The organism is Jonesia quinghaiensis DSM 15701, assembly GCF_000423205.1.
Taxonomy (GTDB): domain Bacteria; phylum Actinomycetota; class Actinomycetes; order Actinomycetales; family Cellulomonadaceae; genus Jonesia; species Jonesia quinghaiensis.
Genome location: NZ_KE383990.1, coordinates 347,259 through 387,952, shown reverse-complemented (window position 1 = coordinate 387,952; position 40,694 = coordinate 347,259). Strand labels below are relative to the sequence as shown.

General features: G+C 56.0%; 41 protein-coding genes (1 of these 41 only partly in view). 20 read left to right on the top strand and 21 right to left on the bottom strand.

Annotation, left to right across the window (positions count from 1 at the left end):
• Both G538_RS0114220 and lpdA read right to left on the bottom strand, forming a co-directional pair.
• A partial coding sequence (locus tag G538_RS0114220) for a biotin/lipoyl-containing protein (RefSeq protein WP_029069828.1) occupies positions 1-319 on the bottom strand: 319 nt, incomplete at its 3' end.
• Positions 320-343: 24 nt separating this feature from the next.
• Entirely contained in the window at positions 344-1,729 is a 1,386-nt protein-coding gene (lpdA, locus tag G538_RS0114215) for a dihydrolipoyl dehydrogenase (protein ID WP_029069827.1), read from the bottom strand.
• 203 nt (positions 1,730-1,932) lie between these two features.
• Here lpdA and G538_RS0114210 point away from each other — a divergent pair, with 203 nt between their 5' ends.
• The gene (locus G538_RS0114210; RefSeq protein WP_029069826.1) at positions 1,933-2,268 is read left to right on the top strand and encodes a hypothetical protein; all 336 of its coding nucleotides are present in this window, start codon (positions 1,933-1,935) and stop codon (positions 2,266-2,268) included.
• 64 nt (positions 2,269-2,332) lie between these two features.
• On the opposite strand, the gene G538_RS0114205 is transcribed toward G538_RS0114210, so the two are convergent.
• Positions 2,333-3,805: a leucyl aminopeptidase gene (locus tag G538_RS0114205; RefSeq protein WP_029069825.1), complete on the bottom strand. Its 1,473-nt coding sequence runs from the start codon at positions 3,803-3,805 to the stop codon at positions 2,333-2,335.
• 54 nt (positions 3,806-3,859) lie between these two features.
• Between G538_RS0114205 and G538_RS0114200 the strand changes: the two genes are divergently transcribed.
• From G538_RS0114200 to G538_RS0114190, 3 genes are read left to right on the top strand one after another with little or no spacing between them, the layout of a single operon-like run.
• Positions 3,860-4,213 (top strand): hypothetical protein, encoded by a 354-nt coding sequence (locus G538_RS0114200; protein WP_029069824.1) that lies wholly within the window; start codon positions 3,860-3,862, stop codon positions 4,211-4,213.
• 39 nt (positions 4,214-4,252) lie between these two features.
• Positions 4,253-4,720, top strand: coding sequence for a hypothetical protein (locus tag G538_RS0114195; protein ID WP_029069823.1), 468 nt, complete (start codon positions 4,253-4,255; stop codon positions 4,718-4,720).
• 10 nt (positions 4,721-4,730) lie between these two features.
• Positions 4,731-5,777 carry a quinone-dependent dihydroorotate dehydrogenase gene (locus G538_RS0114190; protein WP_029069822.1) on the top strand — a complete coding sequence of 349 codons (1,047 nt, stop codon included), beginning with the start codon at positions 4,731-4,733 and terminating at the stop codon, positions 5,775-5,777.
• A gap of 73 nt (positions 5,778-5,850) precedes the next feature.
• Here G538_RS0114190 and G538_RS0114185 read toward each other — a convergent pair whose 3' ends face one another.
• Both G538_RS0114185 and G538_RS0114180 read right to left on the bottom strand, forming a co-directional pair.
• Entirely contained in the window at positions 5,851-6,852 is a 1,002-nt protein-coding gene (locus tag G538_RS0114185; protein WP_029069821.1) for an aldo/keto reductase family protein, read from the bottom strand.
• 151 nt (positions 6,853-7,003) lie between these two features.
• Positions 7,004-7,600, bottom strand: coding sequence for a DUF3043 domain-containing protein (locus G538_RS0114180; RefSeq protein WP_029069820.1), 597 nt, complete (start codon positions 7,598-7,600; stop codon positions 7,004-7,006).
• Positions 7,601-7,680: 80 nt separating this feature from the next.
• Between G538_RS0114180 and G538_RS17115 the strand changes: the two genes are divergently transcribed.
• Positions 7,681-9,033, top strand: coding sequence for a dipeptidase (locus tag G538_RS17115; RefSeq protein WP_035834394.1), 1,353 nt, complete (start codon positions 7,681-7,683; stop codon positions 9,031-9,033).
• Between the two features lie 96 nt (positions 9,034-9,129).
• Here the strand turns inward: G538_RS17115 and G538_RS0114170 are convergent, their stop codons facing one another.
• The gene (locus G538_RS0114170; RefSeq protein ID WP_029069819.1) at positions 9,130-9,660 is read right to left on the bottom strand and encodes an acyl-CoA thioesterase; all 531 of its coding nucleotides are present in this window, start codon (positions 9,658-9,660) and stop codon (positions 9,130-9,132) included.
• Positions 9,661-9,746: 86 nt separating this feature from the next.
• Positions 9,747-10,934: a quinolinate synthase NadA gene (gene nadA, locus G538_RS0114165; protein WP_051197276.1), complete on the bottom strand. Its 1,188-nt coding sequence runs from the start codon at positions 10,932-10,934 to the stop codon at positions 9,747-9,749.
• 407 nt (positions 10,935-11,341) lie between these two features.
• Here nadA and G538_RS0114160 point away from each other — a divergent pair, with 407 nt between their 5' ends.
• Entirely contained in the window at positions 11,342-12,145 is an 804-nt protein-coding gene (locus tag G538_RS0114160; protein WP_169514137.1) for a glycerate kinase, read from the top strand.
• Between the two features lie 172 nt (positions 12,146-12,317).
• Positions 12,318-12,668, top strand: coding sequence for a HesB/IscA family protein (locus G538_RS0114155; protein WP_029069816.1), 351 nt, complete (start codon positions 12,318-12,320; stop codon positions 12,666-12,668).
• A 103-nt stretch (positions 12,669-12,771) separates the two neighbouring features.
• Here the strand turns inward: G538_RS0114155 and G538_RS17110 are convergent, their stop codons facing one another.
• From G538_RS17110 to G538_RS0114140, 3 genes are read right to left on the bottom strand one after another with little or no spacing between them, the layout of a single operon-like run.
• The gene (locus G538_RS17110; RefSeq protein WP_051197303.1) at positions 12,772-13,419 is read right to left on the bottom strand and encodes a hypothetical protein; all 648 of its coding nucleotides are present in this window, start codon (positions 13,417-13,419) and stop codon (positions 12,772-12,774) included.
• A 58-nt stretch (positions 13,420-13,477) separates the two neighbouring features.
• Positions 13,478-13,711: a sulfurtransferase TusA family protein gene (locus tag G538_RS0114145; RefSeq protein ID WP_029069815.1), complete on the bottom strand. Its 234-nt coding sequence runs from the start codon at positions 13,709-13,711 to the stop codon at positions 13,478-13,480.
• Entirely contained in the window at positions 13,708-14,883 is a 1,176-nt protein-coding gene (locus tag G538_RS0114140) for a cysteine desulfurase family protein (RefSeq protein WP_029069814.1), read from the bottom strand. The genes G538_RS0114145 and G538_RS0114140 overlap by 4 nt, the downstream gene beginning before the upstream one ends.
• A gap of 246 nt (positions 14,884-15,129) precedes the next feature.
• On the opposite strand from G538_RS0114140, the gene ctaC reads away from it, so the two are divergent.
• The 3 genes from ctaC to G538_RS0114125 are packed head-to-tail and all read left to right on the top strand — an operon-like array spanning position 15,130 to position 18,181.
• A complete protein-coding gene (gene ctaC, locus G538_RS0114135) occupies positions 15,130-16,029 on the top strand; it encodes an aa3-type cytochrome oxidase subunit II (protein ID WP_029069813.1) in 900 nt (299 codons plus the stop codon).
• Positions 16,029-17,783 carry an aa3-type cytochrome oxidase subunit I gene (gene ctaD / locus G538_RS17105; RefSeq protein WP_035834389.1) on the top strand — a complete coding sequence of 585 codons (1,755 nt, stop codon included), beginning with the start codon at positions 16,029-16,031 and terminating at the stop codon, positions 17,781-17,783. Before ctaC ends, ctaD begins: the two co-directional genes overlap by 1 nt.
• Positions 17,780-18,181 (top strand): cytochrome c oxidase subunit 4, encoded by a 402-nt coding sequence (locus G538_RS0114125; RefSeq protein WP_029069812.1) that lies wholly within the window; start codon positions 17,780-17,782, stop codon positions 18,179-18,181. The genes ctaD and G538_RS0114125 overlap by 4 nt, the downstream gene beginning before the upstream one ends.
• A 389-nt stretch (positions 18,182-18,570) precedes the next feature.
• Here G538_RS0114125 and G538_RS0114120 read toward each other — a convergent pair whose 3' ends face one another.
• From G538_RS0114120 to ctaE, 5 genes are all read right to left on the bottom strand, one after another.
• Positions 18,571-19,191 (bottom strand): superoxide dismutase, encoded by a 621-nt coding sequence (locus G538_RS0114120; RefSeq protein WP_029069811.1) that lies wholly within the window; start codon positions 19,189-19,191, stop codon positions 18,571-18,573.
• Between the two features lie 186 nt (positions 19,192-19,377).
• Positions 19,378-21,021, bottom strand: a complete 1,644-nt coding sequence (qcrB, locus tag G538_RS17100) for a cytochrome bc1 complex cytochrome b subunit (RefSeq protein WP_035834387.1) — start codon at positions 21,019-21,021, stop codon at positions 19,378-19,380.
• Positions 21,018-22,034: a cytochrome bc1 complex Rieske iron-sulfur subunit gene (qcrA, locus tag G538_RS0114110; protein WP_029069810.1), complete on the bottom strand. Its 1,017-nt coding sequence runs from the start codon at positions 22,032-22,034 to the stop codon at positions 21,018-21,020. Before qcrA ends, qcrB begins: the two co-directional genes overlap by 4 nt.
• Positions 22,031-22,810, bottom strand: a complete 780-nt coding sequence (gene qcrC, locus G538_RS0114105) for a cytochrome bc1 complex diheme cytochrome c subunit (RefSeq protein WP_029069809.1) — start codon at positions 22,808-22,810, stop codon at positions 22,031-22,033. The genes qcrA and qcrC overlap by 4 nt, the downstream gene beginning before the upstream one ends.
• Before the next feature lie 83 nt (positions 22,811-22,893).
• Positions 22,894-23,535, bottom strand: coding sequence for an aa3-type cytochrome oxidase subunit III (gene ctaE / locus G538_RS0114100; RefSeq protein ID WP_029069808.1), 642 nt, complete (start codon positions 23,533-23,535; stop codon positions 22,894-22,896).
• A 280-nt stretch (positions 23,536-23,815) separates the two neighbouring features.
• Here ctaE and G538_RS0114095 point away from each other — a divergent pair, with 280 nt between their 5' ends.
• Together G538_RS0114095 and trpD are read left to right on the top strand one after the other, a co-directional pair.
• Positions 23,816-24,235, top strand: a complete 420-nt coding sequence (locus G538_RS0114095) for a response regulator transcription factor (RefSeq protein WP_051197274.1) — start codon at positions 23,816-23,818, stop codon at positions 24,233-24,235.
• Entirely contained in the window at positions 24,232-25,308 is a 1,077-nt protein-coding gene (trpD, locus tag G538_RS0114090; protein ID WP_029069806.1) for an anthranilate phosphoribosyltransferase, read from the top strand. The genes G538_RS0114095 and trpD overlap by 4 nt, the downstream gene beginning before the upstream one ends.
• A gap of 70 nt (positions 25,309-25,378) precedes the next feature.
• Here trpD and G538_RS0114085 read toward each other — a convergent pair whose 3' ends face one another.
• Positions 25,379-25,660, bottom strand: a complete 282-nt coding sequence (locus G538_RS0114085) for an Lrp/AsnC family transcriptional regulator (protein ID WP_029069805.1) — start codon at positions 25,658-25,660, stop codon at positions 25,379-25,381.
• 130 nt (positions 25,661-25,790) lie between these two features.
• Entirely contained in the window at positions 25,791-27,602 is a 1,812-nt protein-coding gene (locus G538_RS0114080; RefSeq protein WP_029069804.1) for an AMP-dependent synthetase/ligase, read from the bottom strand.
• A 163-nt stretch (positions 27,603-27,765) separates the two neighbouring features.
• Here G538_RS0114080 and G538_RS0114075 point away from each other — a divergent pair, with 163 nt between their 5' ends.
• The gene (locus G538_RS0114075; RefSeq protein ID WP_029069803.1) at positions 27,766-28,716 is read left to right on the top strand and encodes an ROK family glucokinase; all 951 of its coding nucleotides are present in this window, start codon (positions 27,766-27,768) and stop codon (positions 28,714-28,716) included.
• 17 nt (positions 28,717-28,733) lie between these two features.
• On the opposite strand, the gene G538_RS0114070 is transcribed toward G538_RS0114075, so the two are convergent.
• Positions 28,734-29,234 carry a hypothetical protein gene (locus G538_RS0114070; RefSeq protein WP_029069802.1) on the bottom strand — a complete coding sequence of 167 codons (501 nt, stop codon included), beginning with the start codon at positions 29,232-29,234 and terminating at the stop codon, positions 28,734-28,736.
• A 59-nt stretch (positions 29,235-29,293) separates the two neighbouring features.
• On the opposite strand from G538_RS0114070, the gene G538_RS0114065 reads away from it, so the two are divergent.
• The 3 genes from G538_RS0114065 to G538_RS0114055 all read left to right on the top strand — a co-directional run bounded on the left by G538_RS0114065 (position 29,294) and on the right by G538_RS0114055 (position 32,869).
• Positions 29,294-30,097 carry a lysophospholipid acyltransferase family protein gene (locus tag G538_RS0114065; RefSeq protein WP_245566872.1) on the top strand — a complete coding sequence of 268 codons (804 nt, stop codon included), beginning with the start codon at positions 29,294-29,296 and terminating at the stop codon, positions 30,095-30,097.
• Positions 30,098-30,203: 106 nt separating this feature from the next.
• Positions 30,204-31,403: a pyrophosphate--fructose-6-phosphate 1-phosphotransferase gene (locus G538_RS0114060; RefSeq protein WP_029069800.1), complete on the top strand. Its 1,200-nt coding sequence runs from the start codon at positions 30,204-30,206 to the stop codon at positions 31,401-31,403.
• A gap of 113 nt (positions 31,404-31,516) precedes the next feature.
• Entirely contained in the window at positions 31,517-32,869 is a 1,353-nt protein-coding gene (locus tag G538_RS0114055) for a class II 3-deoxy-7-phosphoheptulonate synthase (RefSeq protein WP_029069799.1), read from the top strand.
• A 68-nt stretch (positions 32,870-32,937) separates the two neighbouring features.
• Here G538_RS0114055 and G538_RS0114050 read toward each other — a convergent pair whose 3' ends face one another.
• Positions 32,938-35,157 (bottom strand): Stk1 family PASTA domain-containing Ser/Thr kinase, encoded by a 2,220-nt coding sequence (locus tag G538_RS0114050; protein ID WP_029069798.1) that lies wholly within the window; start codon positions 35,155-35,157, stop codon positions 32,938-32,940.
• A 150-nt stretch (positions 35,158-35,307) separates the two neighbouring features.
• On the opposite strand from G538_RS0114050, the gene G538_RS17095 reads away from it, so the two are divergent.
• Positions 35,308-35,727, top strand: coding sequence for an Rv2175c family DNA-binding protein (locus G538_RS17095; RefSeq protein WP_051197272.1), 420 nt, complete (start codon positions 35,308-35,310; stop codon positions 35,725-35,727).
• A 12-nt stretch (positions 35,728-35,739) separates the two neighbouring features.
• Here G538_RS17095 and G538_RS17090 read toward each other — a convergent pair whose 3' ends face one another.
• A complete protein-coding gene (locus G538_RS17090; RefSeq protein ID WP_051197270.1) occupies positions 35,740-36,849 on the bottom strand; it encodes a polyprenyl synthetase family protein in 1,110 nt (369 codons plus the stop codon).
• Between the two features lie 164 nt (positions 36,850-37,013).
• On the opposite strand from G538_RS17090, the gene G538_RS0114035 reads away from it, so the two are divergent.
• The 3 genes from G538_RS0114035 to G538_RS0114025 all read left to right on the top strand — a co-directional run bounded on the left by G538_RS0114035 (position 37,014) and on the right by G538_RS0114025 (position 40,503).
• Positions 37,014-38,297: a DUF4192 domain-containing protein gene (locus G538_RS0114035; protein ID WP_169514136.1), complete on the top strand. Its 1,284-nt coding sequence runs from the start codon at positions 37,014-37,016 to the stop codon at positions 38,295-38,297.
• Positions 38,298-38,369: 72 nt separating this feature from the next.
• Positions 38,370-38,771 (top strand): universal stress protein, encoded by a 402-nt coding sequence (locus G538_RS0114030; protein WP_029069796.1) that lies wholly within the window; start codon positions 38,370-38,372, stop codon positions 38,769-38,771.
• A gap of 256 nt (positions 38,772-39,027) precedes the next feature.
• On the top strand, positions 39,028-40,503 hold the full coding sequence (locus tag G538_RS0114025) for an RNA polymerase sigma factor (protein ID WP_084618476.1): 1,476 nt from the start codon (positions 39,028-39,030) through the stop codon (positions 40,501-40,503).
• A gap of 175 nt (positions 40,504-40,678) precedes the next feature.
• On the opposite strand, the gene G538_RS0114020 is transcribed toward G538_RS0114025, so the two are convergent.
• Positions 40,679-40,694, bottom strand: the final stretch of a protein-coding gene (locus G538_RS0114020) for a DUF7455 domain-containing protein (RefSeq protein ID WP_029069794.1). The gene runs 218 nt beyond the window's last position; only the last 16 of its 234 coding nucleotides appear in the window; its start codon lies off the right edge, out of view — the gene reads right to left on this strand; the stop codon is at positions 40,679-40,681.

Here is a 40,694-nt window from a genome sequence, read left to right as displayed (position 1 = left end):
CTGGTGCTGGGGTTTGTGCTGCGGGCGCTGGTGCTGATTCAGCGGCCGGTGCAGCTGATGCTGCGGCTGGGGCGGGTTGTGACCCGTCGCCGATGGTGGCGAGGTTAGCGCCGACCTCAACTGTTTCATCTTCCTCAACCATGATCGCTTCAAGAACTCCAGCGAAAGGTGAAGGAATTTCGGTGTCTACCTTGTCGGTGGATACCTCGAGGAGTGGTTCATCGACCTCGACGGTGTCGCCGACGTTCTTGAGCCAACGGGTGACGGTGCCTTCGGTGACGGACTCACCGAGCGCGGGCATTGTTACGGTGTTTGACATGACCTCTCCGGTCTCTTCACTAAATCAGTTATGTGCGTGCAGTGGCTTGCCAGCGAGAGCAAGGAATGCCTCGCCAAGGGCTTCGTTCTGAGTGGGGTGTGCGTGGATGAGTGACGCTACATCCTCAGGGTAGGCTTCCCAGTTCACGATGAGTTGACCTTCACCGACGAGCTCTCCAACGCGGGAGCCAATCATGTGAACACCGACAACCGGACCATCCTTTTGGCGCACCAGTTTGATGAAGCCTTGGGTGTTGAGGATCTTGCTCTTTCCGTTGCCAGCCAAGTTGTAGTCCAAGGTTTCGACGTTGTCGTCGCCGAACTTTTCCTTGGCGTGATTCTCGGTGAGACCGACTGAGGCAATTTCGGGTTCGCTGTATGTCACGCGAGGGATGCCAGATTCGACGATAGGTGCTGGGTTGAGGCCCAAAATTTGCTCGGCCACAAAGATGCCCTGAGCAAACCCGCGGTGTGCGAGCTGCAGTCCAGGAACGATGTCCCCAACTGCCCAAATGTTTCCAACACCTGTGTGCAGGCGTTCGTCAGTGAGGACGAAACCACGGTCCATACGAATGCCCTGGGCTTCGTAGCCTAGGTCAGCGGTACGTGGCCCGCGACCGATAGCAACCAGCATGACCTCTGCATCGAAGGTCTTTCCCGACTTCAACGTTACGTGAACGCCATTGTCGTCTTGGGTGACACCGTCAAACAGGTCACCAAGGTTGAAGGTGATGCCACGTTTGCGGAAGGCACGTTCAAGGGCTTTGGAGATGGCTTCGTCCTCGTTGGGCACCAGGTGAGGGAGCCCTTCAATGATGGTGACATCGGTTCCAAATGACTTCCACACGGAAGCGAACTCACAACCGATCACACCGCCACCTAGGACGATGGCTGACTTAGGAACGTAGTCCATGGCTAGTGCGTGCTCTGAGGTCATGACGCGACCTTCAATGGCAAGTCCAGGCAAGCTACGCGAGTAAGAACCAGTTGCCAGGATGACGTGCTTGCCGGTGTACTTCTGGCCGTTTACCTCAACGGCGTTGGGCCCAACAAGCTTGCCGTAGCCTTCAACCACAGTGATTTTGCGGGACTTGATCAGTCCCTGGAGGCCTTTGTAGAGGCCGTTGACCACGTTGGCTTTGTAGGCATTGACACCGTTCATGTCAATCGAATCGAAGGTTGCGTTGACACCAAATTGGTGGCCTTCGCGCACGTTGTCGGCAACTTCAGCCGCGTGCAGAAGAGCTTTGGTGGGGACGCATCCGTAGTGCAGGCAGGTGCCGCCGAGCTTGTCAGCTTCGATGAGCGCGACGTTCTGTCCGAGTTGTGCTGCGCGGAGCGCGGCGGCGTACCCACCGCTCCCTCCGCCCAAGACGACGATGTCAAAGTCGGTGCCGGGGGTTTCGGCCACGTTCTGCTCCTTCAGGCGCAAGATGTATGGGTTACTGTCCCATCTTGTCATCTAGTTGGTGGTTGCCAAAGTGGAAACAGCCCGATTCTGGTATCTCACGTGTGATTCTGCAGACAAAGGTCCCTGTTCGCTCGGCGTGGCGGTGTTATCTTCATGCGGGAAACATCCAGTTTTCGATCAGGTTTCTCACGTAGGCTTGTCCCATGTCTCTTTTCTCACGCTGGAAGTCGCGTCGGGCTGAGCCTGAGTCCGCCCCTGGGCCCCGAGGCCGTGGAAAGCGTGCCGTCGATGTCGACCATCTACAACGTTTCACACAGACTCGTGCTGGAGTGGAGGGTTACATTGAACCTGCGAACAGGGATTTTCCGGTTTCGCTTCTTCTTGTAGCCACCACCGGAGAGTGGACTCGGCGAACAGTTGGTTCTGCTGCCACTGGACGCTCGGTTGCAGCACAGCTAGGGATTCCCGTCTATGACGTGAATTTCACCGGCTACCCGCAGCGCATGCGCGACTGGAATTCTGCGCAACGAAAGCGCTAATCAACAACATATGAACGGCGGGCATCGTGAGCTATTGTCACGATGCCCGCCGTTTATTGTGTGCCTACTGTGAGTAGTCTTCCAGCAGAGTTAGGAGAGTGCGTACTCCGCAGCCTGTGCCACCCTTGGGTGTGTAGCCGTACGGGGAGCTCTCGTTGTATGAAGGCCCAGCGATGTCGAGGTGTGCCCAGGGGCGCCCACCAGTGAATTCTTTGAGGAAGTGCCCGGCAACGAGCATCCCTCCGTACCGTTGACCCATGTTTGCGATGTCTGCGACCTGGGAATCTAGCGTGGGGCGCAGTTCTTCAGGAAGTGGCATCGGCCAGAAAGCTTCGCCAGATTCCGTGGCTGCCGCGAGAACTTCTTCTACCGCGTGGTCTGTTCCCATCACAGCCGATACCCGGTTGCCCAAAGCCATCATTTGCGCGCCAGTCAGCGTGGCAATGTCCACGATCAGGTCGGGGTTTTCCTCACCGGCCGCCACCAAACCATCAGCCATCACCAAGCGGCCTTCGGCATCGGTGTTGAGGATTTCAACGGTTTTGCCGCCGCGAATTGTAATGACGTCTGAGGGGCGAACTGCACTCCCAGAGGGCATGTTCTCGGCAAGACACAAGTAACCATGGATCGCGACTGGCAAGGAAAGTTTTGCCGCAGCAACGATGGTGGAAAGTACGGCAGCGGCGCCAGCCATGTCAGATTTCATGGCTTCCATGCCAGCAGCAGGTTTGATGGAGATCCCGCCTGTGTCAAAGGTGATGCCCTTACCCACAAGGGCCACCTTTTTCTTTGCTTTTGCGGGTGTGTAGGACAACCGAACAAGCCGGGGCCCACGCGTTGAGCCTTGCCCCACTCCCAAGATTCCCCCGTATCCGCCTGAGGCCAGGGCCTTCTCGTCGAGAACAGTGACTTTGACGCTGGTGCCTTTGACCGCTGTTTTGGCTAGGTCTGCGAAAGCGGCAGGGAAGAGGTCGTTAGGGGGAGTGTTGACCAGGTCGCGTGTTGAGTGCAGCGCTTGCGCAAGTGCAACGATACGAGGTGTTGCCTTTTTGATCGCGGCTTGCCGGGCCAGAGGTGTTGCGATGTCGATGCGCGTCACAGGGACAGTGGTACCGGACTGTTCTGAGCGGTATGAGGTGTAGCTGTAAGCACCAAATAGTGCGCCTTCAGCGAGCGAAATGACTTCGCTCTCTTGGGTGGCAGGCAGGGCGATTGCCAGGCTCTCCATACCGGTGATGGCGCGGGTCGCGGAACCAGCAGCACGGCGCAGTTGTTCTTCGCGTCCATTGTGTGGTTCGCCAAGGCCGACAAGCGCGATGGTACGTGCAGTAAATCCTTGTGGGGCGGGTACTCGAACGATGCTGTCTGCCGCGGCGGAGGCACCCAAAGCACGTAGGTCAAGCCCTACAAGTGTGCTGGTGTTAAAGGTGTCCGGGCCGACGATGGTGGGAGTGTCATCAATGGACTCAACTCCCAGTACGAGGACGTCAGCGACGAGTTTGGTCAGGTCTTTGGTCGTAAAAGTTAGATCAGCCACTCCTTGATCTTACCTATGGCCGTGTAGTGCGGCGGATCAGGTAATCTCAAAGGCGTGTTCTTGCCGCTTTCTCTTGCAGTTTTCCTGTCCGCAACTGTGGTTTTGATGTGGTCTATCGCGTTTGTCGTGCGCGATCGCCCTGTTGTGCTTAAACAATTGTGGGCTGCTGCAGTCGTTGAGTGCTTGCTTGCTGTGCAAGCAGTTTCCGCTGCGGTTGCGCTGGTTGCTGTTGGGCGCGAAATCGTTGTGTGGGAGTACTGGGGGTATGTCTTTACTGCCCTGTTGGTGCTGCCAGCTGCGGCAGCGTGGGCGTTTGCCGAACGGACTAAGTGGAGTTCAGTGGTGCTTGCGGTGGCGGCGTTCACGGTGATTTTTCTTCAGTGGCGGCTTCTGCAACTGTGGGGCTGAGCGGGCGATAAGCGCGTTTGTGATGAAAAAGGTGATGAGTTGAGTAAATCTGCGTCGTGGAAACAACGGCTTGAACGCCGGCTCGACACCACTGAGCGCACAGTTGATCCGCGTGAAGGTGGAACGGGGCGTGGGTTTGGCCGTGTTGTTGTCACTATTTACGCAATTCTGGCTGTCGCAGCGACAGCTCGCGCCTTGTGGCAGTTGATTGACCACGGGCATCAAGCCCCGTTGCCTTATGCCCTGTCCTTGCTCGCAGGGGTGGTCTACATTGTGGCAACAGTTGCGTTAGCTCGGTCCGGACCAGTGGCCCGGCGGGTGGCATGGGTTGCCGTGTTGTTCGAGCTGGTGGGCGTTATCGCAGTGGGGATCGCAACTGTTGCGGTTCCGGGTTCCTTCCCTGACCAAACAGTGTGGTCGGGCTTTGGGCAAGGTTATGGGTACGTCCCACTGGTGTTGCCCTTCGTTGGGATATGGTGGCTGAGGCGTACCCGCGCCCCCAGGTGATTGGATAAGAATGTATCGCTTTGTCTTTCGTCATGTCTTCCAAAAAATGGACCCTGAGGTGGCACACACCTGGGTGCACCGGGGCATCACCGTCGCGGGGAAGGTGCCGTTCGTTGCACCCCTCGTGCAACGTGCTGTGGCGTCATACATTGATGACACCACTCTTGATGACCGCCGTATTGAGTTCGCTGGGCGCCGAGTGCCAGCACCTTTCGGTCTCGCTGGAGGGTTTGACAAGGATGCTCATGCAGTTCTTGGTTTAACGATGCTCGGCTTTGGTTTTGTTGAAATTGGGACCGTCACCGCGCGTCCGCAACCCGGCAATGACAAACCACGAATGTGGCGTGATGTCGCCGATGAATCGTTGCGTAACCGAATGGGATTCAACAACCGTGGAGCCCAAGAAGTGGCACACTCACTACGGGCTTTGCGGTCGACGGCTCGTGGACGCAAGGTTTTTCTTGGTGTGAACATCGGGAAGTCGAAAGTTACCCCACCACACGAGGCGGCAGCCGACTACGCAACCAGCGCGAGCCTGCTCGCACCCTATGCGGACTACCTCGTCGTGAATGTCTCTTCCCCAAACACACCTGGGCTGCGGGATTTGCAGGCAGTGGAATCTCTGCGACCAATTCTGGCAACTACCCGTGAGGCTGCAGATACAGCTACGCGTGCCGCAGGGCGCCGCCGAGTTCCCCTTCTGGTGAAGATCGCCCCAGATCTCGCCGATGATGACGTGGTTCAGGTTGCTCAACTAGTGACAGAACTCGAATTAGACGGCGTTGTTGCCGTTAACACCACAATCAACCACGATCGCGGCCCTGGAGGTCTCTCAGGGCCTCCGGAACGCCAACGAGGCCTTGAGGTGGTGCGCCTTCTGCGACAAACCCTTGGTGATGGCCCAATGATCATGGGTGTGGGCGGTATTAGTACTGCTCAAGATGCCACAGCATATTTCCACGCTGGTGCCAACCTCGTGCAGGGATACACCGGGTTTGTGTATAACGGACCGCTGTGGGCACGACGCATCAACAAGGCGCTACTGGGAACTCGCTAGTTCCTCTACAGCTGAACCACATGTGGGCCGAACCTCACGAGAGGTTCGGCCCACATGTGCGTGATGAGGAAGATTACCGTTGCTTTGGCTGGTCTTCGAATGTGCGCTGAGGGTTCCGCTCAACAGCATCGCCGAGGATCTCATCAATCTTTGCCATGAGGTCTTCGGGGATCTCTACACCAGAGGCCGCGACGTTTTCTGAGACCTGCTCAGGGCGTGACGCTCCAATGATGGCTGAGGCGACGTTGGGGTTTTGCAATACCCACGCGACGCCTAGTTGAGCCATCGACAGTTCCAGTTCTTCTGCGATGGGCTTAAGGTTCTGCACACGTGTCAATACGTCATCATTCATTGCCGCGCGGATGAAACGTGACACGGAATCGCTTGATGCACGTGATCCTGCAGGGTATTCCTTGCCTGGCAGGTACTTGCCAGTCAGAATGCCTTGAGCAAGGGGAGACCAGACGATCTGTGACAAGCCCAGTTCTTGGCTGGTAGGAACAACCTCTTCCTCGATGACACGCCACAGCATGTTGTACTGCGGTTGTGAAGAAATCAGTTGGAAGCCAAGTTCTTTGGCGTAACGGTGACCTTCGCGGATCTGCTCTGCAGTCCACTCCGATACACCAATGTAGAGAGCTTTACCTTGACGCACGACATCCGCGAAAGCGATCATCGTTTCTTCCAACGGTGTGGAGTGGTCGTAGCGGTGCGCTTGGTAGAGGTCGACGTAGTCGGTGCCCAGGCGGGTCAATGAGCCATTAATGGACTCCATGATGTGCTTGCGCGACAGACCAGTGTCATTGGGACCCATGGGGCCAGTTGGCCAGTACACCTTGGTGAGGATCTCTAAGGATTCGCGCCGCTGCCCAGCTAGCGCTTCGCCGAGAACAACCTCTGCTTTGGTGTTTGCGTAGGTGTCGGCTGTGTCGAAAGTCGTAATGCCTGCATCGAGTGCGGCGTTGACGCAGAGCTTGGCCTGCTCGTTTTCCACTTGGGATGCGTGGGTGAGCCAGTTGCCGAAGATGATTTCTGAAACTTTGAGGCCTGAGTTGCCTAGATATACATGTTGCATATCCCCACACTATGCCGTGATGCGTGCCTGCGCATGTGTGGGCAGGCACGCATCATCGTCATATTCTCTGAGGGCGAACACGCAGGTCGTGGGCACCTTGGAGGGGTTATGAGGCTTTTCTGAGGGTGTGAGTCCTCGGTGATTGCAATGTTTAGGAGGGGTAGTTACCGTGCTTGACCATGGGCTTAGGTAAGCGTGCACGGCGGATCTGGAATGCGCGCATCACCGCGTACATAGCCAGACCGCGTTGCATGAGGGCGTCTTGCCCAAACTTCGCCACAAGGCGCTTTTTGAGTTGTCGCCACAAAATGAAACCATCAGCGATGGCAAGGATCACAACGACGTACATCCCGATGAGCCCTGCGAGGACAATCTCGGCGGGAAGAACCTGGGAGAACAGTGTGACAACCAAGAAGAGCAACGCGATAAACAGGAAATACTCACCCATGTTGCGCCGCGCATCAACAAAATTGCGAATATACCGTTTGACCGGCCCGCGGTCACGGTAAGGCATTTTGGATTCGTCGCCAGTCTTCATGGCTTCGTATTCCAACTCGCGCTGGTCACGTTGAGCGGCACGAGCAGCCTTAGCGGCAGCTCGCCGATCCGTGGGCACGAGGGGGCGCTTCCGGGCGGCCTCAGCTTCAGCACGCGAACGCGTGGGGCGTCCTTTGCCCGTGTGATACGGCGCGGGAGTGTTGGCTGACGTGTCGTCATTGTCCTGTGGGGCGGGCTTCTTTGAACTCACCCCATCATTCTAGGGGACACCGCAGGTACGCAGAGCCACCACCCCAACAACTGGGGGGAGCAACGCAGTAGGCTAGACGCGTGAGTGACCACACAACATTACAGACCACAGTAGCCAACATCTTCCCTGACCTCGTGGAAGACCTTCGCAATCTCGTACGCATACCTAGCGTTTCCGCCCCGGCGTTTGATCAACAGCATGTGGCAGACAGTGCGCAGGCAGTTGCGGACCTCCTAACCAAGCAAGGCATCGACGATGTCCGTATCGTCTCAGCAGGACAGTCTCGGCCAGCAGTGCTCGCTAAAATCCCTGCGCCAGAGGGTAAACCCACCGTCTTGCTTTACGCCCACCATGACGTGCAACCCCCGGGGGATGAGTCCTCGTGGAACACACCGCCGTTTGAACCAACCGAGATCGGCCCGCGTATGTACGGGCGCGGTGCTGCCGATGACAAAGCCGGGATCATCGCTCACCTTGGTGCTTTGCGCGCGTTGGGGGATGACTTGGGTGTGGGAGTGACACTTTTCTTCGAAGGTGAAGAAGAAATCGGTTCGCCATACTTCACCGAGTTTCTTGCGCAGTACCGTGAAGAACTTCGCGCAGACGCAATTGTCGTTGCTGACTCAGCGAACTGGAAGGTGGGGGTACCTGCTCTCACCACATCGTTGCGTGGTCTTGTTGACTGCGTCGTTGAGGTTGAGGTGCTCAGCCATGCGGTGCACTCAGGAATGTTTGGTGGACCAGTTCTGGATGCTGTAACAGTCTTGGCCCGCTTGATCGCGACCCTTCACGACGCTGACGGAAACGTTGCCGTTTCAGGGCTTGTGCAAGGTGCCGAACCAGCTGTTGATTACACAGAGGAAGACTTCCGTGCGGATTCAGGCCTTCTTGGTGGGGTAGAGCTAGCTGGGTCGGGCACTATCGCTGGACGTCTGTGGACAAAACCTGCGATTTCAATTATTGGTTTTGACGCGCCTAGCGTTGCGTTGTCGTCAAATACTCTGACCTCTCGCGCCCAAGCGAAGGTTTCGATGCGTATTGCCCCCGGGCAAGATCCAGCTCAAGCACTCGAGGCGTTGCGCAGCCACCTTCTCGAAAACGCTCCACTCAGTGCTCGGGTCACTGTGCATGATGGTGAACTGGGGAAACCGTTCTTGGCACCTGCCGACTCAGCAGCGATGCGTGCGGCCCGCGCTGCCTTCGCGCAGGCATGGGGCACCGACCCTGTTGACATCGGCATTGGGGGATCTATCCCGTTCATTGCTGATTTGTTGGAGGTCTACCCTGACGCGTCGATCCTGGTAACAGGGGTAGAGGATCCGGACTCTCGTGCACATGGTGCGAACGAGTCCGTTGATCTTGTTGAACTGCAGAAAGTTGTGCTGGCTGAGGCTCTGTTGTTGAGTAACCTCGCACAAAAAACTGGCGAATGACACATGAGGGGTGTGGACGTGCCGTGAGGTGCGCCCACACCCCTTGTGCGTTTGTGCTGCGGTGGCAAGCGCACATTACGTGATGCGTGAGCCTCTTTAACGAGGCCGGTACGCTACGCCGACTGCTTGCGCCCATCCAGCCATGTCACTGGGGAGTTCTGGACTTGTGGCGGGTCCGTCAAAGAGTTCCATCACGTCGGGAGCATCAACTTTCCCCGCACGTTTAGAGAGAAACCGCCCTGCGATAAAAGCCCTAGTGACTAGATCGTCGCGGTGGTAGATGGACTGCTCAAGGTACACAATGCGAGGGTCCCAACCAACGATGCGAGTACGGACCTGCGCCGATTGCCCCAACAACAGTGAACGTTTGTACACCACGCTTGAGGCGGCAACGACCGGATACCATCCGCGTGGATTGAGCAATCGATAGCCGTCAAGGTCAGCGATAAAGTGAGCGCGCCCAGTGTCCATCATGTTTAAGTACACGGCATTGTTGACATGCACATAGATGTCTAAATCACCAGGGCGCACTCGCGTGTTGTAGATCGAGGTGTCCATGATCGTGAAGCCAGGTCGTGGCTTGCGTGGCAGGAACGTAGCACGTGCGAGGGTTATCTGACGGGTCACCTGATACAGGCTACTACGGGTATCACGTACCGGTCATACTGCACGGCCGCAGAGCGACGATGTCTCACTTCCGCGCCCGAACGCCATCAGATTCCAGGCAGGGCAAGCATTTGATCCAATGCAGCTTTAGCCCAGCGTGCGTCATCATCATTCACGACGATCTGGTTCACGACACGCCCAGCGAGCAAAGACTCCATCACCCACACCAAGTGAGGCAAATCAATCCGGTTCATGGTGGAACAGAAGCACACCGTGGAATCCAAGTAGTGGATGTTTTTGTCTGGGTGGGCATTTGCCAGGCGCCGGACAAGGTTGAGTTCCGTGCCGATTGCCCATGACGAGCCAGCCGGTGCTGCATCGAGAGTTTTAATGATGAACTCTGTGGACCCGACAAAATCAGAGGCGGCAATGACCTCGTTTTTGCATTCAGGGTGAGCCAAAATATTGACATCAGGCACCTTGGCGCGCATCTCTTCGATGTTGCGCAGCGAGAAGCGACCATGCACGGAGCAGTGACCACGCCACAAAATCATCCGGGCGTCACGCAATTGCTCAGTGGTCAAGCCACCCTGCGGTTTGCGGGGGTCGAAGACCACGCAGTCATCAAGCGACAAACCCAGCTGCAGCACAGCAGTATTACGCCCTAAGTGTTGGTCGGGAAGGAAAAACACCTTGCCATTACCCTCAACGCCACCAACCTGATCGAAAGCCCACCTCAAGGCAACTTCAGCATTGGATGAGGTGCACACTGTCCCCTCGTGGCGGCCGGTGAACGCTTTGATCGCAGCAGACGAGTTCATGTACGTCACTGGAACCGTGGCATCCGCGACCCCCGCGTCAATGAGAGTGTCCCAAGCATCTTCCACTTGGTTGATCTCGGCCATGTCTGCCATTGAACAGCCAGCGGCAAGATCCGGCAGGATCACCTTCTGGTGATCTGAGGTCAGGATGTCCGCGCTCTCAGCCATGAAGTGAACCCCGCAAAAGAGGATGAACTCAGCATCAGGGCGGGCGGCTGCCTCACGGGCAAGCTTGAAGGAATCTCCGGTGATATCAGCAAAGTCGATGACCTCGTCACGCTGATAGTGGTGACCCAAGATGAAAGCACGATCACCGAGTGTCGCACGTGCTGTTTTGGCGCGCTCGACAAGGTCAGGGTCAGAGGCTGCGGGTAAGCCACCCGTGCACTCCACTCCACGTTCCGAAGCGAGATCAGTCTTTTGCCCGAGCAGCAAAAGAGCTGGGGACTGGTGGGGCTCAGCGAAGGTCGTCATGGAAGTCACCCTGTCATTTTCCCACACACCGCACTGCCGGTGTCCACCACACGTCCCAGGCCTTAGGTATGTGGCAGACTGCTGCCATGCGTGTCACTGTCATCGTCGACCCTTCGACAAGCACCGATACCCCTCTTCCTGCCAGTGTGGATCTTGCTGCAGCATGGCAGAAATCCGTGCCCTCAGCGCACACCTCCCCCGTCACGTTTCCCACGTCTGTTCGGGCATACGCCATGAACGCCTCGCACAATGCACAATCTTTTCGCAGCGATCAAAACGTCACACGCAAAGGTAGTCCACAGCGGGGCAGCTTAAGCCTGTGCCAGATGGATACCGATGCGCATATCGTGTCCGTTGCCCAATCTCTCGCAACGGCGGTAGGTCGGACGGCGTGCACGGATGCACCTATGCAGCCCAACAGCCTGCACATCACCGGGGGAGGGCACTCGTCCGTTTTCTTGGCCGTACCTCATCAGGTCGTTGCCCTCGACCACGCCATGCCTGCACCACGAGGGTGGTGGGCTTTCCGGGAATTCCTCAGTGCAGTTGGAGTGACAACAACACTGCAGTGGGGGCAAGTACTCGATCCTGATGTCATCAAAGATTTCTCAGCGGCACTCCGGGAAGTGTCAGAGCGCATCGATTCGCGTGCACTAACCGTGCTGTGGGATCAACCCACCCCGCTGACCGGATTTCACGGGCTGTCAGCCACAAATGCTCTGGACGAGGTCGTTGAGTCACAAGAAGCCCAACACCATGAACGATGGTTGGGTGAACTTGCCGACAAGATTCACCCCCCGACACAGCCATTACTCGCGGAACAAAGCACAGCCCGCCAACGTGCCCGTGCGGATGGATCAGGTGCCGGTGGAGGCCTCGCATGGTTTCTGTCGCTCTTGGGCGTACGGCACACAGCACTAGCCCCATGGCTATGGCACCACGTTGACCTCTCGGAACAGTGCAAAAACAGTGATCTCATCGTTGTCGTCCAGCAGAATCTCGATGCACGTACACTCTCCCGCTCAGCAGCAGGACTGGCTGGTGCGGCTGCACAAAACTATGCGGTACCTGTCATTGTCCTCACACATGACTGCCTGATGAACCGCAGAGAACTGGCCGAACACGGAGTAACAGCCGCCTACACATCATCCTCTGGCGATCTTCTCCACGATGCACAGCGCATCGCACGATCGTGGAACAACCTTTTGTGACGAAGAACTTTGAAGAAAACCACACCTGCGTACTACGCTGAGGGAGATGGAATAACTGCGCGGTACACGATGTTCACGTATCTGTACTGCGCGCCATCCGCGTGCTGGCCAACAGGGCCGCGCAGGCAAGACGCGGCGCGAAGACGCCACACCAGCGTGTTTGGAGAACAACATGAGTGAAGCAACAGAGGTCGGAACCCACGGCGTAAACCTCAGCGACGTCGCAGCCCAGAAAATCCGCACCCTGCTTGAACAAGAGGGGCGTGACGATCTTCGCCTGCGTGTTGCAGTGCAGCCCGGTGGCTGCTCTGGCTTGATCTACCAGCTCTACTTCGACGAGCGAGTGCTCGACGGTGACGCACTGCGCGACTTTGACGGTGTTGAGGTTGTGGTTGACAAGATGAGCGTCCCATACCTCGATGGTGCAACGATCGACTTTGCTGACACCATCGAACAACAGGGGTTCACCATTGATAACCCCAACGCTGGTGAAGGCTGCGCTTGCGGCGGTTCATTCGCCTAAGCAACAGCTTGTTCACTAGCTAGGTGAGACACAGCAAATATTTTGGCAGAGCGAGAGCACGGGTACATTACCCGTGCTCCCGCTCTTCTTTGAAGTACGTGTCTTAATCGCGAGAGTGGTGCGCAAAGAGTTCAGTTAATGCCTGTCGATCCTTTTCGATCGCCTGTTCGACGTCAGCTGGAGAGTCTTGTTCCCAGTAGTGGTCATCTTCGCGGCGTTGCTCGAGGACGTCTTCCACTGTGAATGACTCGCCTAACCGGTACGGTTCGATGCAGTATGAAAAACCGGAGTCTTCCCATAGATCGAGGTCATGGGTTTGACAGTAATCAACTAATCCTTGTGCAATGTGCCACTGGGTGCCATCACACCAGAAGATACCTCCGGCGTAGTGCACCGTTGCCCCAGTAGCATCATCAACAAGGTTCAGTGATTCATAGTTCTCCGGCTGATTGAGCACCACAGACAACATGTCCTCGGGCACACCAGCGTAAAGAGCGAGTTGCTCCGCATAAGTGCCGGTACCAAAAAGGTTCAGCGGTGACTCATGGTCGAATGTCAGCAGCAGCACCCGGCCATCGGAGAAAAAGTGCCACACCGTTGACTGACCGCCACCATCGTTCCACACCCAGCGTTGGCCAACGCTGTTGGCTCCGTGGTCGATGTCTTCTCGGCATAGTTCCACAAGCGTTGCCCTGCGTAGCACTTCGTCAAGGTTGGTACGTTGAAGTGACTCCCATGTTTCTTCGGACATAGCGTCCTCTTCCTGTGTTTCGGTGGGGTGTGACGTGAGGTTCAGTATGGTGTGTCTGTCAGACACCAGTTGCAGTGACCACAAACGACACGGACCAGTGTGGTTCCGTCGTGTAGTTGGGTGCGCTGCACGTATGGCCTTTCATTCGTGCCCAGGCAGGGATGTCGTACTCCGCCGCTGGGTCAGACGCAATCACGCGTACTTGTGCCCCCGGAGGGCCCTCTTGGATGAGGCGCGCGAGCCGGATTACTGGCAATGGGCATCGTAAACCGGTGGCATCACACTCAATCACAGGTCAGACACCCCTAGCTGGCGACGTACTGTAGCGACAATATCTGGCAATTCTTGACAGAATCTCTCGACTTGCTCCTGGGTTGCCGAACGGTCAAGGGCTATTCGAACATTCCCATGTGTGAGGACCCCCATCGCTGCGAGGACATGCGAGGGCTGAAGTGACAGCGATGTGCACGCCGAACCGGAACCCACGGCGTATCCGCGCCGGTCACACTCGGTGACTAGTGCCTCACCATCTACATAGAGACAAGAGAATGTGGCGACGTGGGGGAGTCGGTCTAGGGGGTCACCCACGACTTCACAGTCTGGGATAGTTGCGGCCGCAGAACGAATCTTTGTGATCAGGTCAGTTGACCGCGACGACCAACTTGCCCGTTCACGCTCTGCCTCGAGTAAGGTCACAGCGGCTGCAAAAGCCGCAGGAATGTTGACGACACCAGGGAACCACGGCGAAGAGTCCTCTGGCCACGTACGCCGGAAACGAGTGCGTGGCCGTACCGCCAACACCCCAATGCCCTGCCCCCCGCCCCAATCTGCAGGCTGAGCCACTAGTGCATCCCAACTGTGGGGGACTGCAATATGGCCGATGCTCGCCCCTGCATCCACGAGGAGAGGGACATTGGCAGTTTGGGCTGCCTCATATGCCTCTGTCAGGGGTTGAACTGTCCCTACCTCGGGGTTGGCTTGTTGAAGGATTGCGACAGCAGTGTCAGCGCGGCGCAGGGCGTCAATGAAGTCAGGGAGTAGTACACGCCCTGCTGTATCTACGGGAACGACAGTGGTTTGCGCTTCGGCGTAGGTCAATGCATTGAGAATGGCTGAGCGCTCTACGGCCGATACCGCGACGTGAGATCCGATGCGTCGGCGACCAGCAAGTATCGCGCTTGTTGCCCGGTGCAGTGCCTCAACGTGGGAAGGCGCGAAGTGAATGTCCTTGGTCGACACCCCGAAAACACCGGCAATCGCTTCCCTCGCACCATCGAGCAGAGAAGCTGCCCGCCGACTTTCCGTGTGGAGTCGTGTTGGGTCAGCCCAACCATCCTCGAGTGCTTGTCGGTAGGCCGTTTGTCCTGCCTGGGTGATGCGTTGACTTCCGCTGGCATCGAAAAAGGCACGTTGGCGGGCAGTGGTGGTATCGGATGATGAGTGTGCTGGGGGGATGGAAGTCATGCGCTCATCGCCCTCGGTACTTTTGTGAAGATCTTACTGTGAGGGTCACAAAGAAAACGAGATACTGACACAACTTCTCCATCTGTTAGCAACTCCTTGCTGTGCGGCAATTGTCACACGGAATCAGCGGTTTTGATTCACGCTTCCACCTGATTGCGCGTTACGCTAACAGGTGTCGAGGACGAAGGTCCTGTGTGATGCCCGAAAACGGGCGGGGTGCAGGACGTGAAGTGAAAGGCTCCCCCCTTGAGCTCGCAGAAGCCAACAAACAACGTGTCACGGAAAGGCCGCCTCCTCGGAGCAGCGGCCATCGTAGCGTTGACCCTGTCAGCATGCTCACCAGAAGCTAAGCGTGGCTGGTTACCAGGATACGAAGACGGTCCTGTCACCAACATGACTGAGCGGATCACCCACCTGTGGGTCAGTTCGTGGATCGCAGCACTCATCGTTGGAGTCCTCGTTTGGGGACTGACCATCTGGTGTGTCGTTGCGTACCGCAAACGAAAAGGTGACAACCAGCTACCAGTTCAAACCCGGTACCACCTGCCGTTGGAAATCCTGTACACCGCTGTGCCTGTTGTCATGGTCGGTGTGCTCTTTTTCTACACCCAGCGTGACATGACCGCGATTCGCGATACATCGGCAGAGCCGAGCATCGAAATCGAAGTCTACGGAAAGCAATGGAGCTGGGACTTTAACTACCTCAGCGACGAGGTCTACGACTTCGGCATTCACGCCGAAAACGTTGGAGAACTTGAAGGGAGCCTCGGTGACCGAGGAACCCACGAGTCATTCCCCACGTTGTACCTCCCCGTTGGTGAGACGGTTGAATTCACGCTGAAGTCGCGTGACGTCATCCACTCCTTCTGGATCCCAGCCTTCCTCGACAAAATGGACATGATCCCAGGGCGAGTTAACACATGGCAGGTCACCCCGTTGCGTGAGGGGATCTACGCCGGTAAATGCGCAGAACTCTGCGGTGAATACCACTCCGGCATGCTGTTCAATGTTGCAGTAGTTTCCCGCGACGAATACGACGCATACATTGATGAGCTCCGCGAAGAAGGCAACACCGGACGCCTCGATGACAGCTACTCACGCTTGCAAGCAACCGACTCTGACTCCGCGGAAGGAAGTGACAACTGATGGCCGACGACGCACTCGTCCCAGGGCTGCCACCACGGCGCCAGAGCCTCGGCAGCATCGTCGTCAAGTGGATCACATCCACTGACCACAAAACTATCGGGTACATGTACCTGATCGCCTCCTTCATTTTCTTCTGCATCGGCGGCCTCATGGCCCTCGTGATCCGCGCAGAACTCTTTGCTCCAGGCATCCAAATCGTTCAGAGCAACGAGCAGTACAACCAGTTGTTCACCATGCACGGCACAATCATGCTGTTGCTCTTCGCGACACCACTGTTTGCTGGTTTTGCCAACGTGCTGGTGCCCTTGCAAATCGGTGCGCCTGACGTCGCTTTCCCACGGTTGAATGCCTTCGCGTTTTGGCTTTTCCTCTTCGGCGGATTGATCGCTTCGTCAGGGTTCTTCACTCGCCAGGGCGCCGCATCCTTCGGGTGGTTCGCTTACGCACCACTGTCGAACACCACTTACAGCCCAGGGCTCGGTGGTGACCTGTGGGTCTTTGGTTTAGCCCTTGGTGGGTTTGGAACCATCCTCGGTGGTGTCAACTTCATCACCACAATCATCACGATGCGTGCACCGGGCATGACAATGTTCCGTATGCCGATCTTCACCTGGAACACCCTGGTGACATCGATGCTGATCCTCATGGCGTTCCCACCCCTAGCAGCAGCTCTCTTCGCGCTCGGTGCTGACCGTCGATTCGGCGCACAGATCTTCAACCCGGAAAACGGGGGAGCGATCCTGTGGCAACACCTCTTCTGGTTCTTCGGGCACCCTGAGGTGTACATCATCGCGCTGCCGTTCTTTGGTATCGTCTCCGAAATTTTCCCAGTATTCTCGCGGAAACCAATTTTCGGTTACAAAGGTCTGATCTACGCGACAATCGCTATCGCAGCATTGTCTGTCACCGTGTGGGCTCACCACATGTACGTCACTGGTGCGGTCCTTTTGCCATTCTTCTCATTCATGACGATGGCAATTGCGATTCCGACAGGTGTGAAATTCTTTAACTGGATAGGCACGATGTGGCGAGGGAAACTCACCTTCGAAACGCCGATGCTGTGGTCAATTGGATTCCTCGTCACCTTCCTCTTCGGTGGGCTAACTGGAGTTATCCTGGCGAGCCCTGCCATGGACTTCCACATCTCTGACACCTACTTCGTGGTTGCGCACTTCCACTACGTGGTCTTCGGGACCGTGGTGTTTGCCATGTTTGCTGGTTTCTACTTCTGGTGGCCAAAATTCACCGGGAAGATGCTCAACGAGCGGCTCGGCAAAATCCACTTCTGGTTGTTGTTCTTTGGCTTCCACGCAACATTCCTCGTCCAGCACGTTTTGGGTGTCGAAGGCATGCCACGCCGCTACGCGGACTACCTCCAAGAGGACGGCTTCACCTTCCTCAACCAAGTCTCCACCGTCGGGTCATTTGTTCTTGCTGCATCGACGCTCCCGTTCCTGTGGAACGTCTACGTCACTGCGAAGAACGCACCCAAGGTCACTGTTGACGACCCATGGGGCTTCGGAGCTTCTCTGGAATGGGCAACATCATGCCCACCACCACGACACAACTTCACCTCACTACCACGCATCCGTTCAGAGCGGCCAGCCATCGACCTCCACTACCCGGAGATCGAAGCAATGGAACACAAGGTTGCGGGGCAAACACCTCTTGATGATGTGTACGGTGAGGCTGACCGCACTGGTCAAGAAGAAGTCACTACCGAACGCGCCCAGCGAAAGGCTGAAGGCAAGTGAAAATCGAAGCAAACCTCTTCAGTTACCTCACTCCGTTCTTCCTCATCGTCGCAGTGGTGTATGGGTTCATGAGCGGTTGGTCAGAACCTGTTGGGACGACCTCCCTCTTCCTCACTGCAGGGCTAGTTGCCATGGTGGGGTGGTATCTCTCCCACACGGCGAAGCATATTGACCCACGCCCCGAAGATGACCCTGAAGGTGACATCTCCCAAGGTGCAGGGGACCAGGGGTTCTATTCGCCGTGGAGCTGGTGGCCAGTTGCTCTTGCTGGGTCAGTAGCAGTTTGCTTCCTCGGACTCGCAGCTGGCTGGTGGATCTTCTACATCGGAGCCGCAATTGGTGTGATCACACTCGTCGGGTGGGTAATGGAATACTCACGCGGCAACCACGCACACTAAACACATCACGAGCCTTCCTCCGGCAGGTAACGAACAGCGGGTGGGTTTCAGGATTTACGTCCTGAAACCCACCCGCTGTTCGTTGTACGCGGTATTCGTTGTACGCGGTGCAATACAAAAATTGAGCTTAGAGACCACCATCTAAACGGACTTATGGAAACCTACAGGCACAGGCACAGGCACAGGCACAGGCACAGGCACAGGCACAGGCACAGGCACAGGTGGCAGGCGAAGCCGCTCTCTGCAGCCGACGAGGCGGATCAGCACGTCTTGTACTTGGTCCGTCTTTAGCGTGGTAGTTTGCGGACGAGGCCCTTCATGAACGCCTCAGGGCCCCTGCGTATTCGCAGGGGCCCTGACAGGTTTTGTGCAGTGATTATTTCAGATCACTAGGGAACGATAAGCCCTGATGTCTGGGTGCGTGCACGCTCGAAACGGGCTGCAGCGTCCTTCCAGTTCACCAGGTTCCACCATGCGGTGACATAGTCAGCACGAACGTTCTGGTAGTCCAGGTAGTATGCGTGCTCCCATACGTCGAGGAGGACGATGGGGGTGAGACCTAGAGGAATGTTGCCCTGCTGGTCGTAGAGCTGAACAATGATGAGTTTCTTACCGAGGGAGTCCCAAGCAAGGATCGCCCAGCCTGAGCCTTGTACGCCGGCTGCAACAGCAGCAAAGTGCTTTTTGAATGCTTCGAAAGAACCGAAGTTGTCGGCGAGAGCTGCGGCAAGCTCGCCCTCAGGTTCGCCCCCTTCAGGGGAGAGGTTCTCCCAGAAGGCGGTGTGGTTGACGTGGCCACCAAGGTTGAATGCGAGGTTCTTTTCCAACTGGTTAACCGTTGAGAAGTCACCCTTGTCGCGTGCCTCAGCAAGCTGCTCCAGGGCGGTGTTCGCGCCTGTTACATATGCCTGGTGGTGCTTGGAGTGGTGAAGTTCCATGATTCGGCCGGAAATGTGCGGTTCCAGTGCGCCGTAATCGTAGGACAGTTCTGGCAGCGTGTAAACGCCCATGCCTTCTACCTCCAGTAGATAGTGTGAAATGTGATGCGCAGAGAAACTGAGCATCGATCGTACAAACTACAAAGCCCGCGATCTTCATCCCGCAACAAGTACAGGACCAGATCGCGGGCTGGTAGTTTAACCTTGCATCACTGTTGGGTGAATGCGCTGGTCACGTCCAACTCGTGAGCCATTGTTTCAGCGTTCCAGCGCAGGCTGTTGCGTGCCTGACTCCAGTTCACCGTGTTCGTCAGCCGAGTGCAACTCGGAGGGACGAACTGGCTCTACACGGTCTTCATAGAAGAACGATGACAGTTTTTGCCAGCGTCGATCAGCTTTGTAGCCCTTACGGCGTACTCCGCGGGCATCCTCAGCTGGTTCTATCTCCAAGGGACGGTGTGCAGCGTAGTTGACACGTAGCCACCGCTCTTCCTCGTTGACGGGCTTGTGAACCTCAATGTATTCGCCGTTAGCGAAGCGAACGATCTTGCCGGTTTCGTGGCCGTGAAGAACCAATTCCCGGTCCTTGCGCTGCAAGGCCAAGCAGATCCTTTTCGTCACGATGAAGGCTACAACCGGTCCAACAAAGAAGAGCACACGAAGCGCCCACGTGATGGCATTCAATGACATCGCAAAGTGTGTTGCAACCAGGTCGTTCGAGCCGGCAACAGCCAAGATGACAAACGCAACGATGATGGCCACGCCGATACCTGTCCGGGTGGGGACATTGCGAGGGCGGTCGAGAACGTGGTGTTCAGCCTTGTCAGCGGTCACGCGCGCTTCAATGAATGGGTACAGGGCGAGCGCGGAGAACAGGAGACCAGGAATCACAACCGCTGGGATAAGTACGTTCAGTGACAGGGTGAACCCTGCTATGACGAACTCGGGCTGTCCTGGCATGAGCCGTAGTGACCCTTCCAAGAACAGCATGTACCAGTCTGGTTGAGCACCAGCACCCACCGGTGATGGATCATATGGTCCATAACTCCACACGTTGTTGATCGACATCACGCCACCCATGAGGGCGAGGACACCGAAGACAACGAAGAAGAATCCGCCAGCTTTCGCGACATACACAGGGAACAGTGGGAAGCCCACAACGTTCTTGTCTGTACGTCCGCCACCTGGGTATTGCGTGTGCTTGTGCAGCACCACAAAGAGCAGGTGGAGAGCTATGAGCGAAAGAATAAGAGCGGGCACCACCATGACGTGAAGTGCGAAAAGCCGGGGGATGATGTCTTCGCCAGGGAATTCGCCACCAAAGATGAAGTAGGAGAGGTACGAGCCCAAGATGGGGATCGACTTCACAACACCATCGGTGATGCGCAATCCGTTACCAGAAAGCACGTCGTCAGGTAGTGAGTATCCAGTGAATCCTGCGAGCAGCCCGAGGATCATGAGGACAAACCCAACGAGCCAGTTCAACTCACGAGGTTTACGGAAAGCACCGGTGAAGAACACGCGCATCATGTGAGTCACGATTGATGCCATGAACAACAGTGCTGCCCAGTGGTGTACTTGACGCATCAAGAGGCCACCACGGACCTCGAATGAGATCTTCAAGGTTGAGGCGAAAGCCTCCGACATGAGTTGCCCGTCCATGGAGTCAATGGGGCCATGATACGTAACAAGTGCCATTGAAGGGACGAAGAACATCGTCAGGAAGAATCCTGAGATCAGCAGTACTACGAAGGAGTACAGCGCGATCTCACCGAGCATAAATGACCAGTGGTCAGGAAAGACCTTGCGCGCAAAGCCTTTAACTGCGTTACCGATGCCGGTGCGCTGGTCAAGGTAGTCCGCTGGTCCGGCAAGCGGTGAGTGGGGGGTAGGCGTTGTCACTTGAGACGCTCCCAGTAGCTCGGGCCGACAGGTTCATTGAAGTCATCCTGTGCAACAAGGTAACCCTCGTTGTCGACAGCGATTGGCAACTGGGGGAGGGGCCGCTTAGCTGGACCAAAGACAACCTTTGCGCCATCAGACACGTCGAAGGTTGATTGGTGGCACGGGCAAAGCACGTGGTGTGTCTGCTGCTCGTAGAGAGCAACGGGGCAACCAACGTGTGTGCAGATTTTGGAGTAAGCAACGATTCCGTTGTAAGACCAGCCCTTGCGGTCTTCGGATTCTTTCAGATCTGCTGGGTCCATGCGGACCAACATCACCACTGCTTTAGCTTTTTCTGTGATCCAAGAGTGGCCAGAGCGTTCTTCTTCGCTTGCTTCTGGAATGATCTGAACAACTGAACCGATGGTGACATCTGATGCTTTGACCGGACGACCAGCTGGATCTGTCGTGAGTCGCTTGCCCTTTTCCCACAGTGTGTGTTTGAACTTTGATACATCCCAGTCGCCGCCTACTGATCCAATGAGTGGAACAGCAATAGTGAGTGGGAAGAGACCAACAGCTGTGACAACAGAGCCCTTAAGGACTGTACGTCGCGCAATGTTCGAGTCTTTTGCACCATCTTGAAGTTTGCCGAGAGCAGCTGCGCGTGTTTCGGCGTCTGACGCCATGGGGTGACGTTCTTCAGCTACTTCGTGATCTGACATCAAGGTCTTAGCCCAGTGAATAGCGGCAAGACCGATACCCATCAAGGACAGGAATAGCGTGACGCCGAGTGCCAAGTTCGCGTTGCGAACGCTGGCTACATCGCCGTCAGGAACAACCAAAAAGTACGCAAGAAGTGACCCGATTGTTCCCACGATGGAGATAACAAAAAGGATGACAACCTGCATTTCGGAGCGCTTTGCAGCCCGAGGGTCAGTATCACCCATGCGGGATTTGTGCGGTGGGAGACCTGGATCTACGAAACGGTCTTCAGATGATGAGGTTGTGGTTACTTCACGATCGCTCATGAGGATTTGGCTCCAATCCACACTGCTGCTCCGATGAGCAGACCCATACCGACAACCCAGACCCAGACACCTTCAGAAACTGGCCCGAGTGAACCGAGGCTAATACCACCGGCTGAGCCTTCTTTTTGGTAGTCAATGTAAGCGATGATGTCTCGCTTTTCTTCGGGGGTAAGAGTGTCATCATTGAAAACTGGCATGTTCTGCGGACCAGTTTGCATTGCCTCGTAGAGGTGTGTGGGGGTGGTATCCCGAATATCGGGTGCCCATTTACCTTCAGAGAGAGCACCGCCAGCGCCTACGGCGTTGTGGCACATGGCGCAGTTTGTGCGGAACAGTGCTGCACCGTTTGCGGCGTCACCTAATTCTGGATCAACAGCTTCTGCTGCAGGGATGGCTGGTCCAGGGCCGAGAGAAGCAACGTATGCAGCGAGCTGCGCAGTCTGCTCTTCGTTCATCTGCGGTGGTTTTGCCTCTGCCTGTGGACCTGTCATCTGCATCGGCATGCGGCCAGTTCCGACCTGGAAGTCGACTGCCGCTGCTCCGACACCGATGAGTGACGGCACTGTGCTAGTGCCTTCGGCGTTAACGCCGTGGCAGGTCGCACAGTTGGCGATAAAGAGTTTCTTGCCCTCTTCGATGTCTTGATTTGTTGCGGTGTCCGCAGTGGCAGAAGGTGTTGCGAATGCCGCATACACTCCACCGATTGCGACCAGCGCCAACAAAACGAGCACTACCGGGGTGAGCCGGTGGTGTCTGCGGGCAGCGAGTGCCTTCACGAATCGATCCTCGTCTCGCTTTATGGGGATTGGTTGGAACAAGTGTTGCGCTGGTGAGCAGCAATGCTCACCAGCGCGCCTGACTAGCGCAGGAAGTAGATGACAAAGAAGAGTCCGATCCACACGACATCAACGAAGTGCCAGTAGTAGGACACGACGATGCCTGTAGTTGCCTCGTGGTGGCCGAACTTCTTCGCTGAGAAGGAACGACCCAAAAGGAACAGGAATGCAATGAGTCCGCCGACAACGTGGAGCCCGTGGAAACCTGTTGCCAGGTAGAAGACCGATCCATACGGGCTTGATGAGATTGTCAGGCCGTGCTGTACCAGCTCGGCGTATTCGTATACCTGACCGGCAACGAACAACGATCCCATCAGGAAAGTCAGCGTCATCCATTCATTCATGCCCCACTTGGTCACTTGGAGGATGGACCCAGTACGGACCGGCTGGAAGCGCTCAGCAGCAAACACACCAAATTGGCATGTCAGTGATGAGGCAACAAGAACAGCTGTGTTGATGAAGGCGAAGGTCAAATTGAGATGACCAGTGCCCTCGCTCCACTGTTCAGCCGGGATAGTGGCGCGGATTGTGAAGTACATCGCGAACAGCCCAGCAAAGAACATGAGTTCGCTGGATAGCCAGACGATGGTACCGACCGACACTGGGTTCGGACGGTTCACGCTTACGTGGTGTTGTGCTTTGGGAGCAGCCGTTTCAGTCGACACAAGACCATTATTGCCGATGTTGGTCCAGCGTTGGGCCCTAAGACCCACCGAAATCTGTGGTTCTATCTCACAAACTTGAAGGAATGCTGGATATTTTGCAGTTCTTGTGACGGAAGACTTGTGGGTGTCACGAAAACGGTGCTGGGCCCAAAGGCCTTTCTGACAAGCGGAAGAGAGCCTGCGATGACATGACCTAGTGAGTTGCGCGTGACGTATGTAACGTCGTCCCCGCTAGGATGGGTGAGGATACAGCGACGTACATCTCGGATTGAAGGACACTATGTCGGAAGCCACAACTCAAGACAAGCGCTCAGTGTTGGTCTATAGCGATGATGCAACGGTGCGTCATCATGTTCGCCAATCGATTGGCAATAGTATTGATGGTCTTGCCATCGAGTGGCATGACGTCGCAACGTACGATGCTCTGGTCGAGCGTGTTCAACCTGGCCGTTATGACCTGCTTATTCTTGACGGCGAGGCACGCAAAGCTGGTGGAATGGGCGTTGCCCGCGAGGTTAAGAACGAAGTTTTTGACTGTCCGCCTATCCTTGTCCTGACTGGTCGTGCCCAGGACGCTTGGTTGGCATCGTGGTCTCTGGCAGATAGCGCTGTAGCGCGTCCGCTGGATCCCTTCGAATTGAGCAGTCATGTCTCGAAACTGCTTGCGCAAACATCTGAGAAAGTGAGAATCACTCCATGACACGTCCCCCTTCTTGGCCTGATCTGACATCAACCCTTATTGCGGGCGAAGATCTTGATGTTGAGGCCGCACGATGGGCGATGACACAAGTGATGGCAGGCAGTGCAAGCCCTGTCCAACTAGCGGGTTTCCTTGTGGCATTACGCAGCAAGGGGGAAACCGTCGAGGAAATGCTTGGTTTGTCCCAAGCCATGATTGATCACGCTGTTCCTTACCCAGATCTCGAGCACTCACAAACCGCGCTCGACATTGTGGGAACCGGTGGTGACCGTTTGCACACAGTCAATATTTCCACCATGGCCGCAGTGGTGATCGCCTCATGTGGAGTGCCAATTGTGAAGCATGGCAATCGGGCATCGTCATCATCTTCGGGATCTGCTGATGTGCTAGAAGCGCTTGGGCTCCCGTTAGATCACACCCCACAAGATGTCGCTGCCATTGGACGCAGCGTGGGAATCACCTTCTGTTTTGCGCAAACTTTCCACCCTTCGATGCGCCATGCGGCTGTGGCACGCAAAGAGTTACGCATCGCTACAGCGTTCAACTTTTTAGGCCCCATCACAAACCCGGGGCTACCTCGTTCCTCTGCTGTTGGCGTGGCAGATGCGTCGATGGCGCCAATCATTGCTGGAGTTTTTGCTCGCCGTGGGCGCCAAGCGCTCGTATTTCGTGGGGCTCGTGGCCTCGACGAGTTTGCGGCAATTGGGCCAGTCGATATGTGGGAAGTACGTGACGCAGACGTAGTCCATGAGGTCATTGACCCGGTGAAGGACATGGGCATGTCCCCGATTACGGTTGATGACCTTCGGGGAGGGACAGCACAGGAGAACGCAGAGGTTGCGCGGGCGCTATTTCAGGGTGCAACCGGGCCTGTGCGGGACACGGTTCTTGCCAATGCGGCAGCAGGAATTGTGGCTGATGGGCGCCTGGTGGGATCGGGAACGCTTGCCCAGAGATTGAGTGCCGGCATGGAAATCGCTGCGCAGGCAGTGGATTCAGGTGCTACCCAACGACTTCTAGATGCTTGGCGAGATGCTGCCACGAAAGGTGAAGCGAAACGCTCTGACCGTTAAGAACTCCACGTGACAGGGCACGATGCGCATTCAGCGCATCGTGCCCTGTCACGTGTGCAAGCCTCTTGGGTCAGGAATCCAAACCGAGGTCGAAAGCTGCCGCGAGATCCTTTTGCGAGAATTCGCGGAATGCTAAGTATGTTGTGGTTTTGAGGACACCAGGGGTTTTGCCGATGCGATCCGCAATAACAGAAGCGAAGTCATCATGCTGGGAGACACGGACAATTGCCACAAGATCCACGTCACCCGTGACGGAGTACACCTCACTGACACCGTCGATCGTCGCAACCTCGGTGGCAACTTCAGGAATCAAAGCTTGATCGGTGTCGATCATCACGATTGCTGTCGGCATGGGACTCCTTGGTTTGGCAGTGTCAGATAGTTCGTGTGACCTGCTGCGTAGCAGAAACGGACCTTGGTGGTGGGGCCTCACGAGACCCCACCACCAAGCCTAATCGATGGATTCCGTGTCGTGGCGGCTCTCAGTCAATGCGCTGGACATCGTCATACAAATTGTCGATCTGGTGCTGGAAGTCTTGGATGACCAGGGTTCTTTTCACCTTCATCGACGGGGTGAGGTAGCCGTTGTCAACGGTGAAATCTTGGTCAAGCACAATGAACTTCCGAATGGACTCGGCTCGTGACACCGCACGGTTTGCTCTTTCAATTGCTTGGTCAAGAGCGGCGCGAACATGCGGCGCGTCTTTCGCTTGGGCGAAGGGCAGTTCAGGGTGCCCGTGGGCTGCAAGCCACCCTGGAAGGGCTTCTGCATCCACCGTGATCATGGCTGCGATGAAGGGTTGCCCATCACCCACGACAACAACTTGGCTCACTAAGGGGTGAGCTCGTACACGGTCTTCGAGGACGGTTGGGGCAACATTTTTCCCACCGGCAGTGACAATGATTTCTTTCTTGCGGCCGGTGATTCGCAAAAAACCATCGTCGTCTAGCGATCCGATGTCACCGGTTTTGAACCACCCAGATTCAAAGGCTTCTTCCGTGGCTACCTCGTTGTTGTGGTACCCCACGAATACGTGAGGTCCGCGAACAAGCACCTCTCCGTCAGGGTTGATCCGCAAGGAGCACCCTGGAAGAGGCGGTCCGACCGTTCCAATTTTGATCCTGTCAGGCAATGTGACAGAGGTGGGGGCCGTTGTTTCAGTGAGGCCGTAACCTTCTAGAACAACCAGCCCAGCGCCGCGGAAGAAGTGACCAAGCCGCTCTCCAAGGGCAGCCCCGCCAGAGATTGCATATTTTGTTTGTCCGCCCAACGCGGCTCGGATTTTACTGAGCACCAAACGGTCAGCGACTTTGTGCTGCACTCGAAGCCCTACGCTAGGTCCTTTAGTGCTATCGAGAGAACGTGAGTAGGCGATAGCTGTGCGCGCTGCCCAGTGGAAGATTTTGCCCTTTCCTCCGGCGACTGCTTTCTGTTCAGAGGCGTTGTAGACCTTCTCAAACACACGTGGCACAGATAGCAGGTAGGTAGGGCGGAATGAGGCGAGGGCAGGAAGTAGATCCTTGGTGTCTGATACGTGTCCGAGGACGGAACCACCCGGAATAACGAGGACGTGGATAAACCTAGCGAAGACGTGGGCAAGAGGCATGAATAGCAAAGTCCTTCGCGCCCCATGCTCAAGTACCTCTTTGAGGCGCATCGTGCTGTTTTCGCTGAGTTCGTAAAAGTTGCGGTGGATTAGACACGCGCCTTTCGGGCGCCCCGTTGTTCCGGAGGTGTAGATGATGGTCGCTAGCGAATCGAGGTTGGCTAAGTGAGCGCGCCGTTCGATCTCGCTTTCTGGGACTTCAGCCCCACGGCGGGTGAGTTCTGCGATGGCACCATTGTCAATAACGAGGCTGTCTGAAAGCTGGGGAGCATTGTCAAAGGCCTCGCTTGCTACAGAGTGAAGTTGCTGGTTTTCAACAATCAGCAACTTCACTCCAGCGTCATTGAGAATCCAATCGACCTGTTCAGGGCTGGAGGTTTCGTACAGTGGCACTGTGACTGCGCTAGCAGCCCAGATTGCCCAGTCGAGAAGTGACCACTCGTATCGTGTCCGCGACATGATGCCAACCCGGTCCCCGGGGTCAATTCCTGATGCGATGAGTCCCTGAGCGACAGCGCGAACTTGGGCATGGAATTCACGTGCTGAGATTGGTTGCCACGTACCGGCAGAGTCCATTACTTCCATAATGGTGCCCGTTGGGTCAGCATCAACGCGACGTGTTAGCAGGTCATTGAGGTTTTTTTCAGAGTCCACCGTAACAAGAGGTGGGGTTGTTACTTCGTCCATTCTGGCTCCTTTGGCAGTGGCCGACGTTGAAGGCAATATACCAGCAGAGCGGGATGTGCATCACACTCACGTCATTGAGTAGGCTTATCGCGTCATACCTCTCAGGCATTGACGGATGTTGGCCGCAGAGTCGGGTAGTTCACAGATGAGCAAGGGAATCTACATGCACGCCATCGGCGTAGATATTGGCGGAACAAAGATCGCTGCGGGAGTGGTGGATGAGAATGGAAAAATTCTCGCCCAAACACGGATCGCCACAGCCGCTGATGATCCGGCAAGTATTGACCGTTCTATCGCTCAGGTCTGTGCAACTCTTGCCCAAGATTATGAGATCGGTGCTATCGGTCTTGCCGCCGCGGGGTTTTGCTCCCCGGACCGTACCTCAGTTCAATTTGCCCCAAATATCAACTGGCGCGAGTACCCGATAGCGGCAAACGTTCGCGCACTACTTGGGCTGGACGTCCAGGTTCCTATCGTTGTAGAGAATGATGCTAACGCTGCAGGTTGGGCCGAGTACCGGTTTGGAGCAGCACACGACGCTACGGACATGCTGATGCTCACCATCGGAACAGGTCTTGGTGGCGCCTTGGTCATTAACGATCAGCTTGTACGTGGGCGTTATGGCGTGGGCGGCGAAGTGGGCCACATGCGTGTCGTTCCCAACGGGCACACCTGTGGGTGCGGTCATGACGGTTGCTGGGAGCAGTATGCATCTGGTTCTGCTCTGGTACGTGAGGCCCGCGCAATGGCTATTAAACAGCCAGCGCACGCACAACTCCTCATTGACTTGGCTGGTGGCAGTGTCGATGCCATTACTGGTCCGCTTGTCACTACTGCAGCCCAGCAGGGAGATCAGTTCTCCTGCTCGCTTCTCTCCGAGCTTGGGCGATGGATTGGCGAGGGCGCCGCGTCAGTAGCTGCGCTACTGGACCCAGAAGTGGTTGTTATTGGTGGTGGGGTCGCAGCTGCGGGAGATCTGTTGCTCACCCCCGCTCAAGATGCTTTCCTCTCGAGTCTGCCGGCAAGAGGGCACCGCGTGGAGGCTCGCTTCGAACTTGCGCGAATGGGCAATGAGGCGGGAATTGTTGGTGCGGCAGACCTAGCCCGCCTGTAAAAGGCAACTAGTTGTGGTCAGACGACGGCGCCAGGACCATCATTGTCGTCGTCGGGCCGCATCCGCCATACCAGTAGACCTGCCCCGGTAGTAATGAGTGCGCCCATACTTAGCGCAGGAATAATTGAAGCCGGAGCCACCACCAAAACTGTCCAAAAAAGCCCGACTAAGCCCACGATCAGCAAGAACCATCCCACGTTGCGGACTCGGTCACTACTGAGGGTAAAAGGCGGGTCGGGTTCTTCAAAGGCATCTATCTGCGCCAGTTTTTCCTCATCATCTGACCAGTCTCGCGGTCCTTGGGTGGCTTGAACAGGTCGCTGAGGAGAGGTGGGGAGTTCAGGAGTTTCCTCTTGGTGGCCATTCGTGGAAAGATTCATTAAGTCCGCCACAATCCCACGCCACGCCAGATCGACGTCTTCGTCGCTTGGGTTACGGGGGAGTGGGGTGTTGGCTGGAGGCTGTGAACCATCAGGCGTAGGCTCAGAGTCGAATCGGTCGTCGTCCGGTGCTGACATAGTTATTACTCTAAAGACTAAGACGGGTCCCGCGATAGCGAGGAGCTCGAGGAGGCCACTTGTTCTACTGGTTGATGAAGCGTGTATTCGTTGGCCCATTGTTGAGGCTGTTGTTTCGACCGTGGATCAAAGGCGCTGAAAACATCCCCGGAGATGGGCCTGCGATCATCGCAAGCAATCACCTTGCGGTGATCGACTCTTTTATTCTCCCGCTTCTGATTGACCGGGAAATCGTTTTCATCGGCAAGTCGGAGTACTTTACCGGCAAAGGCCTCAAGGGCAGAATGACAGCAGGCTTTATGCGTGGTGTCGGGACGATTCCGGTGGATCGTAGTGGAGGACGAGCTAGCGAAGCAGCACTGAATACCGGTTTGAAAAGACTAGATGCAGGCGGTCTCTTCGGTATTTATCCAGAAGGAACTCGTTCACCCGATGGCCGGTTGTACCGTGGGAAAACTGGCGTTGCGCGGCTAGCCCTAGAATCTGGTGCCCCGGTGATTCCGGTCGCTATGGTTGGCACCGATGTCGCCCAACCGATTGGGAAAATATTGCCGAAGATCATGCGCTTGGGTGCGGTCATCGGAGAGCCTCTGGATTTTTCTCGATACCAAGGTATGGAAAGTGACCGCTTCATATTGCGGTCAGTCACTGATGAAATCATGTACTCGCTGATGACTTTGTCCGGCCAAGAGTATGTCGACATGTATGCGGCAACAGCAAAAGCCCGAATGTCCGCGGGGTTGCCACCAGAAAAACCAGCGCAACCTGCCGCACCAGGTGGACGTCCTGTTCCAGAAGTACAGGTCCCTGAACCACCAACCGAAGAACAAAAGTCCCACGGTGAACACCGTGGAGACCGATAACGTCACAGAGGGTTCGCCGGACTGCATCGGCGAATAGTGCCATGTTCTGGCGATCTGTGCGCCACAGTGTTTTTCAGAAAAGCACCAACACGAGAGGTAATAACCCATGACGGTTCGTCGCGTAGCTCTACTTACTGCTGGTGGATTCGCGCCATGTCTGTCCTCAGCTGTCGGAGGACTCATTGAGCGTTACACGGAAATCGCCCCTGAGGTCGAAATCATTGCCTACCAGTACGGCTACCACGGCCTGCTGACCGGTAACAAGATTGTTATTGATGATGAGGTGCGCCGTAACGCTGGAGTTCTGCACCGCTTTGGTGGTTCCCCAATTGGTAACAGCCGCGTGAAGCTCACCAACGTGGAAGACTGCGTCAAGCGTGGCCTAGTTAACGAAGGCGAGAACCCGCTCACAGTTGCCGCTGAACGCCTGAAGACCGATGGCGTTGATGTCCTCCACACCATCGGTGGTGACGACACCAACACAACAGCTGCTGACCTCGCTGCGTACTTGAAAGACAACAACTACGACCTCACCGTTGTTGGTCTGCCGAAGACCATCGACAACGATGTTGTGCCTATTCGCCAGTCACTTGGTGCGTGGACCGCCGCTGAAGAAGGCGCCGGTTTTGCAGCAAACGTTATTGGTGAGCACCGCTCAGGCCCACGCATGCTAATCGTCCACGAAGTCATGGGCCGTCACTGTGGGTGGCTCACAGCTGCTACCGCCTTGGAATACCGCAAGTGGCTGGACACGCAAGAATTCCTTCCAGGCATTGGACTCACCAAAGAGCGCTGGGACATCCACGCCGTCTTCATTCCTGAGCTTGCGCTCAATATTGACGCTGAAGCAGAACGCCTCAAAGCTGTCATGGACGAGGTTGGAAACGTTAACATCTTCCTGTCCGAAGGTGCCGGCATGCACGAGATCGTTGAGCAACTTGAAGCGTCGGGTCAGACCGTTGAGCGCGACCCGTTTGGTCACGTAAAGCTGGATACTGTGAACCCTGGCCAGTGGTTCGCAAAGCAGTTCGCCGACCGTCTGGGCGCTGAAAAGGTTATGGTGCAAAAGTCGGGTTACTACTCTCGTGCTGCCGCAGCGAACGCTGAGGACCTGCGTCTCATCAAGTCCATGACTGACCTGGCTGTTGAGTGTGCATTGCGCGCCGAGTCAGGCGTCATTGGTCATGACGAGGAGAACGACAACCGGCTTCGCGCCATTGAGTTCCCACGCATTGCAGGTGGAAAGGCTTTCGACGCGAGCCAAGAATGGTTCACTACCCTGCTGGAAGAGATCGGCCAGAAGTAGCCTGATCTGTTCATAACTTGGTCATGAGTGACGTACAAAGCCGGCACCCGCAATAATGCGGGTGCCGGCTTTTTGCGCGGCGCTCCATCCTCAACGAGTGGTAGAACTGACACATGACGACTGCGAGTGAGCAGAGCCTGCTCCGTGATTTGGACAACTTCCGCGCCTGTGAAGCACTGCAGCAGCCGGTGTGGCCCGATCCCGATGAACTTCACCGAGTGACCCAAGCGCTTGAGGCAGTGCCGCCCATTGTGTTGCCCACTGAAACTCAAACCTTAACGTCTCGTCTTGCTGCGGCGGGTCGGGGTGAGGCATTTTTGCTTCAAGGAGGCGACTGCGCTGAGACATTCGCAGAAGCAAATGCGGATCGTATTCGCAATAAAATCCGCACTATCTTGCAGATGGCAGTCGTACTAACCCATGGCGCCTCCATGCCCATCATCAAGATGGGGCGTATGGCTGGGCAGTACGCGAAGCCACGCTCATCTGGTGAAGAGACCCGTGATGGTCTGACATTGCCGGTTTACCGTGGCGACATGGTGAATAGTTTTGAGTTCACACAAGAGTCTCGTACCCCAACTCCGTCGCGGCTCATGGATGGTTATCGGATTGCGACAGCAACGGCAAACATCGCACGGGCTTTCACTCAAGGCGGTTACGCCGACTTGCGGCAGGTGCACGAATGGAACCGGGGGTTCATGAATAACCCGGCATATGCGCGATATGAGCAAACCGCGGCTGAAATTGATCGTGCGATCCGGTTCATGGCTGCTTGTGGTGCGGACTTCGACAAGTTGCGTACGGTGGAGTTTTTCGTTTCCCACGAAGCTTTGCTCCTGGACTACGAACGCGCGATGGTCCGTGTGCACACGGCATCGCAGCAGCCGTACGACTCCTCTGGCCACTTCTTATGGATTGGTGAGCGGACCCGCCAACTTGATGGAGCGCATGTTGAGTTCCTCTCTCGTGTCACCAATCCCATTGGCGTGAAGTTGGGCCCCACCACGTCCCCTGACGATGCACTTGCTCTGCAGGAGAAACTCAATCCACACGGCATTGAGGGCCGCCTGACCTTTATCACACGTATGGGGGCCTCGACTGTGAGAACTGCGCTGCCCCCCATTGTGGAGAAGGTCCAAGCGGTTGGTGGCCCGGTTACGTGGGTAACCGACCCGATGCATGGAAATACGATCACCTCGACATCTGGCTACAAGACACGTCGTTTCGATGATGTGTTGGATGAGGTTCGAGGCTTTTTTGAGGTTCACCGCGCAGTAGGTTCTGTGCCTGGTGGCCTGCATGTGGAACTAACCGGTGACGATGTCACTGAGGTTCTTGGCGGCAGTGAAGAAATTGATGACGCCGGTTTGGCGCTGCGCTATGAAACACTTGTGGACCCGCGGTTAAACCACCAACAATCGTTGGAGATGGCGTTCCTTGTGGCGGAGATGCTTCGCGCACGCTGATAGTAGATTCGCGGTAGTCGGGGTGTTGTAGGTTTGATCTGCAACACCCCGACTGCGCATGAGATCTGCTAGAAAACCGTCAGGGTGATAGTTGACCCTTTGGGCACTTCGGTACCAGCGTTGACGTCTTGGAATCGAACAAGTCCAAAGAACCCTTCGAGATACTCTTTGACCTCGATGTCGAAGTCAAGATCTTCGAGTATTTCTTCGGCTTCTTCCCGGCTCTTACCGGTGACATCAGGAACTTTGACGAGTTCAGGTCCGTCTGAGACGGTCAGAGTAATTTTCGCGCCTCGTTCTGACTCAGTTCCGCTCGCTGGATCTTGAGACATCACGGTACCTTTGGCAACGGTGTCTGAGTTGGCCGTGGTCTCCGACACGCTGAGATCAAGGGCTTCCAGTTCCTTTTGCGCAACTGAGCGTTCTTTTCCTGTCACCGTGGGAATTGTGATTGGTTCAGGTCCGTCAGACACGGTAAGGGTAATGGGCGTGTTGTGTGGAAGCGATTTACCTTCTTGAACTGACACGGTGAGCACCGTGTCTTTTGCAGTGCGAGTGTCATAGGCGCGCGTGACCTTGACCTCGGTGAATCCAGTTGATGCGAGAAGTTCCTCAACCTCATCAACAGGTTGCCCTGTGAGTTTGCCCGGTACTTCCAGGTATTGAATGCCTAAGGACACGTTGATAGCGATGTCAGATTCTTTTTTCACCTGTTCGCCGCCCTCTGGGCTTGAGCCAATCACTTGGCCTTCTTCGACGGTGTCTGAGAACACCTCTTCTACGGTGTAGGTCAGTGGGTGCTGATCGAACAATGCGTCAAGGTCATCCGCGGGCATTCCCGCGACGGTCGGAACTGTGGTGTAGGACCCTGGGCCGTGTTCATTCCACCAGTAGGTTCCGCCAAAGGCTCCTCCTGACAAGAACAACACAGCAATGATGGCGAGGATCGCGATGCGTCCCTTGCGGCGTGTATGCGGCGCAGGGGGTGCTTTCTCCTTCTGCGCCGCTTGAGGGGCTCCCCGCGATGCACGAGGCTGTTCGTCCCCGTCGATAGGGAGCGCTGTGAGTGGCATGGCGCGGGTTGAGTTGAGTGGGGCAGCCGGCAACGCTGTGGTGGAGTTTTCCGGTAATGGTGTGGGATGTCCTGGACGCTGCGCGTTGCCCTGTGGGGTGATTGATGTGGGTGGTGAACTTATCGTGGGGTAGACCGTTGTGCCAGGTGCAGAGTCTTGTTCTTGACCCAATTCATCTGCGGTGATGTCAGCGTCGGACGTTGGTAGAGGCAAGATGCTTGTGCCGGGAGCTGGTGTGTGCGGGCTCGGGGCGTGTGTAGCAGTGTGCTGTGCAAGTTGTGCAAGCGCTACAGGGGAACCCGGGCCTTCATTGCGGGTTCGGCGAGTCATTGCACTCACGGTGGGGTGAGCAGCTTCAAAAAGCTCTTGGTACACCGGACGGAGCTGGGTGAGTGCTTCGTGAGCATGTGCTGGTCGGTGTTGTGGATCTCTTGCCGTGTACTGGGCAACTAGTGCATCAAGCGATGGGGGGCAGTCGTGGGGTGATGTTGACGATGGCGCAGGAACATCTTCGTTGATGTGCCGGAAAGCAACATGAACAGGTGTGTCAGCGGTAAATGGTTGGCGTCCAGTGAGCATTTCGAACAGCATGATGCCTACGGAGTAGATGTCTGTTCGGGAGTCAGCTGTGCCATGGGTGACAAGTTCGGGTCCGATGTACGCAACAGTCCCAAAAACAGTTCCTGTTGCGGTGGACGAAGCGTCTGTAACTGCCCGCGCAAGACCAAAATCAGTGAGTTTTACTGTTCCTGATTCTGATAGGAGAACGTTTTCTGGTTTGATGTCGCGGTGGACCATGCCTACTGCGTGCGCCACGCTGAGTGCTTCGAGGACGCTTTGGGTGATTGCTAGTGCTTGCTCGGCGGGAAGTGCTTGGTGAACGTCTAGAGCAGCACGTAATGTCGGGCCTGTGACCAGTTCCATAGTGAGGTATGTGAGGTCGCCGTCATGCCCTTGGTCGTAGACAGCGACCAGTCCGGGGTGTGCTAGGCGAGCTGCCGCTCGTGCTTCTCGTCGAAATCGTGCAATAAAGTCTGAACCCTGTGATCCTTCGGCGAGGTGTGAATGCATCACTTTAACAGCGACTTCTCGCCCAAGTCGTGTGTCGAGAGCCCGGTATACGGTGGCCATTCCGCCTCGGGCGATCTTCCCCAGCACACGGTACCGCCCGTCAATGAGGCGGTCGGTCAGCGGGTCGTTCGTTGATGATGTCACGGAGTCATTCTAAGGGAGCGGTCCCCACTGGCAGGTGCGCTGACCACGGCAGTTACCCACGGTAGTCGGCAGATTATGTGAAGATTGTGAGAGGTTCGTGCCTGACCTGCAATGGATTGTTTCGGTGCGTGACCCGCTACAGTAGAGCCTGTGAATGAACTACCAGATTTTTCGAGCTATGAAGCCCTTGCAGGCACCATCCTTAACCAAGAGCAGTTTGCCGGAGAGCTCGGCACTACCCTTAAGGGGGTGCGCTCCGCACTTCAAGATCAACGCATCGTTGGTTTCAAGGTGGGCAGTCCACGTGTCCTACACATACCTCAGCGGTTCCTGATTGAAGCGCACCGGGCTAACCCAGCTGATGTCAAGCCTGCCGAGGACGATGGAAAACTTGTTATCTTGCCATCGTTGCAGGGGACGATCATCATGCTCAAAGATATGAGCCTGAGCGATTGGGAAATCTTGACATGGCTCTTCACGGAGAACTCCTACCTCAGTGACACGCCCATCAATCTCCTGCACGCAGGGAACCGCAGTGCAGTGCGTCGGGCCGCACACGACCTTCTCTGACGTTGTCAGTATTCATGACGATCGATTGACAATGAAGTCAGCGATCTCACGAAGGATCGTCTTGCCCTGCGGAGAAACATCAGCGTGCTCGAGCGCTCGTAGGGCCTCATCGTGATGGGCATATGCCATGTCCAATGTCATGTGCCGGGCGCCGGTGTCTTCAATAATCGCCAATGCTGATTCCACGATGCCAGGGCTTGTGTCGTGATGAACGATCACCTGTTCAAGAACTCGGCGTTCCGTCGCATTTGCTTTTGCTAGCGCGTGAGCAACGACAACAGTACGTTTTCCTTCCCGTAGGTCATCTCCGGCGGGTTTTCCAGTAACCGCTGGGTCACCAAACAAGCCAAGGTCATCATCGATCAGTTGGAATGCGGTGCCCAGTGGTTTACCAAATGCTTCGAGGCTCTCCTCAACTGTCGCCGAAGCGCCAGCCAGTGCGGCCCCGATTTTTACTGGTGCGATGACTGAGTAGTGGGACGTCTTTGTGGCAATGACATGCAAAGCGCGCTGGAGTGCGGCTGTGTGATCGTCTAGGGGGATCACTTGTGCGTGGGTGTCGAGGAACTGGCCTACCGTGACAATTGTGCGCATGTCATCAAAGTACGCCCGGGCGCGACGTCGATGTGTGGCTTCTTGAGTAGCTTCTCTAAAGAGGCGTTCGCTGGCTACGAGCGATAAGTCGCCCAAGAGGATTGCTGCAGAGGAACCGTATTGTTCTCGGTCGCCGAGGTACCCTGCATCACTGTGGAGCGATTCAAAGTACTTGTGAGCCGTGGGAATGCCGCGCCGCGTGTCAGAACGGTCCATGACATCATCGTGGAATAGCGCTGCTGCTTGGAAGAGTTCCAGCGCGGCCCCAACGTTAATGAGCGCGTCTTGTGTGACAGCGGGGGAGTTCGTTGCGCATGCTTCGTGCGCCCAGTACATCAGGAGCGCACGGATGCGTTTACCGCCAGAGGCCATGTCTCGCCAGGCTGCGACGAGTGGCGCAGTGTCTGAAGAGATGCTTAGTGCGTGCTGCTCCTGGCGATCGAGTTCCGTGTTGACAGCGGAACTGACCTTTTCTCGGATGCTGCGTGCAGTGAGGAAAGTGGCGTCAGGTGCGTCTTGCTCAGGCATCGTGCTCCTTGGCAGGTGAGGGTAGAAAAACAGTCTACGTGGTGGAGAGTTTTCGTGACATCTACTTGTCCACCGCCGTGGAAGACACACTGAGTTCGATGTGACGTCTCTGGGCTGTGCACAGTAGCTGCATCGCCACGCGAATGCCGTGGCACGCTCCAGGCATGACTCAGACTATGCGTGTTTCACAACCCAGTGACTTGATCTCGCTCATTCCCTATCAGCTTGGCTACGCCCCAACGCGCTCGTTAGTGGTAGTGAGTCTATCCGGGGAGCCGCACACAGTAGGCGTGATCGCCCGGTGCGACCTGCTTGATGTCGACGACCCCAATACGGTGACCGCAATCGTGCGGGCTTGCCAACGCGATGAGGCTCGCAAGATTTTCCCTGTCGTATACCTCGATCCAGACCGCGGCTCCACCAGCTTTGACCTTCACGATGAAGACAGAATTGATGTTCTCCGCGCATTCAGTTCCCTTGGACAGTCAGCTGGTCACCTCGTCAATAAACACGATCTATGGATCGTGGCCAGTGATGGTGCAGTCGCTTGGTGTGAAGTGATTCGGTGCAACGAGACCCACTGCACTCTTGGCCCTCATGGGAGTCAGCGCTATGCGTCACACGAAGACATGAAGTCATCGCGTATCAGCGCCGCAATGGTTGTAGCTGGACGCAGCTATGTCGCGCGACGCGAGGATCTTTTGGCCACTCAAGAAACGGATCAGTTGCATCGGTTGGACATGGATGAACGTGTCGTCGAATGGGAGGATCGGTGGGCGCTTGCTAGCGACTGTGTCTCACGTACCGCACTTCGCCATGCCGCGGTCCAATCAGTGACGGCTCTTCTCGCACAACGACACGCGCACGATGCGCCGCATCGTGAGTGTATTAGCCCGCAAGAATGCTCTGCTCGGGATGGTTCCTGGGTGCTAGCAGGGCAGAACAGTGAGTTGTGGGCCACGATTGGGGCAGCAATCGATGACACTTGTGTTCGTGATGGATTGCTGGTTGCGATGACACCACTAGGTGTTGAGGCATTAGCGGCGTATGCGCAAGCTGATGAATGTGGTGACGACTTGTGTATGGGCGGCTCCGATTGTGTGGTGTGGCCGGCGAGGGACAAGATGGCGTGTGAAGCGCTGCAATTCATCATGCATGCCCCTACAGCTACGGCACCACAACACTGCGGTTTCACTGACATGATGGACCTTCTTCGCCAGGGCGTCACGTTCATTCCTGAGCGGCATCACGCCCCGTTTCATACGCTGCTTGCTCTGGGATATTGGTGGCAAGGTGACGGAGCGCGAGCGAGCCTCCACCTCGATAAAGCTCACCAATGCGACGCAACATACCGCCTTGCCCTGCTGCTGCAAACCGTTTTACGAGCAGGGTTAGCGCCAGCATGGGCGCGTCGCCAATCAGACCGTGATGAAAGTGAAATCTCTTGAGAGGCCCTTGTCCTGAAAGACCACACTGTTTGCGGTTAATGTTGGTCTGTAGGTCAAGACATCGGAGGAAGCATGTCCGTAGTAGTTGGATATTTGCCCACACGTGAGGGCAAGCAGGGCATCAGTAGCGCAATTGACGAGGCGCAGGGGAGGGGAACTCCGCTTATTATCGTCGTTTCCGAGAAATCGACCCCCAGCGATCAAGAGCGTCAGGCACGTGACGAAGACCTGCACCGCATTATCGGACAAGCGCAAGATGTTGGCGTGGCAACCCACGTCGAGGTGCTTTCTGAACGTCGAGACGTAGCCGACGATCTCATCGCTGTGGCAGGTGAGCATAACGCCGATGTCATCGTTATCGGATTGCGGCGTCGTTCTCCAGTGGGCAAACTCATTCTTGGGTCAAATGCGCAAAGAATCTTGCTCGATGCGCCATGCCCAGTACTTGCTGTGAAACCGGCACGACCAGCCTAGAGACACCAAAAGTGTAAGGCTGGGAATGTTCTGGGAGCTCTCGATGTTCTTTTCAACGAGCCGACGTTTGTATGGAGATGGCGGGAACACGCGCGTAAGATGGCGCCTGTCGTTTGACCGTCCCAGTACAATAGAGGTTTGCAGGTCCGTCCAGCGTGGTGGACCTGAGTAATCGCCTGTCCTCAATGCCGAAAGGTCGTTCGTGGCGTCCACCTCAACGAATAACGTGCTTCCACGTGAATTCGAGAACCCGTCAATGAAAGAACTGCTGGAATCCGGCAAGGCTCATGGCCGTGTTGGAGCACAGGAGTTTCGTCTCGCCTGTGAGCAGGCGGAAATCAGCGAGCCTAAGCGACTCAAGGCCGTGTTCCGTGCCTTAGTGATGGCAGGCGTCGACGTTGAAATGCCGGGGGCCAGCACAAAGGTTGCTGCAGCGACCAAGAGCAGAGCGACCTCGACGACCGCACGCGCAACTGAGGCTTCCCAGCCTGTTAAGACAGTGCGCAAAAAGGCCGTTGCCACCGAAGCTGCACCGGACGAAGAATCATCTGAAGTCCCGGCTGTAGCCTCACCAGCGCCTGCTGCGCCCAAGAAGCGTGGACGCAAAAAGAAGGAAGACGACATCGCTGATGACGTCGTTGAGGATGAGCCTGACACCGAGGACGCCTCCGATGACGATTCCACTGATGGAGTTGCTACTTCGGGAACCAAAACAGGCAAAAAGTCAGACAAAGCTGATGAGGAAGAGGAAGGCGCGGGGTTTGTTTACTCCGACGCTGACGACGACGACGCCCCAGCGCAGCAGGTAGTTACAGCCGGAGCCACCGCTGACCCCGTTAAGGACTACCTCAAGCAGATCGGTAAAGTTGCTCTTCTCAATGCTGAGCAAGAAGTTGAGCTCGCAAAGCGTATCGAAGCTGGCTTGTACGCTGAAGAGCGAATTGCTGCTGGTGTTGCTGAGGGTGACCGCAAACTCGAACGCGAGTACCGGTGGATCATCCAGGACGGTAAGCGCGCAAAGAACCACCTACTTGAGGCGAACCTTCGTCTGGTTGTGTCGCTAGCAAAGCGTTATACCGGCCGTGGCATGTTGTTCTTGGACCTCATCCAAGAAGGAAACCTTGGTCTCATTCGTGCAGTCGAGAAGTTTGACTACACCAAGGGGTACAAGTTCTCCACGTACGCTACGTGGTGGATCCGCCAGGCCATTACCCGTGCGATGGCTGATCAAGCCCGCACAATCCGTATCCCGGTTCACATGGTGGAAGTCATCAATAAGTTGGCCCGTGTCCAACGCCAGATGCTTCAGGACCTTGGGCGTGAACCAACCCCAGAAGAGCTCGCTAAAGAACTCGACATGACACCTGAGAAGGTTGTTGAAGTTCAAAAATACGGTCGCGAACCTATCTCACTGCACACCCCACTTGGTGAAGATGGTGACAGTGAGTTTGGTGACCTGATTGAGGACTCTGAAGCCGTTGTTCCAGCTGACGCTGTGAGCTTCACACTTCTGCAAGAGCAACTGCACCAAGTCCTTGACACTCTTTCTGAGCGTGAGGCGGGCGTAGTATCCATGCGTTTTGGTTTGACTGATGGACAACCCAAGACCCTTGATGAAATCGGCAAGGTCTACGGTGTGACGCGTGAGCGTATTCGCCAAATCGAGTCGAAGACAATGTCGAAGCTCCGTCACCCAAGTCGCTCCCAAGTTTTGCGCGACTACCTCGACTAAAACATTCGCGATATGGGTGTGGGGCACAGGTTGATACCTGTGCCCCACACCCATATCAGGAGAATTTTTGCGCTGTGAAACATCTGAGGGCGGTATCACCTTGTGTTAGGTGATACCGCCCTCACGTTTCTCTTGGACAGAGAGCCGTTATGTTGTCTGTGTTCGTTGAAACGACTTAGACCGCTGCAGTT

Excerpts from the sequence above, each read along its gene's own strand:
- G538_RS0114210 (WP_029069826.1), top strand. The coding sequence starts at position 1,933 with ATGTCTCTTTTCTCACGCTGGAAGTCGCGTCGGGCTGAGCCTGAGTCC.
- G538_RS0114190 (WP_029069822.1), top strand. The coding sequence starts at position 4,731 with ATGTATCGCTTTGTCTTTCGTCATGTCTTCCAAAAAATGGACCCTGAG.
- G538_RS0114185 (WP_029069821.1), bottom strand. The coding sequence starts at position 6,852 with ATGCAACATGTATATCTAGGCAACTCAGGCCTCAAAGTTTCAGAAATC.
- nadA (WP_051197276.1), bottom strand. The coding sequence starts at position 10,934 with ATGACGACCTTCGCTGAGCCCCACCAGTCCCCAGCTCTTTTGCTGCTC.
- G538_RS0114160 (WP_169514137.1), top strand. The coding sequence starts at position 11,342 with ATGCAGCCCAACAGCCTGCACATCACCGGGGGAGGGCACTCGTCCGTT.
- G538_RS0114155 (WP_029069816.1), top strand. The coding sequence starts at position 12,318 with ATGAGTGAAGCAACAGAGGTCGGAACCCACGGCGTAAACCTCAGCGAC.
- G538_RS17110 (WP_051197303.1), bottom strand. The coding sequence starts at position 13,419 with ATGTCCGAAGAAACATGGGAGTCACTTCAACGTACCAACCTTGACGAA.
- G538_RS0114140 (WP_029069814.1), bottom strand. The coding sequence starts at position 14,883 with ATGACTTCCATCCCCCCAGCACACTCATCATCCGATACCACCACTGCC.
- ctaD (WP_035834389.1), top strand. The coding sequence starts at position 16,029 with ATGGCCGACGACGCACTCGTCCCAGGGCTGCCACCACGGCGCCAGAGC.
- G538_RS0114120 (WP_029069811.1), bottom strand. The coding sequence starts at position 19,191 with ATGGGCGTTTACACGCTGCCAGAACTGTCCTACGATTACGGCGCACTG.
- qcrA (WP_029069810.1), bottom strand. The coding sequence starts at position 22,034 with ATGAGCGATCGTGAAGTAACCACAACCTCATCATCTGAAGACCGTTTC.
- G538_RS0114095 (WP_051197274.1), top strand. The coding sequence starts at position 23,816 with ATGTCGGAAGCCACAACTCAAGACAAGCGCTCAGTGTTGGTCTATAGC.
- trpD (WP_029069806.1), top strand. The coding sequence starts at position 24,232 with ATGACACGTCCCCCTTCTTGGCCTGATCTGACATCAACCCTTATTGCG.
- G538_RS0114085 (WP_029069805.1), bottom strand. The coding sequence starts at position 25,660 with ATGCCGACAGCAATCGTGATGATCGACACCGATCAAGCTTTGATTCCT.
- G538_RS0114080 (WP_029069804.1), bottom strand. The coding sequence starts at position 27,602 with ATGGACGAAGTAACAACCCCACCTCTTGTTACGGTGGACTCTGAAAAA.
- G538_RS0114075 (WP_029069803.1), top strand. The coding sequence starts at position 27,766 with ATGCACGCCATCGGCGTAGATATTGGCGGAACAAAGATCGCTGCGGGA.
- G538_RS0114070 (WP_029069802.1), bottom strand. The coding sequence starts at position 29,234 with ATGTCAGCACCGGACGACGACCGATTCGACTCTGAGCCTACGCCTGAT.
- G538_RS0114060 (WP_029069800.1), top strand. The coding sequence starts at position 30,204 with ATGACGGTTCGTCGCGTAGCTCTACTTACTGCTGGTGGATTCGCGCCA.
- G538_RS0114055 (WP_029069799.1), top strand. The coding sequence starts at position 31,517 with ATGACGACTGCGAGTGAGCAGAGCCTGCTCCGTGATTTGGACAACTTC.
- G538_RS17090 (WP_051197270.1), bottom strand. The coding sequence starts at position 36,849 with ATGCCTGAGCAAGACGCACCTGACGCCACTTTCCTCACTGCACGCAGC.
- G538_RS0114035 (WP_169514136.1), top strand. The coding sequence starts at position 37,014 with ATGACTCAGACTATGCGTGTTTCACAACCCAGTGACTTGATCTCGCTC.
- G538_RS0114030 (WP_029069796.1), top strand. The coding sequence starts at position 38,370 with ATGTCCGTAGTAGTTGGATATTTGCCCACACGTGAGGGCAAGCAGGGC.
- G538_RS0114025 (WP_084618476.1), top strand. The coding sequence starts at position 39,028 with ATGAAAGAACTGCTGGAATCCGGCAAGGCTCATGGCCGTGTTGGAGCA.